Here is a 57,671-nt window from a genome sequence, read left to right as displayed (position 1 = left end):
ACAGCTCTCCTGTCCTCTGTGCTGAAGCGCAAAAAGACCATAGTAGATAGTGGATGCTACATTTCCTCCGTCAAAATCATACATGCCGAACACACCACACTCCTCGTGAAGCTCATCAAATACACGGTTGTGCTCGTCTATATCAGAACACCTTTTTAATTCAGTGCCGGTATGACTTTTTGTATCTATACTAGTATTTATATACTGATTTATGTTATTGTCCTGGTTCATAATATCTCCGTTTATAATCGCGAAATAGTAACTATTCGAGCCACCTTGAATAGTTAAAATAATATATATTAGCGGCTGAATTTGCTTCCTGTAAGAAGCTCAAATGCCTCTTTATATTTCTCTACAGTCTTCACAACAACCTCATCAGGTAAAAGAAGATCATTGTCCGGGTTTGCCTTGAGCCAGTCTCTTACATACTGCTTATCAAATGAAGGCTGTCCCTGTCCCGGCTTATATCCATCGAGTGGCCAGAAGCGTGAGCTGTCAGGTGTGAGCATCTCATCGGCAAGTACAACCTCTCCCTGCTCATTTAAGCCAAACTCAAACTTGGTATCTGCGATGATGATACCCTTTGTAAGAGCGTACTCTGCACATTTCTTGTAGAGAGCAATTGTGTAATCGCGAATCTTCTCTGCGTACTCTCTGCCCTTCTCAGGATAAATCTTCTCTAATACTTCGACTGATTTCTCAAAAGAAATATTCTCATCATGATCTCCAAGATCAGCCTTGGTAGATGGTGTATAGATAGGCTCAGGGAGCTTATCAGACTCAACAAGTCCCTCAGGGAGCTTGATTCCACAGACTGTACCATTCTCCTGGTAGCTTGCCCAGCCGCTTCCTGTGATGTATCCACGAACTATACACTCGATTGGAAGCATCTCAAGCTTCTTGCAGATCATGCTGTTTCCGTTGAATCTGTCCTGACCGAAGAACTCCGGCATATCCTTTGCATCTACTGAAATCATATGGTTAGGAACAACATCCTTTGTGAATTCAAACCAGAACTTAGACATCTGTGTGAGGATGGCTCCCTTGTCTGTAATCTTATTCTTTAAAATATGGTCAAAAGCGGAAATACGATCTGTTGCGACCATAATAAGGCTGTCCCCGTTATCATATACTTCTCTTACTTTTCCTTCTTTAAATGGTTTAAATTCCTGCATGATTGTCCTCCATCTTATGCGTAATTTTATTTAGCAAATCAAATGCTACGTTTAAATTATATACCAGCTCATTTTGTAAAGTCAACGTATATTATAAGTTTTTTTAAATAATTTTATCTCACTTATTAGTAATTCTTATATTTATTATTATATCTTTAATATATCAAAACAAAAGCTCCGGTTCAAACCCTTTGTCTGCGCCGGAGCCTATATAATACAGATTTTATTTAACTATAAGTGACTTTCCTGTCATCTCTTTAGGCTGTGGAAGTCCCATAATCTCAAGCAGTGTTGGAGCGATATCTGCAAGACATCCACCCTCACGAAGCTTGTAAGAAGGGTCAGCGTTTACAAGAATGAAAGGAACAGGATTTGTTGTATGAGCTGTATGAGGCTTTCCTGTCTCATAATCAATCATCTTCTCTGCGTTTCCGTGATCTGCACAGATGAATAACACACCATCCACATCCTTGATTGCCTGCACTGCATCACCTACGAGTGAATCCACTCTCTCAACAGCCTTTACAGCAGCCGGGATCACACCTGTATGTCCAACCATGTCAGGGTTAGCAAAGTTGATGATAATAACATCATACTTATCTGACTTGATAGCCTCAACAAGATCCACTCCAACCTCAGGAGCACTCATCTCAGGCTTTAAGTCATATGTTGCAACATCCTTAGGACTGTTTACAAGAAGACGAGCCTCATCGATATTCGGCTCCTCAACTCCACCGTTAAAGAAGAAGGTTACGTGTGCATACTTCTCTGTCTCTGCGAGACGAAGCTGCTTCTTGCCATTTGCTGCAAGATACTCACCAAATGTATTCTTGATTTCTTCCTTCTCAAAAGCGATAAGCTTGTTAGGAATTGACTCGTCATAATCCTTGAAGCATACAAATGTTGTCTTAAGGAATGGACGCTCAAAGCCAGTAAACTTGTCATCACAGAATGCTCTTGTCATCTCACGGGCACGATCCGGACGGAAGTTAAAGAAAATAACAGAATCATTGTCCTTGACAACCGATACAGGTGTGCCATCCTCGTTTGTAATAACTGTAGGAAGCACAAACTCATCTGTAACGTCGTTTGCATATGACTCCTCCATAGCCTTTACAGGACATGTAGCTTTTACGCCCTCACCCTTAGTGAGTGAATCATAAGCCTTCTGCACACGATCCCAGTTGTTATCTCTGTCCATTGCATAGTAACGTCCTGAAAGAGATGCTATCTTTCCTACACCGATTTCCTTCATCTTGGCGAGAAGCTGCTCGATATAGTCCTTGCCTGATGCAGGAGGTGTATCACGTCCATCAAGGAAGGCATGTACATATACTCTGTCAAAATTCTCCTTCTTGCAAAGCTCAAGAAGTCCGTAAAGATGCTCGATATGGCTGTGTACTCCACCATCTGAGAGAAGTCCCCAGAGATGAAGATCCGAGTTATTCTTCTTGCAGTTTTCGATTGCAGAAAGTAATACCTTGTTCTTGAAGAAATCACCATCGGCAATTGCCTTTGTAATTCTTGTAAGATCCTGATATATGATACGGCCTGCGCCGATATTCATATGTCCTACCTCAGAGTTTCCCATCTGTCCGTCAGGAAGTCCAACTGCAAGACCTGAAGCTGCACCCTTTACAAAAGGACACTCTGCCATCAATTTATCCATAACAGGGGTATTTGCCATAGCGATGGCATTTCCCTCTTTGTGGTCACTTAAGCCGTAACCATCAAGTACCATTAATACTACCGGTTTCTTACTCATTTATATTTCCTCTATTATTTCATTAATATAATAAATGCCACTAAATGCAGCTAAGCTGGTGAATTTAGTGACATTTAGTTATTGTGATTGTCAAATCAAATATTAAATTATGATTTAATAATTACTTGTAGTTTACAATCTTTCCAAAATCAGCCTTGAGTGAAGCGCCACCAACTAATCCACCGTCGATGTCAGGCTTTGCAAAAAGCTCTGCTGCGTTTCCTGCGTTTACAGATCCGCCGTACTGGATACGAACTGAATCTGCTGTAGCCTGGTCATAGATCTCAGCTACGCACTCACGGATTGCACCGCAAACCTCCTGAGCCTGGTCAGAAGTAGCTGTCTTTCCTGTTCCGATTGCCCAGATTGGCTCGTAAGCAATAACCATGTTTGCAACATCTGCTGCAGCAACACCTGCGAGGTCTGACTTAATCTGAAGTCTGATCCAGTCAAGTGTAACACCGCTCTCTCTCTGCTCAAGTGTCTCACCACAGCAAAGGATTGGTGTAAGTCCGGCCTCGATAGCCTTCTTAACCTTCTTGTTGAGGAGTGCATCATCCTCCTTGAAGTAATCTCTTCTCTCTGAATGTCCGATGATGACATACTTAACACCGGCATCAAGAAGCATCTCTGCTGAGATTTCTCCTGTGTAAGCACCTTTCTCCTCGAAGTACATGTTCTCTGCTCCAACAGCAACATTTGTACCCTTTAATGCCTCTACAACAGGTACGATGTCGATTGCAGGTACGCAGTAAACAACCTCAACATCATCTGAAACTACGAGTGGTTTTAACTCTTCTACTAATTTAACAGCCTGGCTTGGAGTCATATTCATCTTCCAGTTGCCGGCTACAATTTTCTTTCTTGCCATTTTTATATCTCCTTGTAATTATATACAAATTTCAATCATCGCCTGCGGCTCGATTTCATTAAGTTGCTTTCGGTCTATTTATCATCAGCACAAGCTACGCCCGGAAGCTCCTTACCCTCAAGGAACTCAAGTGAAGCACCACCACCTGTTGAGATGTGGCTCATCTTGTCGCCAAGTCCCATCTGGTTAACTGCTGCTGCTGAATCTCCACCACCGATGATTGTGATAGCATCAGATTTAGCAAGTGCTTCTGCTACTGCAAGTGTACCTGCTGCAAGTGTTGGGTTCTCGAATACACCCATTGGTCCGTTCCATACAACTGTCTTAGCAGATGCAACAGCGTCAGCGAAAAGCTCACGTGTCTTAGGTCCGATATCACAGCCCTCACGGTCTGCAGGCATCTTGTCATAATCATATGTCTCTGTCTCTACAGGAGCATCGATTGGATTAGGGAAATCCTTGATTGTAACTGCATCTACAGGAAGAAGAATCTTCTTTCCAAGCTTCTCTGCTTTTGCAAGCATCTCTTTACAGTAATCAATCTTTGTCTCATCAAGCATTGAGATACCGATCTCATAGCCCTGTGCCTTAAGGAATGTATATGCCATTCCACCACCGATGATAAGTGTATCAGCCTTCTCAAGGAGGTTGTCGATAACATTGAGCTTATCAGCTACTTTAGCTCCACCAAGAATAGCTACGAATGGACGTACAGGATTCTCTACTGCCTTGCCAAGGAAGTCAATTTCCTTCTGCATAAGGTATCCAACAACATTCTCTCCACCCTTAGCTGTGATGAACTTTGTAACACCTGCTACAGAAGCGTGTGCTCTGTGAGCAGAACCGAAAGCATCACATACGTATACGTCAGCAAGGTCAGCAAGCTCTTTTGCAAATGCATCTCCGGCTTCCTGTGGCTTTGTCTCCTCTTTGCCTCTGAAACGTGTATTCTGAAGAAGAACTACATCTCCCTCGTTCATCTCTGAAACAGCCTTTGTTGCTGCCTCACCTGTTACGTTGTAATCAGCTACAAATGTAACCTTCTGTCCAAGCTTAGCCTCAAGAGCTGCAGCTACAGGAGCAAGTGACTCACCCTCGTTTGGTCCGTTTTTAACTTTTCCAAGGTGTGAGCAAAGGATAACCTTTCCACCGTCCTTGATTAATTTCTGGATTGTTGGAAGAGCTCCGTTGATACGGTTCTCATCTGTGATTTTTCCGTCCTTAAGTGGCACGTTGAAGTCACATCTAACGAGAACTCTCTTGCCTTTTACGTTGATATCATCAATTGATTTCTTGTTTAATGACATAATATGTCCTCCCTTATTTCAAGGCATAAGCCATGCGGCCACGCCATATTGTGCATATTAAAAAATATAATTTAATTCTACAATTCACGGATATTCATAAGAAATAGCCATGCTTTAAAAAAGAGGCGCGGTTCAATTAAGACCGCGCCTCTTGAGTAGTCTTGAGATATACTGTTCTTGTGGGTACAAGAATTAAGCTAACTCAGAGAAGTACTTGATTGTACGAACCATCTGAGATGTGTAGCTGTTCTCGTTATCATACCAAGAAACAACCTGTACCTCGTACTGATCGTCAGAAACCTGGTTAACCATTGTCTGTGTTGCATCGAATAATGAACCAAATCTCATTCCAACGATATCTGAAGATACGATCTCATCCTCGTTGTAACCGAATGACTCGTTAGCTGCTGCCTTCATAGCTGCGTTGATATCCTCTTTTGTAACGCCAGCCTTCTTAACAACTGCTGTAAGGATTGTTGTAGATCCTGTTGGTGTAGGAACACGCTGTGCAGATCCGATTAACTTTCCGTTTAACTCTGGGATAACAAGACCGATTGCCTTAGCTGCTCCTGTTGAGTTAGGAACGATATTAACTGCTGCTGCACGTGAACGACGAAGGTCTCCCTTTCTCTGTGGTCCGTCAAGAGTCATCTGATCTCCTGTGTAAGCATGGATTGTTACCATGATACCAGACTGGATTGGAGCGTACTTGTTAAGTGCGTCTGCCATTGGTGCTAAGCAGTTTGTTGTACAAGAAGCTGCTGAGATAATTGTATCAGAAGCCTTAAGTGTCTCATGGTTTGTATTGTAAACGATTGTAGGAAGGTCGTTTCCTGCTGGTGCAGAGATAACTACCTTACGAGCTCCAGCATTGATATGAGCCTGAGCCTTCTCTTTTGATGTATAGAATCCAGAGCACTCAAGTACAACGTCAACCTTTAACTCTCCCCATGGGCAATTGTTTGCATCTGGGAATGCGTAGATTTTGATTTCCTTACCACAAACTGTGATAGAATCATCGCTTGCAGAAACCTCATCTGCATGCTCGTATTTACCCTGTGATGAATCATACTTTAATAAGTGTGCTAACATTTTTGGGCTTGTTAAGTCGTTGATAGCTACTACCTCGTATCCCTCAGCTCCAAACATCTGTCTGAAAGCAAGACGTCCGATACGACCAAATCCGTTGATTGCTACTCTTACTGCCATTTTAATTCCTCCTAGAATTGTAAAAAGTATTTTTAGGGACATGCCCTAAGATGTTTTTATTATAGCGAATAATTCTCAAAGGTTCAAGTACTTTATTTGTGTTTGTTAAAATTTTCACTAAATATTTTCATTTACATATATTTTTTATCATTCTTCACAATTTTTCTTTTTACATATTGCACTTTGTTCCAATGTCGGCTACACTTAACTAATTACTGCAATTCGCACTTTCCGGCAACCGGCAGCAGACAATTATAAATCACGCAGCTTTTAGAGTTGTTTAAAACAACAATACATCAGTTTACGGAGGTATTTATATGTGGGATCAGCACATGCACTGCATGTTTTCGGGTGACAGCGATGCCGACCCGGTATTGATGATAAACTCAGCGATCAGTAAAGGGCTGGACGGCATCTGCTTTACAGACCATCTGGACTATGACTATAAAGAGGAGCCAGGACTTTTTGACCTTGATATAGCAGCATATGAAAAGCGCATAAAAAGACTTGCACTGGTTCTTAAGGAAAAGGGCTGCCCGGTAAATATCCACTGGGGCATTGAAATAGGTTTACAGCCTCATATTACAGGAAAAAATAACGAGGTCACGAAAAAATATCCGTTTGACCTTGTGATAGGTTCAAGCCATGTGGTAAACGGCATCGACCCGTACTATCCTGCCTTCTACAAAGGCAAGACAGAGCACGAAGCCTACACCGAATACTTTGAATCTATACTGGCCAATCTGCACAGTGGTGCGGATTTTGATGTGTACGGTCACATCGACTACGTGGTCAGATACGGTCCGGGCAAAAACAAATACTACTCATATGAAAAGTATGCCGACATAATTGATGCTATTTTAAAGGAGATTATCTCACAGGGAAAAGGCATCGAGCTCAATACCGCAGGCTTTAAATACGGACTTGGTCACCCAAATCCGACCGAGGCGGTATTAAAGCGCTATCATGAGCTTGGCGGTGAAATTATCACAGTCGGTGCTGATGCCCACAAGCCTGAGCATGTGGCGTACGATTTTGACAGGGTTTCAGATATTCTCAAGGATGCCGGGTTTATGTACTATACAGTATTTGAAAACCGCGTTCCTTCTTTTATCAAATTATAACAATGTTTTAAGGACTTACGGTTATCATTTTATATAGCTATCCAGTCACCATATGCAGCCATAAAAGAAAAATATAGGAGCCACCTGATCTACATTTTACATCAAGTGGCTCCTAAAGCATTGGTTCCGTAAGCTTCACTGTATAACCTCCAAGTTCCGCTTTCGCTATATGAATTTTTTACGTTTTACATCATCTATGTAAACTCTTATGAGAGATTCTATCTTTCACTTTTAATCTACAAGAACTTTTTCAACGATATTATTTATTTGCTAATATATCTGTGCGATTACTGCTCTTCGGCTCGCCCTACAGATTTAAATATTCCGTTCAATCATCCTTATAGTACTTTGACTTAAATTATGTAATCCCCATTGGACTGTACCTCCTATGTTTTATTTTTTGTTCCTTTCGTATCTCTTTTTGTTGATTTAAGATTACACCAATTTTACCCATTTGTCAATATATTTTTTGATAATTTTTACTTTTATTTTAAATTGTCTGATATTTTACATACTTTTTGTATTGTTTACACATTTCTCACAATTCAATCGCATGATTAAAGGGGCAAAATATCTTTGCCCCTCATGCCGTCATTTATCATTTATCATTCTTCATTCTGTAATCAATACACCTGTTCAGGTAATCAACATAATCCGGATTCTTGCACATGCCCTTGCCTGCCACGTCGGAAATCTTTGCCACATCCATGCCGTTGCACTTGGTGGTCTTCATAACTATATTGAGCGCATCCTCATCAGTATCGTTGCTGATAAAGGTTCCGATACCGAATGCAACCTTTGCCTTATCCTTGAAATAATCATACAATGCCGTCGCACGCTCAAAGTCGAGGCTGTCGCTGAATAAAAGTGTCTTTGTCCTTGGATCGATTCCCAGACTGTTGTAGTGGGCTATCATCTTGTCTCCCCACTCATACGGATCTCCGCTGTCATGGCGCACTCCCGAGAAAAGCGTCGCATAAGTAAGCTGAAAATCACGCAGAAAGCAGTCTGTTGTTATGGTATCGGTCAGTGCAATACCGTTTAATATACCATACTCCTTGACCCATGCATCGAGTGCGTACCAGTTTGAATATGCCGGATTATGCTTATGATTGCCCTGTCCGGTACACATAATCCACTCATGCGCCATGGTTCCTACCGGCTTTAAATTGAATTTCTTTGCCAGATATACGTTTGATGTACCAATAAAATGTGAATCCTCCGGCAACTCAACCTCTGCGAGTGCCTTTATAGCCATCTCCTGTGCTTCGGCAGACAGACGGCGTCTTAGTCCAAATTCACTGAAATCGCTAAGTCTGTAGGTATCCTCCTCGAGTAAACGCACCTTCTCATCAAGCCTGCGCTTAAACTGCTTAAGAAGCACATCATAATCATATGCCATGCGGAAGTACACTTCATTTACAATAGCAAGCACCGGAATCTCGTACATCGAAGTGTTGAGCCACGTGCCTGCTGCATCTATTGCCAGTCCGCACGGTGCATCTGTTGTGATAGTAAACTCCTCATATCTCGGCTGCCAGAGTCTTAAAAAATCAACATATGTGCCCTTTATCCAGGTGATGTTATCAAGATATTCAAGCTCCTCCTCAGTAAAACGAAGCTGACAGAAGGCCTTCACCTGTTCCTTTATCTCCTCGACCATCTCACCTGTAAAATGCACGTCTTTATTTCGGCACTTGAAGGTCCATGTTGTTTTGTAGCTTGTGAACTGATGAAAAATCGTCTGTCCCATGCTGAATTTATACATGTCAGTCTCAAGGAGGCTGTTTATTATTTGTGGCAATCTCATTTGTTTTACTTCCTCTTTTCTTCCAAACCGTTTACTACCGGTAATTTTAGTCTTGATTTTACCACTGTGACTATCAAATATCAAGTAAACAAGGTTGTTTAATTTTAACCATTCAACACAGAAATATGCAGTACCTCATAATTCGTCAGAAAGCGCTAACCCCAAAATAAAAGCCCCAATGAAAGCCACTATCCGTGACCTCCATGGGGGCTTAATTGATTATATTATAAAAATAATAATCTAATCAATATATGAATTATTATAATTATTCAGTTATGAATTATTTAAAGTACTTCACTCCGCTCTCGAATATCTTCATATCCTGCTCGCCGTAGATATTGATTGCTACAGACTCGCCGCGGCGCTCTGAATGAGCCATCTTGCCGAGGATTCTTCCGTCAGGAGATGTGATACCCTCAATAGACATGTATGAGCCGTTTACATTCCACTCCTCATCCATTGATACATTTCCGTCCAGATCAACATACTGTGTGGCAACCTGTCCGTTTGCAAAGAGCTTATCAAGCCACTCCTTTGGTGCTACGAAACGTCCCTCGCCGTGTGATGCAGGGTTGCAGTAGGTCTGACCAAGCTTAGCCTGTGCAAGCCATGGGCTCTTGTTTGAAACAACCTTTGTATAAACCATCTTTGAGATATGGCGGTTGATTGTATTGTATGTGAGTGTAGGTGACTGTGCATCCTGCTGTCTGATCTCTCCATATGGTACAAGTCCAAGCTTGATAAGTGCCTGGAAACCGTTACAGATACCAAGTGCAAGTCCGTCACGCTCATTGATAAGCTTTTCAACAGCCTCTGTCATCTTTGCATTTCTGAATGCTGTTGCAAAGAACTTAGCTGAACCCTCCGGCTCATCTCCTGCTGAGAATCCGCCAGGGAACATGATTATCTGTGATTTGTCGATTGCCTTTACAAACTCATCAACCGAATCACGGATATCCTCCGCTGTGAGGTTTTTGAATACCTTGACGATTGTGTCAGCACCGGCTCTTTCAAATGCCTTAGCACTATCGTACTCACAGTTTGTTCCAGGGAATACCGGAATAAATACTGTAGGCTTAGCCACTTTATTCTTGCATACATAGATATTCTTTGCATCGTAAAGACCGCTATCCACCTTGCTTGTATCGTCTGTTGCCTTTGTATGGAAAACACCCTCAAGCTTGGCTGTCCATACCTTGACAGCATCCTCAACAGGAAGCACCATATCGTCACACTCAATAGTCTGCTTGTCGTTTACATATCCGACTACAGAGGCTGCATCTGAAATACCTGCTGCATCAATGACCTCTCTGACCTTTGAAAGTGCATCAACAGGCACCTCTGCTACGATATTACCAAAGCCCGGTGCAAAGAGTGTATCGCTTGTCACCTCATCCTCGATTGTTACACCAAGCTTGTTACCAAATGCCATCTTGGATACGGCTGCTGCGAGTCCTTTTCCGTCAAGTGCATATGCTGAAACAATTGCGCCAGCCTGGATAAGATTTCTGACTGCTGTATAAAGTGTCATGACCTGATCGTATTTTGGAAGATCAAACTCATCCTTGTCTATTGTAAAGAGAACAAGCTGGTTGCCTTCTTTCTTGAGCTCAGGTGTGATAATATCCTTTTCCTTTGCCACATCCACTGCAAATGATACGAGTGTTGGCGGTACATCAATATCATTGAAGGTACCTGACATAGAATCCTTTCCACCGATTGAAGGAAGTCCAAAGCCAATCTGTGCATCATATGCTCCAAGGAGTGCTGCAAACGGCTGGCTCCAACGCTTTGGATCCTCGTTCATTCTGCGGAAGTACTCCTGATATGTCATACGGATTTTGCTGTAATCTCCGCCTGCTGCAACGATTCTTGAGATAGACTCAAGCACTGCATATATAGATCCGTGGTATGGGCTCCATGATGAAAGATATGGGTCGAAGCCGTAAGCCATCATTGTGACTGTATCGCATTTGCCCTTTAATACAGGAAGCTTTGCAACCATGGACTGTGTCTCTGTGAGCTGGTAACGTCCACCATATGGCATATATACACTGCCTGCTCCGATAGAGCCGTCGAACATCTCAACAAGACCCTTCTGTGAGCATACGTTAAGGTCTTCAAGCTCTGCCTCCCAGGCTCCCTTCATATCTCCTGCCTCAACCATCTTTGCGACAGCAGGTGTGCTGATTTTGTCCAGATAGTTGTCACTCTCACAAGGCATCTCAACCTCAACATCTGTCTCCTGGTGAGCTCCGTTTGTATCAAGGAATGCACGAGAGATATTTACTACCTCTTTTCCTCTCCACTCAAGCACAAGTCTTGGATCCTCTGTAACTACAGCAACCTCTGTTGCCTCGAGATTTTCCTCCTTTGCATATGCAAGGAACTGCTCAACATCAGAAGGTGCAACTACAACTGCCATACGCTCCTGTGACTCTGAGATAGCAATCTCTGTTCCGTCAAGACCTGCGTATTTCTTTGGCACCTTGTCGAGCTCTATGCGAAGTCCGTCAGCAAGCTCACCGATAGCAACCGAAACTCCGCCGGCACCGAAATCGTTACATTTCTTGATGATATGGCTGACCTCTTCTCTTCTGAAAAGTCTCTGGAGCTTTCTCTCTGTAGGTGCATTACCCTTTTGTACCTCAGCTCCGCAGACTGACGTGGACTTTGTATTGTGTGCCTTTGATGAACCTGTAGCACCACCGATTCCGTCACGTCCCGTGCGTCCTCCGAGAAGAATGATCTTATCTCCCGGATCAGATGTAAGTCTCTGGACAGCACGTCTTGGAGCCGCCCCCATAACCGCACCGATCTCCATACGCTTTGCTACGTAATTTGGATGGTAAACCTCCTTGACATAGCCTGTTGCAAGTCCGATCTGGTTTCCGTATGAGCTGTAGCCGTGAGCTGCCTCTCTGACAAGCTTCTTCTGTGGAAGCTTTCCTTCAATTGTCTGTGAAACCGGTACTGTAGGATCTGCTGCACCTGTTACACGCATTGCCTGATATACATATGTACGTCCTGAAAGAGGATCACGGATTGCTCCGCCAAGACATGTGGCAGCGCCACCGAAAGGCTCGATCTCTGTAGGATGGTTGTGTGTCTCGTTCTTGAAGTTTACAAGCCACTCCTCTGTCTTTCCATCCACCTCAACAGGTACCACGATAGAGCATGCGTTGATCTCATCAGACTCCTCCTGATCATCAAGCTTGCCCTCTGCCTTTAATCTCTTCATGGCAAGAAGTGCAAGATCCATCAGGCAGACAAATTTGTCATTTCTGTCCTTGTAGATATTGGAAAATGTATTGAGATAATCCTTGTAGGTATTTTCAATCGGTGTGCGGTAGAAGCCATCGTCAAACTTGACATTCTTAAGCTCTGTAGAGAATGTAGTATGACGGCAGTGATCTGACCAGTATGTATCGAGCACACGGATTTCTGTCATTGAAGGATCTCTCTTTTCCTCGTTCTTAAAATAGTTCTGGATATGAAGGAAATCCTTGAAGGTCATGGCAAGGTTCAATGATGAGTAAAGCTCCTTCAGCTTGTCCTCTGCCATATCCTTGAAGCCGTCAAATATGATGACATCAGCAGGGTCATCAAACTCATGCACAAGTGTATCCGGCTTTTCCATGCCGATAGCACGCGAATCAACAGGGTTGATGCAGTGCTTCTTAATAGCTTCAAACTGCTCATCTGTGATATTTCCCTCAATCACATATGTGATAGCACTTCTGATGATCGGCTCCTCATTCTCATTGAGAAGCTTCACACACTGCTCAGCAGAGTCAGCTCTCTGGTCGAACTGTCCCGGTAAAAACTCTACTGTAAATACTTTTGCATCACCATAGTCAAATGTCTCCTCGTAGATATCATCTACAGGCGGCTCTGAGAAAACTGTATACAAGGCTTTCTTGTATGTCTCCTCTGATATATTTTCCACATCATATCTGATTAATACACGAACTGCTTCCACAGTTGTGATTCCCAGATAATGCTTGATTTCATGCTTTAATTCCTTTGCCTTTACCGCAAAGTCAGGTTTTTTCTCTACATATACACGACGTACGTTACTCATATGTTCTCCTTTCAATTCGAGAGTATGTAACCCATTATTCGTTACTGTCCGGCTTTTTGCACAATCGGACTTTTAAACTATGGTTGTAGTATAACACTTTAGTTATGATAAGTATAATTAATATATTTAATTTGTTTTATAAGTTGCGTTAATTATAGTTTTCTTATATAATAGTAGTCAGAAAATATATTGCTATTCACACCATAGCTTAAACAGCAATGATAAAAACAGATGCAAATAATCATATTTATACGGAGGATAACGAAATGGATATAAATTATGAGCTTTACAAGGTCTTTTACTACGTGGCAACATCCCTAAGCTTCTCTGAGGCCAGCAAAAAGCTGTTTATTTCACAGTCTGCGGTAAGCCAGTCTATTAAGACTCTCGAAAAGAAGCTTGGACAGACTCTTTTCATCAGAAGCACTAAAAAAGTACAGCTGACCGCAGCCGGTGCACTGCTTTTAAAGCACATCGAGCCTGCCATGAATCTCATTGCCCGCGGTGAAAGCCAGCTTTTAGACTCAGGCACACTTGGACTTGGCCAGCTTCACATCGGCGCAAGCGATACCATATGCCGTTATCTGCTGGTTCCTTACCTAAAGCAGTTCCATCAGAGGTTCCCAAATGTGCCTATCAAGGTCACAAATGCCACCTCCATCCAGTGTGTGGAGCTTTTGGAGCAAAGGAAGGTTGACCTGATTGTCACGAATTTTCCAAACTCGCACCTCAATCACTCATACAGACAGAAAACCATATGCAACTTTTCCGATGTTTTTGTGGCAAATCCTAATTATTTCAAGCTGCGCAAGCAGGAGATAGCTTTCTCTGAGCTCAATAAGTACCCTATCATGATGCTCGACCGAAACAGTACCACAAGCGAATTCCTGCACAATCTGTTTTTACAGCACCAGCTTGACCTGATTCCTGAGATTGAGCTAAGCAGTAACGATCTGCTCATAGACCTTGCCAAAATCGGACTGGGTATCGCATTTGTGCCAGACTACTGCATCAACCATGAAAATAAGGAGCTCTTCGTGCTGAAAACAAAAGAAAAGATGCCGCCACGCCAGATTGTTGTGTCCGTAAACACTACAATGCCCGTGTCAGCATCCACTGAGGAGTTTTTAAATCTGCTCCCAGAAGTCGGCAACTAGTTTTCCGACATTTGCTATATTACATGGCTTTCTGTCACTCCACTCGCGTGGATAGAGCAGATCATAGTCTCTCTGCCAGAATCTCTCATCCAATAGCAAAATGACACCTGTGTCCTCCGTCGTTCGGATTACTCTTCCGGCCGCCTGGAGGACTTTATTTATGCCCGGATACCTGAAGGCATAGTCAAAGCCACTGCCATTTTCGGCATCGTAATAATCCTTCAATATAGTCCTCTCATTGCTAATCTGCGGAAGCCCTGTTCCGACTACAATCGCACCTATCAGCCTGTCATTTTTCAAATCAATGCCCTCACCGAATATGCCTCCCATGATGCCAAAGGCCACAAGTGCTTTGTCAGATTCCTCACTAAATCTGTCCAGAAATTCCTCCCGCTCAGCCTCTGACATATTATTTTTCTGCAGCATAAGCTCAGCTTCGTCTGCATATTTTTCGCAGTAAATATCTGCCACATCATTCATCATCTTATATGACGGAAAGAAAACCATATAGTTTCCTATCTTTTGCATTACAACAGCATTAATATACCCTGCAATCCGCTCATACTCACTCCTTGAGCGCCTCGTGTACCTCGTGCTCACATCGGTTGCCATCGCAAGCAGCCTCTTTTTACTGTCAAACGTGCTGTCAGCATATATGGCATAGTTGTCCTTTTTTGTGCTTAACAGGCTCTTGTAATAGTTTACAGGCAGAAGTGTTGCCGAAAAAAACACAGCCGACTTTCCCTTATCCAGCCTCTTTTGTATATTAAGCGACGGATCCACACAAAAAAGCTTCAGCATAAATCTGCCATCAGCCTCAAGCTCTGAATACATCACGTAGTGCTCGTCCACCAGATCATAAATGTTTAGGAAATTGCGAAGCTCAAAATAAAAATCCATGACATCCTTTTTCCCCGGAAACTCATTAGCCTTCTGCAAAAACTCATCCAGAAGTGTCATAAGCCTCATAAAGGAAAATACCATATTGCCAAGCGTATCATATACCGTATAATTCTCACACTCGCGCTTCATCCCAAGCAGTATCTTATTGCACTTTTCAAGCGCTTTCTCAATAGAGCGGCTGTGCTCCTTCATGATGCGCTTCACAGTAAGGAAATCCTCCTTATATATCTGTGCGCTGTACATCTGTCTGCTTCTTTCGACCATATTGTGTGCCTCATCAATGAGAAAAATATAGTCTCCCTTTATCCCCTCCTGAAAGAATCTCTTAAGATAAACATTCGGGTCAAACACATAGTTGTAATCGCAGATGATATTATCACACCAGCTCGCCGTATCAAGGCAAAGCTCAAATGGACAAACGGTATACCTATCCGCCTGAGACAAAATATCATCGCGCTCAATCATATCACACCTGCAAAGCAGGTCAAAAACCGCATCATTTACTCTGTCAAAATGCCCCTTTGCATACGGACAGTTCACCGGATTGCACTCCATCTCATCACACAGGCACAGCTTCTCCTTTGCCGTAATCTGAATAGTTCTTGCCCTGTAACCGTTTTTTTCAAGCAGCGCAAACGTTTCCTTTGCGACTGTTGCGGTAATCGTCTTCGCTGTCAGGTAAAAAATTCTGTCTGCTAAATCCTCACCAACCGCCTTTACTGCCGGGAAAATCGTAGAGATAGTCTTTCCTACTCCTGTCGGAGCCTGCATAAAAAGAAGCTTCTGTCTCATGATTGTCCTGTAGACATCAGATACAAGCTTTTTCTGTCCCGGCCTGTACTCAAACGGGAACCCCAGTTCTTTGATTGAAGCCTGCCTTTGATTTTTCATTTCGCACTGAAAGGTTGCCCATTTACCGTACTCTTCCATCAGGTCATCAAACCATTTTTTTATCTCTTCAAATGAAAATTCCTCACGAAAATACTTAGTCTGCTCCGTCTCCAGATTACAGTAGGTCATCTGTATGCCAATCATTTCCATATTATTTTGCAGAGCAAAAATATATGCATAGCACATAGCCTGTGCACGATGCACAAAAACCGGCTTTTCAAACAGCTCAACCCTTCTGTACATTCCCTTAATCTCATCGACAAAGCACCTGCCATCCTCCGTAAAGATACCATCTGCCCTGCCCTCAACAGTCAGCTCATACAAATCACCCTCAACAACATGTGAAAGCGGCACCTCAGCCTGATACTCCTTGCCCATGCTTCCCTGGATTTTCCTGTGAATGCGCGTGCCCTCCATCATGGCATCCGCGCTCATTGCCCTGGATGACCGGTTGTCTATATCGCCCTCCCTGAAGATAAACTCCACCAGGTTTCTGACCGAAATATGTAATTGTGTTTTCTTCTTGTGACTATTATTAATCTCATTTTCCATCATGTACTCACTCCTACATCTTCCGGATTATGCTGCCGGTTTATGTATTCCTACAATAGCTTCAGTCTACACTGTCATTTTAATATATCCTGACCAAAAGAAAAAGGGAGAGTTCCAAAAGGAAGCTCTCCCAAAGAATCCTATTCAATTGTATTACGCTACAGTGAATTTATCAACCACATTATCAAATGCCTGGTCATCGCCCATATAGCAGACCTTAAAGTCATTGTTTGTACCAATTCCGATCACTCCAAGAAGTGATTTCGCATCAATAAGAATCTGTCTATATTTGAGATCAATGTCAAAATCGCACTTAGAAGCAGCTCCAACAAATTCCTGAACATCATCCAATGTGTTAAGTCTGATTACTGTTTCCTTGCTGTACATAGTCAACACCACCTTTATAATCTAAAAAACCAGTGCTTTCGCACATGCTAATTAATTGTTGCGCCTATTATAACATCTGATATTCATATGTCAAAAAATCATAATCCGTCATTTTCCGTCATTTCATGGCATTTTTTTTAATAAATAACTTTTGCGTAACCGTTTTTTCACTATATTTTCATGCATGTTTTTTCAAAAAAACAATATGACTGTGAAAAACTTATAAAAAATGGTGTGATATTTAATTATTTTAATTTCACTTTTTACAATTTTTCATTTACAAGACTTTATTCTCATAATTCTTTAGTGCATCTATATATATTTCACCGAGCTTGCTGAGCTTCGTGCCCTTATGCTTGATATAGCCAATATGCATTTTTTCACTCTCCCTCAGTGGAACAGCCGCATAGTCATCACCATTCAAATCCTCCGATATAATGCCGGAGCACAGTGTAAATCCGTTGAGACCCACCATGAGATTAAGCATTGTGGCTCTGTCATCAGCCTTTATGACACGCTTGTACTCATATGTGCTCATCATCTCCTCAGCATAATAAAAGGAATTGTTCACGCCCTGTTCAAAGGTCAGACACGGATACTCCTGCAAATCGTCAAGTGTAATCTCTTTTTGACCGGCAAGCGGATGCTTTTTCCAGAGATACACATACGTATTACATGTGAAAAGCTCCTTAAACTCGATATCGCATTCCTTAAAAAGCTTTCTTAAAACCTTTTCGTTAAAATCACTTAAATAAAGCACTCCAAGCTCACTCTTTAAGTTCTTTACGTTGTCTATTACCTCTTTCGTCTTTGTCTCGTGGACAGCAAACTCGTACTCGTCCATGCCCACCTCTTTAGCAAGCTGTACAAAGGCCTTTACTGCAAATGAATAGTGCTGCATGGAAACCGAGAATTTCTTTTTGGACTCCACATTCAGATACCGGTTCTCGAGCAGATGATACTGCTCCACGACCTGCTTGGCGTATCCCAAAAACTCCTCGCCCTCCGCGGTGACTGTGATTCCACGGTTATTTCTCATGAACACCGTGATTCCAAGCTCCTCCTCCACCTCTCGTACGGTGGCTGACAGATTGGGCTGTGAAACAAAAAGCTTCTTTGCCGCCTCGTTCATGGAATTGGATTCTGCAATTGTAAGTACCTGTCTGAGTTGTTGAAGTGTCATTTTCTCTCCTAATATGAATCATGAACTGCCGGATCTTAGCAGAATGTGGAACTTTTCTAAACCATCCCACACACATTCGCAAAACCGCACAATTGTAATATATTAAATAAAATTGTGTATAAACGACGCCCTGTGTATCGGTGATGGCCCTATCTCCTTTAGCGCCTTGATATGCTCTTTAGAGCCATAGCCCTTGTTTGATGCAAATCCATAGCCGGGATATATGTTATCATACTCAACCATCATCCTATCCCTGGTGACCTTGGCAACAATACTTGCTGCCCCTATTGATATGCTTTTTGCATCTCCCTTTATGATTGGGATTTGCTTTATATCCACTCCGGGGATTGTAACTGCATCGTTGAGTGTCAAATCCGGTGCCGGATCAAGCTTTCCGATTGCCTGTCTCATCGCCTCATATGTAGCCTGCAGTATATTTATCTCATCTATCCGCTCGTGCGATGCCATGCCTATTCCAACAGAAACCGCCTTTTCCATTATAATATCGTAAAGCTCATCACGCTTTGCAGCCGTAAGCTTCTTGGAATCATTTATATATAAGATATCACAGTCCTTTGGCAGAATCACCGCGCATGCGACCACCGGACCTGCAAGCGGCCCTCGTCCCACCTCATCTATACCGCAGATATGGGCATATGATGCGTACTCGCGCTCATATTTCTTGAGACCCTCTGTTCGGATAAGCTCCTTCTCGTACTTATCCAGACGCTTTTTTGCGCTGTCTACAAGCTTAATCACTCCGCCCCTGTCATCTGAGCCATATACCTCGATGAAGTGTCCAAGCTGTGAATCCGTGGTGTTTTTCAGTTGTTCCTTAATCTCGCCTATTTTTTCTGCTGACATATCCTTTTCCTATCGTCTATTCTTTGCAACTATTCTTCGTAACTTTTATTCGTAACTATTATTCTAATTCATTCTCCGGTCTCTCCAGAGTGATATTGCCAAGCTTACCGCTTCTGAAATCATCTATGATGAGTGCAGCCGCCTTGCTGTAATCAGGCTCTCCTCCCTTTGAAAGGCATTTTCTGTTGACAGCAACAGCACTTATAAGCTCTATGATATCATTTTCCTCGCTCACCTCGTATCTTTGTGCCAAAAGCCCCGGATACTCTGCTTTTAGGAACTTTACAAGCTCCACGGCAAGCTCATCAACATTTAAGATCTCATCCTTTATCGAGCCGATAAGCGCAAGCCTAAGTCCCACTGACTGATCCTCAAATTTTGGCCACAGTATGCCCGGTGTATCGAGGAGCTCAACACTTTTATTGAGCCTGATCCACTGCTTGCCCTTTGTCACACCCGGCTTGTTTCCGGTCTTGGCGCAGGCTTTTCCGGCGTATGAGTTGATAAATGTGGACTTTCCAACGTTTGGAATACCAACCACCATAGCTCTTACCGGTCTGTTTTTGATGCCACGCTTTCTGTCTCTTTCAATCTTTTCCTTGCAGGCCTCCATCACGATATCTGTGATGCTCTTCATGCCGGACTTGCTTCTTGCATCAAGACTGACTACAAAAAAGCCCTTTTTCTTAAAAAAGGCACTCCACTCTTTGGTGCGCTCCTTGTCGGCGAGATCCGCCTTGTTCATCAGAATGAGCCTGTATTTATTTTTTCCAAGCTCATCGATATCCGGATTACGGCTGGATAGCGGAATTCTTGCATCCACTAGCTCTATAACCAGATCTATTAGTTTAATGTCCTCCTGCATCTGACGCTTTGCCTTGGTCATATGCCCAGGGTACCACTGAAAATTCATAATTCACCTGTCCTTTATCTATGTATGTTATCACTATCTGCTACTTGATGGTTCCAAAGCTTCCAAAGCCCGAAAATCTAAACCATGCCTTGCCAATGATATAGTCTCTCTTTACATTGCCAATATTGGCATAGCGGCTGTCCTCACTGTTGTTTCGATTGTCTCCAAGCACGAAATACTCGTCCTTTTCAAGCTCTATAGGATCTGAGGCAAGACCTGCATCCTCCATTGATGCAACATCCGTCGATTCCTTGTACAGCTCATCATTCACATACAGTGCGCCGTCCTTTATCTGAACAGTATCTCCCGGCACTGCCACCACTCTCCTGACATAATAATGCGACTTATTATTTCCGTTTGGCAGAAATACTATCACATCTCCTGCCTTTGGCTTTGACATGATATATGCAAACCTGTTCACAAGAATATTATCATCATTCTCCAGTGTCTGCTCCATAGCCTGACCTACCACATTTGTACGTATACCGAAAAATGATACCAGCACATATGCCAGACCTATCACTACAATCAGCTCCACTACCCACGATACAATTTCCTTGAACAATGGCAGATTAAATTTTCTTCTTTGCCTTCTAAAGCTAAGTCCTGCTCGTCTTCTGGACATTTTACACCTCTTGCTAACTGATATTTATTGCGTAATCTTAATTATATATTGTTTTCATGTTTGTTGCAAGCTGTAACTCTGCAAACTAAAAAGACCATCCTCATACGATTGCTCGCAGAAAATGGTCTCTTTCGCGTAAAAATATTATTTTACAAGCTCTTTAACCTTAGCAGCTTTTCCGATACGGTCTCTTAAGTAGTAAAGCTTAGCACGACGTACTTTACCTTTACGTACAATCTCAACCTTCTCTACGTTTGGTGAGTGGAGTGGCCATGTCTTCTCAACACCTACACCGTTAGAAAGCTTTCTAACTGTGAATGTTGTACGGTTTGATCCGTTCTGCTTTTTGATAACTGTTCCCTCGAATACCTGGATACGCTCACGGTTACCCTCTTTGATTTTTCCGTATACCTTTACAGTATCTCCTACAGAAAACTCAGGTACCTCAGCCTTTAACTGCTCGTTCTCGATGCTCTTAATAATTTCACTTGCGTTCATTTTGTGACCTCCTAATTATTTTGACGTTCTTAATGCTACTACTATTTTCACAACAGAGGACCATCTCTTTTATTCACAACATTGGTACTTTACCACAGATTCATGGGATTTGCAAGTATTTTTTGATTATTTTTTAGTCATCCAGTATACGGATGATTTTGAAAAATGCATGCCCATGCTCTCCTGCAGCCTCATAGACGGCTCATTGCCTACAATTATCTGGCCATATGGTATCCATCCATTTTCCAGTGCCCTGTTGAAGACATATGTTTCAAGTGCTTTGGCAAGCTTTTGATGCCTGTATTGCGGCTTTACATAGAGCATGCCTATGCTGCCCTCCTCATGGATTCCGATAATTCCTGCGAGGGTATTAATGGTATTATCAGCACTATTATCACTCAAAAAAGCCCCGTAGACAGCCCCTGCCTCTATCCTTTTTATGATATAGTCAGGATCATCAAAGCCCGGATACATTGGCGCAGCCTCCTGTATATCGAGCGCATCCAGCTTTCTTATAATTAAGCCATTTGGCATTGGCTTTCCATCCGGTCTGTATAGTCCGCTTACTGAGAGCTTTTCTTTGTTTGTATACACCGCCTGTCTGCACTCTACAGTCTCCTTAAAGCCATTTTCCTCAAAAAGCCCAACATATCTTTGCTGGTGAAGTACTATGCCGTTCGTAATCTGCTCTGTAATGGTTGCCGGAATATGTTGACTGCTATGTTTATCGACCAGCCCCGTGGTGCCTTCAACTGCCAAATCCACAAGCTTCGACTCACCCTCATCCGGCCTTGTGTGAAAGCACACCTTTGAGACCATATCTCGAAGCAGATATTCTCCGTCTGCCTCAAAAACTATCTCGGCATAGCCCCTGTTTATAAGCTCTATCATATCAATATGAAGCAGCTTATTTTTCATAAGAAACTCTCTGCAGTTGTCAAGTCTTTTAAACTCGGCATACAAATCCGGTCTGCGTTTTTTTGTGCGCTCAATAGATTTTTCAAGGCGCCATGCATCAATCTTTTTCTGATTGCCTGACATGAGCACCTCAGGCACCTTTTTGTCATGCCACTCAATAGGACGTGAGTACTGAGGGTATTCGAGCAGATTGCCATGAAACGACTCTGTCTCTGCCGAAATATCATTGTGCAACACCCCCGGAACCAGACGTGAAATCGCATCTATCATTACCATCGACGGCAGCTCTCCGCCTGTTAGAACATAGTCACCGATAGAGACATAATCTGTTACCGTCTCCTCCAGCACTCGCTCGTCAATGCCTTCATAGTGTCCACATAGAAAAATGAGGTCATCACACTTTGCAAATTCCGCTGCCATATGCTGGTTGAACACGCGGCCCTGTGGCGTAACGTAAATTAGACGCGCATTGTGATTTTTTATTTCTTCTGCAGTGTTTTTATTACATTTATTAATCTGACTCACCACACTGCTCACAGCCTGATACACAGGCTCTGCCTGCATAAGCATGCCCGCGCCGCCACCATAAGTGTAATCATCAACCTTATTGTGCTTATTGTGCGCAAAATCCCTGATATTTACCGTATTGAGTGATATAATATTCTGTTTTAAAGCCCTGCCTGTGATACTCTCTGACAGTCCCTGTTCTATCATCTGCGGGAATAAGGTCAGCACATGAAATCTCATTTTCCTATATCTCCTGTTATCATCCTGTTTTACAGTTTTACGATTTTAAATGTATGATTTTGCTATATTTTATATCTCATTTTACGGTTTTTGCGGTTTGGGATATAACTATCTCAATCCTGCAAGCAGATGCACCTTCATCATGCCATTTTCCACATCAACGTCCAGTATACAATCCTTTATTGCCGGAATCAGCAGATCATTTGCACCGGCTTTCTTAACAACATACACATCGTTGGCACCGGTCTGTAGCACATCATCTATGACTCCAAGCTCCTCTCCCTCGTCTGATGTGACTGAAAGTCCGATCAGATCAGCTATAAAATACTCATTTTCCTCAAGCGGCACCGCATTTTCCCTTGTCACAAAAAGAGGTGCCTTTTTATATTTTTCTACATCATTTATGTCATCTATGCCCTTAAATTTCAAGATAACCTGATTCTTGAAAAATTTGACAGAAGTTATTTCCAAATCCCTGCGCTCTTTGCCATTATCCAGAATGACATTTTTAAGCTTTTTAAAACGAGCAGCATCGTCAGTGGTTGGGAACACCTTTACTTCACCGCGAATGCCGTGTGTGCTCGTAATCACACCTACCTGTAGTAAATCTTCCATTCTCTGTCTCCTGATATTACTGATATGAGGGTCAGAAGGTATTTTGCCCCTCATTTATGATTAATCAGATTACTACATGCTTCGCATTCCCGTAATCTGACTCCACCTTGAATAGTTACTATAAATTATAAAAAAACAGGCATCTCATAAGAGATGCCTTTATGTTACTGTACTATTTCAACAATAACCTTTTTGTCTTCTTTAGAGGCTGCGGCCTTAACAACTGAACGAATAGCCTTAGCAATACGTCCCTGCTTGCCGATCACTTTGCCCATGTCAGACTGTGCAACACGTAATTCCAAAACAATTGCTTTCTCGTTTTCGGTCTCAGTTACATTAACCTCATCCGGATAATCAACTAAAGATTTTGCAATTACTTCAACTAATTCTTTCATTACGCCACCTCTTTATCCTATTTCTCGATACCAGCACTCTTGAAGATTCTAGCTACTGTCTCAGTTGGCTGTGCGCCGTTTGATAACCATTTCTTAGCTAATTCCTCATTTACATGATACTCGCTAGGATCCTTAGTTGGATCGTATGTTCCGATCTCCTCGATGCATCTTCCATCTCTTGGTGATCTAGAGTCTGCAACTACGATTCTATAGAAAGGAGCTTTCTTCTGTCCCATTCTTCTTAATCTGATCTTTACTGCCATTTTGTTTCACCTCCTCATAGGTTTATTGAATAATATATATCAAAAGTAAAATAAATACTTTTGTTAACAAAACATATTAAAACGGAAGTCCTTTGAATAAGCCTCCCAGACCACCGCCACCACGGCGTCCCTTTTTGCCGCCCATCATACCGGGCATCTGCTTCATGAACTTCTTTGTCTGCTCAAACTGCTTTACAAGTCTGTTGACCTCTGATACATCAACGCCTGCGCCTCTTGCAATACGGGCCTTGCGGCTTGGATTTAGAAGCTTAGGATTTCGTCTTTCCTCAGGTGTCATGGAATAGATGATTGCCTCTGTGCGGGCCATGCCCTTTTCGGCTTCATCTGTATCAATATCCGGCATCTTGCCTCCACCGATACCCATGCCCGGCATCATGCCCATCACACTTGAAAGACCGCCCATCTTCTTCATCTGACTCATCGAATCAAGGTACATCTCAAAGTCAAACTCATTTTTGCGCATCTTCTGCTCAAGCTTCTTGGCCTGTTCCTCATCAATGTTCTCCTGCGCCTTCTCAATCATTGAAAGCACATCGCCCATGCCGAGGATTCTTGAAGCCATACGCTCCGGATAGAACTGCTCAAGGTCTGAAAGCTTCTCGCCCATACCGGCGTAAAGTATCGGCTTTCCTGTAACGGCTCTGATTGAAAGTGCCGCTCCACCTCTGGTGTCACCATCAAGCTTTGTGATGACAACTCCGTCAATTCCTATCTTTTCATCAAAGGTACCTGCTACATTTACCGCATCCTGACCTGTCATGGCATCAACCACGAGTATGGTCTGAAAAACATCAGTAGCTTCTTTTATCTCAATAAGCTCTGCCATCATATCCTCATCAATATGAAGACGTCCGGCAGTATCGATGATAACAACATTGAAATCGTTTTTCTTAGCATGCTCCACAGCAGCCTTTGCGATGTCGGCAGGCTTGTTTTTGTCACCCATTGAGAAAACCTCAACGCCCTGCTTCTCACCGTTTATCTTTAACTGCTCAATCGCAGCCGGACGATATACATCACAGGCTACAAGCAGTGATTTCTTGCCCTTGCTCTTAAGCTTACCGGCAATTTTTGCTGTGGTGGTTGTCTTACCGGCTCCCTGAAGACCTACCATCATGATAACGGTAAGCTCCTTGCCCGGTCTGAAAGCAATCTCTGTTGTCTCAGAGCCCATAAGCTTAATCATCTCTTCGTTTACGATTTTGATGACCATCTGACCGGGATTGAGACCATTCATGACATCCTGTCCGATTGCTCTCTCCTGGACACTCTTTGTGAACTGCTTAACAACCTTAAAGTTAACATCGGCCTCAAGGAGTGCCATCTTAACCTCTTTAAGAGCAGCCTTTACATCATCCTCAGTAAGCTTTCCCTTGCTGCGGAGATTCTTGAAAACGTTCTGCAGTTTTTCTGATAAACTGTCAAATGCCATATTACAGCTCCTCTAGTATCTGATTCGAAATAGCTTCGATTTCATTCATTAATAGCTCATTATGTGATTTCTTAAAATCATTCGTCAGCTCATGAATCCTTCGTATGTCACTCTTTATGGACATAAACTTCTCGACGAGATGAAGCTTTGCCTCATAGTCAAGCAGCTTCTTATTGCACCTCTTAATCAGATCTGCAACACCCTGACGGGAAATCCCCTCCTCGGATGCTATCTCACCGAGGGATAAATCATTGAAGACAAAATCCTCATATACCTGACGCTGATGCTCGTTCAAAAGCTCACCGTAGAAATCATATAAATATGCCTGTTCAAGTTTTTCTTCCATATCAAGTATCCTCTTTTTCCCTCGAACCTATGGTAGAATAACACATAGTTCGCCCGGTGTCAAGTAAAAATACTTGATACTTTTATTTTTATATCATAGTGCGTACAATTCTTGGCTTATAGCCCTTCTTCTCGAGTGCCGCCATAATCTGTTCCTTGTGCTCTGTGCCAAAGCACTCAAGCGTGATTCTAAGTTCAACAGCTGCACTTCTGTTTGTAGTGACAAACTGGTTGTGCTCAAGCTTGATTACATTTCCCTGTACATCGGCAAGAGTCTGTGAAACCTTTGCAAGCTCACCCGGCTTATCAGGCAGAAGCACTGAAACAGTAAAAATCCTGTCTCTGAAAATAAGTCCCTGCTGTACAACTGATGACATGGTGATAACATCCATGTTGCCACCGCTTAGGATAGAAACCACTCTCTTGTCCTTTACCCCGAGATGCTTAAGCGCAGCTACAGTGAGAAGACCTGAGTTTTCGACTATCATCTTGTGATTCTCCACCATATCAAGGAAAGCCACGATAAGCTCATCATCCTCCACTGTGATGATATCATCAAGATTTTTCTTTATGTATGGGAAAATATTTGAGCCCGGTGTCTTTACAGCTGTTCCGTCTGCAATGGTATTTACACTTGGTAAAGTGGTCACTTTGCCGTTCTTAAACGACTCCTGCATACAATTGGCGCCTGCCGGCTCCACTCCGATAACCTTAATCTTTGGATTTAAGAGCTTTGCAAGTGTAGAAACACCTGTTGCCAGTCCGCCTCCTCCGATTGGAACAAGGATGTACTCAACAAGAGGCAGCTCCTTGAATATCTCCATGGCGATAGTTCCCTGTCCTGTTGCGACAGCTAAATCATCAAACGGATGGATGAATGTGTAGCCCTCTTTCTCTGCAAGCTCATATGCCTTGGCACATGCCTCATCGTACACATCTCCGTAAAGCACTACCTCAGCGCCGTAGCTCTTTGTACGGTTTACCTTGATAAGAGGTGTGGTGGTAGGCATCACGATAACAGCCTTGCAGCCATAGCACTTTGCCGCATATGCAACACCCTGCGCATGGTTTCCTGCGGATGCTGTGATGAGGCCCTTTGCTCTCTCCTCGTCTGTGAGGGTGCTTATCTTGTAGTAAGCGCCTCTGACCTTGTAAGCTCCGGTAAACTGCATATTTTCAGGCTTCAGATATACTTTATTGCCTGTCTGGTCACTTAAAAAATCACTGTAAATGAGCTTTGTCTCAAGGGTGACCTCCTTGACCTTCTCACTTGCTTCCTCAAATTTATCTAATGTCAGCATATTTGTTATTCCTTTCCTTGATATACCAGATTATTATAAACAATATAACTTTATTCCGTTTTTGTGTCAAACAACGCATTCACGAACTCGTCCGAATCAAATTTCTGCAGATCATCAATAGTCTCACCGACTCCGATATACTTGACAGGCACTGAAAGCTCCGACTGTATCGCTACAGCGATACCGCCCTTTGCCGTACCGTCCATCTTGGTGAGCACGATGCCCGAAATCTTTGCCACATCAGAAAACTCTCTCGCCTGAACAAGTGCATTCTGTCCTGTAGTAGCATCAAGCACCACGAGCGTCTCTCTGTATGCATCCGGATACTCGCTCTCCAGGATTTTATTAATCTTTCCGAGCTCATTCATCAGATTCTTTTTGTTGTGTAATCTTCCCGCTGTATCGACAAGAAGCACATCAGCATTTCTGGCCTTTGAAGCTGCAACTGCATCATATACAACAGCTCCCGGGTCTGCGCCCTCTGCACCGCCAATCATATCAACTCCGGCACGGTTTGCCCATTCCTTCAGCTGGTCACCGGCTGCTGCCCTGAAGGTATCAGCACCTGCAATGACCACCTTCTTGCCCTGTTCCTTGAGCTTTCCTGCAAGCTTTCCGACAGTGGTAGTCTTTCCTACTCCGTTGACTCCGATTACAAGCACAACAGACTTTTCATTTTCAAATCTGTAGGCAGTCTCCTCCACCTTCATCTGTTCCTTGATGCTTTCAATCAAGAGCTCCTTGCACTCTGCAGGTTCCTTGATATGCTGCTCCTTCACCTTTCTCTGCAGATCCTCTATGATATTCTCCGTGGCTCTCACTCCGAGATCTCCCATGATGAGAATCTCCTCAAGCTCCTCATAAAAATCATCATCTATATGTGAAAAACCACTAAAAAGTGAATCTATGCCTGAAACGATATTGTCTCTGGTCTTTGTCAGTCCTGAAACGAGCCTCTTAAAAAAGCCCGGCTTCTTTTCTTTTTCTTCCATTTTAACTCTCCATAAATAAAATTCTACTGTGTCAGATCATTCTCTATCAGATTTACCGAAACGAGTGTGGAAACACCCTTTTCCTGCATCGTGATACCGTAGAGTCTGTCCGCTGCCGCCATCGTACCACGTCTGTGTGTGATAACGATAAACTGTGTGTTCTTTGTAAGCTTGTTCAGATAATTTGCATAGCGCGAAACGTTTGAGTCATCAAGCGCCGCCTCAATCTCATCAAGCAGACAAAACGGCGATGGCTTAAGTGCCTGAATGGCAAACAAAAGCGCAATGGCGGTAAGCGCCTTTTCTCCACCGGACATCTGCATCATATTCTGCAGCTTCTTTCCGGGTGGCTGTGCGATGATTCTGATACCGCACTCAAGTATATCCTCATCCTCCACAAGCTCGAGTGAACCATGTCCACCACCAAAAAGCTGCTTAAAGGATTTGTCAAACTCTCTCTGAATCTCGGCAAACTTCTCCGTAAACTGCTTTCTCATGCCACTGTCAAGCTCATCTATGATGCCAACCAGAGTCTTTTCAGCCTCGATAAGGTCGTCATGCTGTCCCTTTAAGAACTCATAACGTGTTGAAATCTCTCTGTACTCCTCAATCGCGTTGACATTTACATCGCCGAGGCGTCTGATTTCATCCTTTATGCCTGCAATCAGCTTCTTTAATGAAGGCAGATCATCGTATGCATCATTTCTAAGCTCTGCTGCCGCATGCGGAGTAAGCTCATACTCGTCCCACATGTAGTTGGTCTGCGTCTCTGAAGCCTCCTTAAGCTTCTCTCTCTGGCTGTTCAGTCTGAAAAGCTCCTTATCCAGATCAGCCTGCTTCTTTGAAACTTCCTCCTGCTTTGCAAAAAAGCCTCTGTAATTCTCAGACATCCTTTCCTTTTTGGCAAGGCTCTCCCTAAGCTCTTCGTCAAGCTTTGAATTGTTGTCCTTTGATGCCAGAATGGTCTGTGTGATTGCATCAATATCAGCCTGCTTCTTTTTAATATCATCCTTTGCAGTAGCTGCACCCTCCACGAGACTTTGCTTCTGCTCATCAAATTTCTCTATCTCTGAATTGATACGATTGATATTTTCTATAGCAAACTCTGCCGTCTTTGTAATATTTGCAAGCTCAAGTGAAATGGCAGCGGCCTTGTGTGAAGCCTCCTGCTCAAGGACTCCCTGCTTTTCAAGTATCTCACTGTATGAGCTGTTTTCCTTCTCAAGCTGTTTTTCACGCTGCTTTGATGCCTCAAGCTGCGCTGCAATATCCAGCTTTCCCTGATTTATCTCTTCGAGCTGTTTTTCAATCTCCGCATTTTCCGTGCGCAGATCCTCGTAGACATTCGCACTCTCCTTCTTCTGCTGGTCTGCCCTGTCAACTGAAATCTGTGCTGTGTTCTGCTCAATATACTTTTCCTGCAGCAGTGTCTTTGCAGCTGCTATATCCTCCTCGCCAAGTGCAATGGCAGTCGCGATATCATCCTTTCTGGCTCTAAGCTCTTTAAGCTTTGTCTTTGTCAGATCAACTCTCTTTTCAAGCTCCTCAATCTCACGGTTTCTCGCAAGCAGATTGGATGAATTTTTAAACGCACCACCAGACATAGAGCCTCCCGGTGCCAGATACTCGCCCTCGACAGTAACGATATGAAGTGAATAGTGATTCTTCTTCGCAAGCGCAATGGCATTGTCAATTGTGTCCACCACAATCACCCTGCCAAGCAGGTAAGCAACAACCTCATCAAACTTCGGGTCGCACTTCACCAGCTTATTTGCAATGCCAAGCACACCCTTTTCGCCGAGTGCTGCCTCATTTTTAGTATTTCTGTTTGCACGCACACTTGTAAGAGGTAAAAACGTAGCTCGTCCAAAATGATTGGTCTTCAAAAAACCGATCATCTTTTTAGCTGTGGCCTCATCCTCTGTAACGATATTCTGGATATTACCGCTTAAGGCTGTCTCTATCGCTATCTCATAGCGCTTATCCACCTGGATAAGATCGGAAACCACGCCGAGAAGACCCGGATTTTTGGCCTTCTGCTCCATGACACGCTTGATGCTGTTGCCATAGCCGTCATAACGCTCAGCAATATTTTTAAGAGACTCAAGCCTTGAAACAGACTTATGATACTCTGTGGAAGCCTCCTCCATCAGGCGGGCATTCTCCCTGGACTTATCTCTCCACTCTTTGGCTTTAGCCAAAAGAGCCGACTCCTTTTCCTTTAATCCTGCAATCTCTTCATTGACAGCCGAAAGCTTCTTATTGGCCTCATCCAATATATCATCAAGCCCTGCTTCCCTTGTCTTTCTATCTAAAAGACGCTTTGTAAGCTCTGCCTTTCTGATATTAATCTGCTCAAGCATAGTAGCAAAGCGCTGCTGTCTCGACTGGATATTACCTCTCTCCTGAAGCAGGGCAATAAGCTCATTCTTGCCCTTTTCAAGCCCGTCATTGCAACGATTGACCTCTGCAAGCACAGCCTCATGCTCATCAATAGCAAACTGCTCGTTCTGCTTCATTTGCTCTATCTCAGCTTCAAGTGCGGCCTTTTTGTCATCGTACTCTTTCCTGCTTTCAAGACGCTCAGCCTTTTCCTTTTCGATAGAAAAAAGCTGTGACTGCAGATGCTCATCCGTCATTTCAGCCGTGTGTATCTGCTCCTTTAAAAGCTCTATCTGATTCTCTAGCTTCTGCCTGGTGGATGAAGTGCTTGTGATGCTCTCTCGAAGAGACTCGATGTGCTCATCCATCTGCTGCATATCGTTTCCAAGCCTCTCATACTCGGCCTTGATGCTTTCGTAGGTGGCATTGGTTTCCTTTAGCTCATCATCCGCAATAGTGTATTTCTCATCTGCTGCCTTAAGCTCAGTCTCGATGCGTGCTGACTCGAGCAAAAACATGTTGACATCGTAGGTCTTTAGCTCTTCTCTCTTTTTGAGATATGTATGTGCCTTCTCAGACTGTCTCTGTAATGGACCAACCTGCCTCTCAAGCTCTGTCAGTATATCATTGACACGCACAAGGTTCTCACGCTCATTATCGAGCTTCTTTTGTGCTGTAAGCTTTCTCTTTTTAAACTTTACAATGCCGGCTGCCTCATCAAACAGCTCTCGTCTCTCCTCCGGCTTTCCACTTAGAATCCTGTCAATCTGGCCCTGACCAATGATGGAATAGCCCTCTTTACCGATACCGGTATCATAGAAAAGCTCCGAAACCTCCTTGAGCCTGCACGGATTGCCATTGATGAGATACTCACTCTCTCCCGAGCGGTAAACACGTCTGGCAACTGTAACCTCATTGAAATCAATCGCAAGCGAATGGTCTGAATTATCCAAAGTGATGGCAACATACGCATATCCAAGCGGCTTCCTGTTCTCTGTACCCGCAAAAATAACATCCTGCATGCTGGCACCACGAAGCTGTTTTGCGCTCTGCTCACCGAGCACCCATCTGACCGCATCGGCTACATTACTCTTTCCACTGCCGTTTGGCCCGACAATACCTGTGATGCCGTTGTGGAACTCAAAAACAATTTTGTTGGCAAAGGACTTAAAGCCCTGTACTTCCAAACTCTTTAAATACATTAAAAACTCCTATTCCCTGTTTCTGTACAAAAGAAGTGCCTGATATGCAGCCTGCTGCTCTGCAGCCTTCTTTGTGTGGCCCTCTCCCTCACTGATACGCTCACCGTCCACAAGCACCGCAACAGTAAACTGCTTGTCATGGTCCGGACCGCTCTCATCAATAAGCTCATAGGAAAGCTGCTCATGCTTGCCCTGTATGAGCTCCTGAAGGATAGTCTTGCTATCATAAAAGAGCTGCTTATTCTCAATATCAGTCATGATAAACTTAAGCACAAACTCCTTTGCATTAGTAAAACCACCATCTAAATAAATTGCTCCGATCACTGCCTCAAGCGCATCAGAGAGGATCGACTTTCTCTTTCTGCCGCCTGTATGATCCTCGCCCCTGCCAAGACGCAGGTACTTTCCAAGGTCAAGCGGCTTTGTACAAAGTGCAAGAGTCGGCTCACAAACAATGCTTGCGCGCAGCTTGGTAAGCTCACCCTCAGGCTTTTGCGGATAATTGATAAACAAAAACTCACTTGAAACAATCTCCAAAACAGCATCCCCCAAAAACTCCAGACGCTCGTTATCAGAATGCTTTTTCATGTGCTTTTCATTGGCATACGAACTGTGTGTCAGCGCCTGCTCAAGCAGATGTCGGTTCTTGAACGTATAGCCTATTTTACTTTGAAATTCATTTAAATCTGCCATAATTTCTCCTAATTTTATATCTATTCATTTCTGCATATTCCGTGAGTATAACGAAAAGCCCTCATGATAAAGGGCTTTTCGTTAGTAAAACATACTACTGCTCGCTTACAGCTTTTTTAATCTGCTCAACAGCATCGCCTACAGTGACGATTTTCTCTGCTTCCTCATTAGGAATCTCGATATCGAACTCTTCCTCGATACCCATGATGATCTGGAATACATCCAGAGAATCAGCACCAAGATCATCAATGAAGGTTGACTCCATAGTAACCTCGGTCTCATCCACGTTAAGTACCTCGACAATAATGTCTCTAAGCTTCTCAAATTCCATTTTTAATACCTCTCATTTCTGTTTATAGTGACTAATCATACAGCATTACTGCCATCTAATCAGCCGGCTTATTAATAATATATTCTTTGATTTTATCATTAATCTCTTTTTCCTTAAATGTAACACACTGGAAAACAGAGTTAGTGATTTCCTTTGCCTTGGAGCTGCCGTGTGTCTTTACCACAAGACCGTTAAGGCCTAAAAGCGGCGCTCCGCCATACTCAGTCGCATCAAATGACTTGAGCGTATTTTTAAGAGCCGGAAGCGCAAGTGCAGCTCCTATCTTGCTCTTTAGTGTGCTCATGAGCCCCTTCTTTATGACTCCGATAAGTGTGGAGCTAAGACCCTCGTAGAGCTTTAATATAACATTGCCTGTGAAAGCCTCACAGACTATAACATCAGCATCACCCTTCGGAATATCCCTGGCCTCAATGCTTCCGACAAAATTGATATCTGTGCACTCACGAAGAAGCGGCATGGTCTCCTTTACCAGTGCATTGCCCTTCTCCTCCTCTGCACCGATATTGACCAGTGCAACCTTTGGATTCTTTATGCCGACAACGTGCTCCATATAGATAGAGCCCATCTTTGCAAACTGTACCAGATGCTCTGCTCTCGCATCCACATTGGCTCCACAGTCTATGAGCAGAGAGACTCCCTTCTCGGTCGGAATAAGCGGTGCTAGCGGTGGCCTTTGTATGCCCTTTATCCTGCCGACTATGACCTGTCCTCCGACAAGCACAGCTCCTGAGCTTCCTGCCGAAACGAATGCATCAGCCTCTTTATTCTTGACCATATTCATGCCGACAACGATTGAGGACTGCTTCTTTCGCCTGATTGCCACAACCGGCGGCTCTGCCATCTCTATAACCTCAGGCGCATCTACTATCTCTATCTGCTCCTTAGGGTATGTATACAAAGAAAGCTCCCTCTCTACCGGTATCTTCTGTCCTACAAGAAATATCTTTATATCATTTCTTTTGTTAACCGCATCTACCGCACCCTTTACTACCTCTGCGGGTGCATTGTCGCCACCCATTGCATCGAGTGCGACCCTTGTTGTACTTTGCATTGTGACCTCCCTATGCCTGCTAAAAAGCAAACTACTAATTGATTAAATCAAATATACTATAATCATAGGTATAAATCAATAACCAATTCACTACACTATATGGCTTACATTATTCTCCCGGGCTCATTGAAATAACCTTGCCACAGTTCCATAAATCAGCAGTGCGCTTTGCTGCATCAAGTCTGTCCTCGTCCGACTTAAAATCAATATTCACAGAGTGGCATCCGCACTCAAGACATGTCACATAATATGAGCTGCCGCAATCCTCCTCGAGAATACCGGCACCGCCACAGAGTGGGCACTCATAGATTTCAACTAAATCGTCTATATTATTCATAATAGTTTGCTTCCTTCTTTCTTTAATATCTAAATATCCTCTCAGTATAATAACATCCCTGCAGGCTATATACAAGTAAAAAGTACCTTCATTTTATTATGGGATATAATTGGGATAAAACTAAAAAAGGGATTGAACGATATCGTTCAATCCCTTAATTTCTCATACTACTTAGTATTAGTCCTGAGGAATGATTTCTTTTTTGTTGTAAGATCCGCAGTTCTTGCAAACTCTGTGTGGCATCATAAGCTCTCCACATTTGCTGCATTTTACTAAAGTAGGAGCAGACATTTTCCAGTTTGCTCTTCTCTTATCTCTTCTTCCCTTAGAAGATTTATTCTTTGGACAAATTGACATTTGTTTACACCTCCTTAAACTTGTTAAATATATCCTGGAACGCTGCCATTCTTGGATCCGGTACAAAACTATCGCAACTGCAGGTGCCTTTATTCAAGTTCATCCCGCAGACTTTACAAATACCTTTGCAATCGTCTTTGCACAGAACTCTCATTGGCCAGTTCACCAGAATTTCGGCGTAGACAAGTTTATCTACATCGAGTTCAAACCCAATCAGGTAGTCAGTTTCCTCCATCTCTTCATCGACTAATGCTCCGTCTGTGATTTTCAGAGTCTTGTCAATGTCAAAATGCATGTTTGTTGGAACTTCTTCCAAGCATCGGCTGCACGGTATCGCTACGTCTATATCCACTGTTGTGGTAATATGCACTGCTGCATTCTCCACGTTTGAGATATGAAGTGATATCGGCTGCTTTTTCAGAATAGGATAATCTCCTAATCGCGACTCAAATGATGTGAGCGCAAGCTCTGTCTCAATTGTTGTCTCTTTATTAATAGATTTTACAATGGTTGATATATCAATCATGGTTCTCTCCTATTCACACCTAACCAATTATACATATTGGCAGAGTGTTTGTCAACAACTTTTTACTTTTTATTAACCAACAAGCTTTACTGTCTCACGGCAGATTGCAAGCTCCTCGTTTGTAGGGATAACACATACCTTTACGCTTGAGTCTGCTGTTGAGATGAGTGCCTCTACACCGCGTGTCTTGTCGTTGGTTACACGGTCAATCTTTATGCCAAGGTAGCCTAAGTATGCCATGATTTTTTCTCTTACGAAGCTTGTGTTCTCACCGATTCCTGCTGTGAATGCGATAGCGTCTACTCCGTTCATTGCTGCTGCATATGCTCCGATGTATTTTGCTACTCTGTAGCTGAATACCTCTACTGCTGCGATGGCACGCTCGTTGCCCTCATTGTAGGCTGCCTCAAGGTCTCTGAAGTCGCTTGATACGCCTGACATACCGGCTACTCCTGACTTCTTGTTGAGCACGTTCATCACACCATCGATATCAAGGTTTTCTTTCTTTGCGATAAACTCCATGATTGATGGGTCGATATCACCTGAACGTGTTCCCATTACGAGTCCCTCAAGTGGTGTAAGTCCCATTGATGTATCTACGCATTTACCGTTTAATACTGCGCTGACTGAAGCTCCGTTTCCAAGGTGTGCTACGATAATCTTTGAGTTATTTAAGTCCATTCCAAGGTAGCTAGCTGCCTCTTTTGATACGAAGCTGTGGCTTGTGCCGTGGAAGCCGTATCTTCTTACCTTGTACTTCTCATAGTACTCATATGGAAGGCCGTAGAGGTATGCTTTCTCAGGCATTGTCTGATGGAAGGCTGTATCAAATACTCCTACCATTGGTACGTTTGGCATAAGTGCCTGGCATGCTCTGATACCGATGATGTTGGCAGGATTGTGAAGAGGTGCAAGGTCGTTGCACTCCTCTACCTGTGCGATTACTTCCTCTGTGATGACTACTGAGTCTGAGAACTTCTCGCCGCCGTGCACTACACGATGTCCTACTGCATCAATCTCTGCAAGTGATTTTACTGCGCCTGTCTTTGGATTTACAAGTGCATCGAGTACCATCTGGATGGCCTCTTTATGTGTTGGCATAGGTGCCTCTGTGATTTCCTTGTCAAGACCCTCTTTCTGATATACGAGTCTGCCATCGATTCCGATTCTCTCGCAGAGTCCTTTTGCAAGTACCTCCTCCGAATCTGAATTGATGAGCTGGTATTTCAGTGATGAACTACCACAATTAATTACTAATACATTCATGGTTTTGTCTCCTTTGGTTTAAAATTACAATACTAGTGTTAGTATAAACTTATTTTTCAAATGCGACAAGGGTGTTTTTGTGGTATTATGGTTTTGAACTCTAAAAAATACATTTTTAATTAAAGGAGCATCAAAATATGAAGGTCGCAGGTGTGATTACCGAATACAATCCTTTCCACAATGGACATAAATATCAGCTAAAGCAGATTAAAAGGCAGACATCTGCTGATTATATCGTCGTGGTCATAAGCGGTGATTTCGTGCAAAGAGGCGAGCCTGCCATCATCGACAAATACGAGCGCACCCGCATGGCGCTTTTGAGCGGCGCCGACCTGGTGCTTGAGCTTCCATCGGTCTTTGCCACGGCGTCTGCTGAGTTTTTTGCCCGCGGCGGAGTCAGTGTGCTCAAAAACACCGGCGTTGTGGACACGCTGTGCTATGGTGTGGAGTCTGTGGACCATGAGCTTACAAAGCTCGTGGCGGGTGTGCTCAAGAATCCTCCTGCTGCATATTCTGCATCGCTTGCCCGGCTGATTCAGGGTGGGATGAGCTTTCCTGCTGCCAGGAGCAGAGCGCTATGTGAATATTTTCAAGATAAATATGATAGCTCTTCAGAGAAATTAGATGCTTTCATAGCTTCACCCAATAATATTCTGGCCATTGAGTATGAGAAGGCTCTGATGGACTGTGATATTACAGGATTTCCTATTCAGCGAGTCGGGGAAGGCTATCACAGCACCGATTCGACAAGTGAGTTTTCTTCCGCTACGGCTGTGCGCGGGGTGATTTCTACCTTAATTGATATAAACAAACACAACACTATTACTAATATGCAGCTTGATAATTCCGGGATTTCTGCAAAGCTCAGTCAGCTTATGCCATCAGACTGCGTTGATATTCTTGTAGATTGTATTTTGGGAGGTCATATTGTGTTTCCTGATGATATTTCTGAAATGCTTTATTATAGTCTGCTGACTGAGAAAGATACAGGATTTGAGCAATATGCTGACTGCACAAAGGAGCTTTCTGCAAAGATAGTTAAAAATATTTATAAATATAAAAGTTTTACGCAGTTTTGTAACTTACTGAAGAGTAAAAATCTGACTTATACGCGTATTTCAAGGGTTCTCACGCATATTTTACTTGGTATTGAGAATAATGATTTTAATATATGTATGGATAATCCTTATCTGCGCATACTCGGTTTTAAAAAATCGTCCAAGGAGCTTATGCATCTCCTCAAAAAAAGAGCATCAGCGCCCCTTATTACAAAAGTCGCTGATGCTCCGTATGAGCTTATTTCCAAGGATATTTTTGCTGCTGATTTGTATGGCAGGTTGTGTCATTCACAGCAAAATGAGTTTACACACGGAGTTGTAATTATATAAGCTACAGCTCCATTATAATCTCTCTTGCCAGACTTTCCTCTATCGGCTTCGCATGCACTCCCGGTGCAAACTCAACAGTGGCTCCTATGCCCTTTTGAAGCACGAAGCGCAGCTTTCCATCACGCACCTTTTTGTCGGTGTAGAGCTTTTTAACCAGTGCCTCCCTGTCTATATAGTCAGGTATACGTGTCGGAAGACCGGCTCTCTCATAGAGCTTTATCACGCGCTCTGCCTGTTCCTCTGACATATAGCCAAGGCGGGCTGACATGAGTGCCTGTGCTGCCATTCCGATTGACAGTGCTTCTCCGTGCAGCAGCTTATAGTCACTGACTGTCTCGATGGCACGTCCTACTGTGTGTCCCAGATTTAAGGTTTCGCGAAGTCCTGATTCTCTCTCATCCTTCATGACCACATTGTACTTGATACGGCAGTTGTTTTCTGCAATGTACTCGCACGCGAATTTCTTGAATGAATAGATATCGTCCAGATTTTCCTCGATAAATTCAAACATATCCTCACTGCCCAGGCATGCGTGCTTGATGGTCTCTGCCATACCGCTTGCCATCTGGCGCTGTGGCAGTGTCTTCCATGCAGCTATGTCAATGTATACCTTTTTCGGCTGATTGAACAGACCTATAGTATTTGTGGCAAGAGGTGTATCAATGGCTGTCTTTCCGCCTACAGATGCATCTGCCGCTGCAAGAAGTGTGGTTGCATAGTTGATAAACGGTACTCCTCTGCCGTAGGTTCCTGCAATAAAGCCTGATAGGTCAGTCACCACACCACCGCCTACCGCAATGATACAGCAGTCTCTTCTGTAGCCCTTTTTAAGCATGGCATCCTCTATCTTTGCCTTTGTCTCACGCGACTTGCTCTTCTCCCCTGCCGGGAAAACAAACAAATCCACCGAATATCCTGCATGCTTTATCTTCTCACAGATTGGAAGTGCATAAGGATCACGCACATTTGTATCTGTAATCACTGCAAATTTCTTTATCTTGCCTGCCAGACCATTTTCCAGATCGGATACAAGGGTGTCTGAGAGGTTATAGCCTATCTCAATATCATATGTGTCATCTACTACTTTTTTGAGTTCTACATTGAATATGCTCATTTTTTTCTCCTGTTATGCTATATTTTTGTTCCTTTTGTGGGAAACTGCTACAGTATCCCAACAGCCTGCTTCGCAAGCTTATCTGCCTCTTCGTTGCCCTCTACTCCTGAGTGTCCCTTTACCTTTACAAAGGTAAGCTTTATCTGCTCCCTAACAGACATTATATAGTCATGATACGCTATAGTACCTGCTTTATTACGCTTCCAGGCTCCTGTAGCCCACATCTCTATGCCCATATAGTCATAGTATATGACAAGCTCCTTAATTCCAAGCTCTATAGCCTTTTTTACCGCAGCCTCCGCACCCTTTATCTCTCCGGCTACGTTGCGCATTGTGGCCATCTCGGCATCGTTATCCGCTCCCTGCAGCACATATTTTTCATTGTCTGTCACAAGAAAGCCACCATAGCCATAGGTGTGTGTGGCCTTATTGAAGGAGCCGTCGACGAACGCATAGGTGCTGCATCTTTCACCTGATTCAGATGTATTTTTGCCGGATGCTTTCATACCGCTAATAATTTTCTCTCCGGTAATAAATTTCTCTGCCTCTTCAATAGTCTTAAAGCTCTTATACACAGCCCCCTGATATCCGTCAACCATCGCCTTGCAATCGTTCCAGTTCAAATATATCCCGGGGACCTTTCCCTTTTTTACCGCATAGTATTTTGATGCCATGCTTTATTTCTCCTATAATACTCTCGACAAAAATTCCTGTAATCTCTCACTCTTTGGCGCTCCAAATACTTCCTCCGGTGTGCCCTCCTCAGCTATGTTGCCCTCATTGATGAACATTACTCTGTTGGCCACCTCTCTGGCAAAGCCCATCTCGTGTGTCACAACCACCATTGTCATGCCTGCCTCTGCAAGCTCCTTCATTACCGCAAGCACCTCACCTACCATCTCAGGGTCAAGTGCTGATGTCGGTTCATCAAACAGTATGACGTCCGGATTCATCGCAAGTGAACGAATAATTGCCACACGCTGCTTCTGTCCACCCGAAAGCTGTGCCGGATATGCATCTGCCTTATCGAGCAGGCCTATCCTTGTGAGAAGCTCATCCGCCTTCTTTGATGCCTCATCCTTTGTCATCACACCAAGTTTCACCGGTGCGAGCATAATATTTGCTTTTATTGTCATGTTGGCAAACAGGTTAAACTGCTGGAAAACCATGCCGATTTTCTGTCTGGTCACATTGATGTCCGTTGACTTGTCTGTCAGGTCTGTTCCTTCAAAGAGGATTTGTCCCGATGTAGGTGTCTCGAGCAGATTGAGTGAACGTAAAAACGTAGACTTTCCACAGCCTGACGGTCCGATGATAGCAATTACATCACCTCTGTTTACCTCTGTGCTTATGCCCTTTAATATCTCCTGCTCTCCAAAACTCTTGTGCAAGTCTTTTACCTCTAATATCACGTTATTATCTTTCATTGCTTCTCAGTCTCCTCTCAAGTTTGCTCACTCCGTGGCTTAAAAGCATCACTATAACCAGATAAATAAGGGCTACAGCAATAAGCGGTATAAATGCCTCGTATGTGTTGCTTCGTATGATATCTCCACCCTTTGTCAGATCCATCATACCAATATAACCACTGATTGATGTCTCCTTCAGGAGGCTGATAAACTCGTTAAGCAGCGCCGGAAGTATATTTTTGACTGCCTGCGGTATGATAACAAGCTTCATTGTCTGGCTGTAGTTGAGTCCTAAGCTTCGTCCTGCTTCAAACTGTCCTATATCTACAGACATGATACCCGAACGCACAATCTCTGCCACATATGCAGCTGAGTTGAGTCCGAAGGCAATTACTGCTACAAGTATCTTGTTAGTCACAGATGCAAGCACTACATAGTATATGATAAGAAGCTGTATCATGACAGGCGTTCCTCTGATGATGGTCAGGTATACCTTGCAAATTCCGTTTAATACGGCAAGACCGCCGTTTCTGTCATGGTTGGTTCTGACTATCGCAATTAAAAATCCAAGCACAATACCAAGCATTACGGCAAATATTGTGATAACTATTGTGTTGCCAAGTCCCTTTACGATATACATGTAACGGTTGTCCTTGACAAAGTTGTCATAGAGCTTTTCCTTTATACCGATTGACGAGCCGGATTGGCTGTCTTTTACGATAATCTCCTGCTTTGTGGTGATATATGTATCGGTAAAATCAACATTTTTCTGTCTGTCCTCTGTCACTGTAAAGCCTGCTGCTCCAACATCCACCTTGCCTGATGATACAGCGGCAATAATTGAGTCAAACTGCATATCCTCTACCTGCATATCCATACCAAGCTCATCAGCGATGGCCTGCATGATATCCATATCGATTCCTGTAACCTTGTTATCCTCATAGTACTCATATGGTGGGAACTCTGCATTGGTTCCTACCTTAAGAGTACCGTTTGATCTGTCAACGTCCTTCTTCACGTACGGAGTCTTTCCCACCTGATCCTCTGAGCCGATATAGTTGTCGATAATACTCTGGACTGTTCCATCCTGCTGCAGCTTTTCAAGCGCGGTATTTACCTTGTCGCAAAGCTCTGTATTTCCTTTTTTCAGGCAGAATGCATAGTCCTCATTTGTAAATTCCTCATCCAGTATCTTAAGACCTTTGTTTTCCTTTACAAAGGCAAGTGCCGGCTGCTCGTCAATGACCACGCAGTCAATCTTGCCGACCTTTAATGCCTGGACTGCATCTGCACCCTTGTTGTATCTCTCTACCTTGGTGCCTGATCCGTCGTTCTCATAATCAGATACGTAGATATCTCCTGTGGTTCCGAGCTGTACACCTATTTTGGCACCCTCCAGATCGTCCACACAGGTTACCTTTTTGCTGTCGTTTTTGCCACATGCGCATAAGCCTACGATGAATGTAGCCATTAATGCTGCCATAAGCAAAATCATAATCGGTTTTTTCTTAATGGATTTCATATTATTCCTCATTTCTGTATAAATATTTATTCAAGATTATATCATATTAGTTTATAAAAAAAAAGAGCCTGATTTTCTCAGACTCTTTTATGTCATGTATTTTATGCATCATGTTCCATGTTGCTTAACTTCTTCGCCTGGTCGGCTGCGATACAGGCATCAATTATCTCCTGAATATCTCCGTTAAGGATCTTGTCAAGCTTATAGAGTGTCAGATTGATTCTGTGATCTGTCACACGTCCCTGTGGGAAGTTGTAAGTACGAATCTTCTCGGCGCGGTCTCCTGTACCGATCTGGCTTCGTCTCTCCTCAGCCTCGGCATCCTGCTTCTTCTGAAGCTCCATGTCATAGAGCTTTGTACGAAGGAGTGCAAAAGCCTTTTCCTTGTTCTGTATCTGTGACTTCTCAGTCTGGCTGTAGATGACAATACCTGTTGGGTAATGTGTCAGTCTAACAGCTGAATCAGTTGTATTGACACACTGTCCACCGTTTCCTGAAGCACGCATTACGTCGATTCGGATATCCTTGTCATCAATCTTGATATCCACATCCTCTGCCTCAGGCATCACTGCTACTGAGCATGTAGAGGTCTGGATACGACCCTGTGACTCTGTCTCAGGCACACGCTGCACACGGTGTACGCCCGACTCGTACTTTAGGATAGAGTATGCACCGGAGCCCTTTACCATGAACTCGACCGACTTCATGCCGCCGATTCCTGTCTCATCGGCATCAAGTGTCTCCACCTTCCAGCCTCTGTTCTCTGCGTAGTGCACATACATACGATAGATTTCCGCTGCAAAAAGAGCTGCTTCCTCTCCACCTGCACCGGCACGGATTTCAACGATTACGTTCTTGTCATCGTTAGGGTCCTTTGGCAGAAGAAGTATTTTAAGCTCTTTCTCAAGCTCCTCCACCTGCTCCTTTGAATCCTTAAGCTCTTCCTTTGCAAGCTCTCTCATCTCTTCATCTGATTCCTCGTCCAAAATAGCCAGTGAATCCTCGATATTCTGCTTGCACTCTTTATATTTCTTATATGTCTCAACTATTGGAGCAAGGTCACTCTGCTCCTTCATAAGCTTTTTAAATCTGTTTGCATCATTTGCCACATCCGGCTCGCTGAGCAGATTCATCAGCTCCTCATAATGGTGTATAAGATCTTCTAACTTATCAAACATGTTTTTCCTCCTTGCTGTCATACACTCCCGATACTACCCTGTCGTTTCCCGCCAGGTCCTTTATCACATGTACATCGCTAAAACCTGCAAACTGCATCATATCTGACACCTGTCTGCCCTGGTCGCAGCCTATCTCAAAAAGCAGCCTGCCCTGCGGCTTTAGATTTGCCCTGCAGTCCTTTATGATGCGCCTGTAAAACAAAAGCCCATCCTCTGAGCCGTCAAGGGCCTCATGCGGCTCAAACACTGACACCTCCGGCATCAGATGCGGTATCTCATTGCTTCTTATATATGGTGGGTTGGATACTATCACATCATACATCTCATCGACATGCTCAAACAGGTCACTTCTCTCGAAATCAACAAATACGCCGTTGAGCCTTGCGTTTTCCTTTGCCACATTGAGCGCCTGCTTTGAAATATCACAAGCTGCACCGTCCACATTGGTCGTGTTCTTTAAGATGCTTATAATTATGCATCCGCTTCCGGTACACATATCAAGCACTCTCATCCCAGGCTCTATCACCTTGAGTGCCTCCTCCACAAGAGTCTCTGTGTCCTGACGCGGTATGAGCACATTGCTGTTCACACGGAATTTAAGTCCCATAAACTCCTGCTCTCCGACTATGTACTGGAGTGGTATACGCTCAGCGCGCTTGCTCAAAAGTGCCTGATATTCCCTTATCTGCTCCTGCGACATTTCCTCATCCATATGCACATAGTAATATGTGTGATCTATCCTGCATGCCATAGCCAAAAGCAGCCATGCATCATTTTTTGCGTCAACTATATTTGCTTTTTGTAATATGCTTTCCCCAAGTAAAATTGCTTCTCTATATGTCATATATACCTTCTATCCGGTGGTCAATGTGCGCACACATTGTTTTGCTTCTGCCATTTCTTCCAGTCAAACACTGCCTCAACTGATGCGATGCCCACCTCAATCATTTCATCATCCGGCTCCTTTGTCGTCATACGCTGCATTAAAAGCCCCGGAACACTAAGCAGGTTTACAACCGAGTTGTCATATCTGCCCGCAAGTCTGATAAACTCATAAGACACTCCTGCGATTACAGGAATAAGCACAAGTCGTAACAACAACTGCAGCGGCTTTGAATCCACGCGGATAAACATGAAAAACAGTATGCTTATGAGCATTACTATAAGTAAAAAGCTTGTGCCGCAGCGCTTGTGATGCTTTGAGCTTTTTCTCACATTTTCCACTGTAAGAGGAAACCCGTGCTCAATGCAGTTTATGCATTTATGCTCAGAGCCGTGATACATAAATGTGCGCTTAATGTCAGGTGTAAGCGATATGATTGCTATATATCCCAAAAATATTGCCAATCTGATAACACCCTCTATGAACGCTATGAGCAGCTGTGAGCTTATTACCTTTTTAAAGAGCCCTGAAAGAAAGTACGGCAGTGCAAAAAACAGCGCGAGCGCTATGACAATTGACAGTACCACTGTACCTCCAAGCATGGCATTCTCCTGCTTCTTTTCTTTGGCAGCCTTTTTTGCTTTTTCTTCCTCTGTAAGAGACTCTTCCTTATCCTTTTTCTTTGAAGAAGATGCGCTTTCATCATCCTCATCCTCGAAAAAAGACGCTGAATACATCAGTGTGCTCATGCCCAGATAAAGTGAATCGACAAAGCTTACCACACCTCTTAAAATAGGAATCTTTCTAACTGTATCAAGTGTCTTTGAATTCTTGCGCTTTGACACCTTGACATCTATCTCATGGTCAGGCTTCCTCACCGCTACGGCGTATGTGTCCTTATTCTGCATCATTACGCCTTCCATGACAGCCTGACCGCCAATACCTGAATACTTCATAAAACCTCTCTATATTCCAAAAAAGGTTGAGGTATATTGCAACCTCAACCTTTCAAGTAACTATATGATTCTATTTCATACCATATTTCTTATTGAACTGCTCAATACGTCCACGAGCCTGGTTAGCTTTCTGCTGACCTGTGTAGAATGGATGGCACTTTGAGCAAATCTCTACGTGGATCTCCGGCTTTGTAGATCCTGTAACGAATGTGTTACCACAGTTACATGTAACAGTTGCCTGATAATAATCTGGATGGATTCCTTCTCTCATGATTTTCACCTCTTTTATATTCTTATCGTATTTCTATAGCTTCACTCTTTATACCCGTATGCCCGATCCGCATATGATACTTGCTGCAAGAGCGACACGTTGCGTCCGTTTACATCCCGATAAACAGCTTAGTTATTGTAGCACATGAATCTGTCAATTGCAAGACATTTTTATAAAATTCTGTTTTTCTTTACAAGATTAACAAATTCCTTGTTGCTCTTTGTGTGTGCAAACATGTTGAGTACGTTCTCAACAGCCTCATCAGAACGCATGCCGTTGAAGGCTTTACGCATATTGTCGACTGCTGCCTGCTCATCATCATCCAGAAGCAGGTCCTCACGCCTTGTACCTGATTTTACTATATCTATAGCAGGGAAGATTCTCTTCTCTGAAAGCTTTCTGTCGAGCACAAGCTCCATGTTTCCTGTTCCCTTGAACTCCTCAAATACCACATCATCCATCTTGCTTCCTGTATCAACAAGAGCAGTGGCAAGAATTGTCAGGCTGCCTCCGTTTCTCATATTACGGGCTGCACCGAAAAATCTCTTTGGCATATGAAGAGCTACAGGATCAAGTCCTCCTGAAAGTGTACGACCTGATGGTGGAACTGTCACATTGTAAGCTCTTGCAAGCCTTGTTATGCTGTCGAGGAGTATCATGACATCATTACCATGCTCTACAAGACGCTTTGCTCTCTCTATTACCATCTCTGACACTCTCTTATGATGCTCCGGAAGCTCATCAAATGTAGAGTAGATAACCTCGACATTATCTCCCTCTATAGCCTCCTTGATATCTGTGACCTCCTCCGGTCTCTCGTCAATAAGAAGAATAATAAGATGCATCTCAGGATTGTTTACAGTTACAGACTTTGCAACCTCTTTAAGTAATGTGGTCTTTCCGGCCTTAGGCTGTGAAACAATCATGCCTCGCTGTCCCTTTCCTATTGGAGAGATGAGATCTACAACTCTCATCGCAACACTGGCGCCAGGTCTCTCGAGACGCAGTCTCTCATTTGGGAATATAGGTACAAGATCCTCAAAGCTCGTACGCTTCTGTGCTACATCCGGTGTATATCCGTTGACAGTAGTCAGATATAAAAGCGCCTGGAACTTCTCACGCTCTGATTTCACCTTCATATTACCCTTTACGATATCACCGGTCTTTAAATTGAATCGGCGTATCTGCGCAGGTGCCACATAGATATCGTGATCTCCCGGCATATAATTATCACAGCGGATAAAGCCAAAGCCCTCAGGCATTACCTCAAGTATGCCTTCTGCCTCCTCTCCACTGTCAAGTGCTGCATAGTCATCTTTAAAAGAGTTGGCGCGTTCCTCAGCTGTACCGTTTTTCTCAGCCTCCTCAGCCTCTTTTGCGTCCTCCTCGAGCATTCTTTCAATAATCTGACCCTTTTTCAGCGATGAAATACCCTTAAGTCCTCTTGCCTTCGCCAGATCCTTAAGCACAAATGCCGACAAACTTTCATATTTTTCTCTCATCTGTTCCATTTCGTCTTCTCCTTAAATTTGATAACAGTAATTTATTCAATTCACATCACATTAAAACTATAATTATACTAATATATCTGTGTAGCTATTGGGAAATAACGCCTGAATTGACTTTTGAATCATTAATTATAGATTATACATCATTTCGTCAAAAATATAAAGCAAATTCTTCTTTTTTATCATTATTTTTTAATATAAATGGTTATCTCCATAGTTACTTGATTTAAATTACCTGCAATGTTATGATTAATCAAAAGAATTTTTAGAGGGAGAATTACCATGGATAATAAAGAAAAAGCACTGAAATGCCACGAAGAGTGGAACGGAAAGCTCGAAACCATCGCCAAATCAAAGGTTAATTCGAGGGAGGATCTGGCAATCGCATACACTCCGGGTGTTGCTGAGCCTTGTAAGGTCATAGCCGAGGATAAGGAGGCTGCATACAAATACACCTGGAAGGCAAATACTGTTGCCGTAGTATCAGACGGTAGTGCTGTGCTCGGTCTCGGAAATATCGGACCTTACGCTGCCATGCCTGTTATGGAGGGCAAATGCGTACTTTTCAAGGAGTTCGGCAACGTAAACGCAGTTCCTATCTGCCTTGACACACAGGACACTGAGGAGATTATTACCGCAGTCAAAAATATCGCACCGGGCTTCGGCGGAATTAACTTAGAGGATATCTCCGCTCCGCGCTGCTTTGAGATTGAGGAGAGACTTAAAGAGATGCTCGATATTCCTGTATTCCACGATGACCAGCACGGAACTGCCATCGTCGTGCTCGCAGGTATCATCAACTCACTCCGCCTGACCGGCAAAAAGAAAGAGGACTGTAAGGTCGTTGTAAACGGTGCAGGCTCAGCAGGTGTTGCTATCACAAAGCTTCTTCTGACATACGGCTTTACACATGTGACCATGTGTGACCGTTTAGGCATCATAGGAAAGGACTACCCAAATCTCAACTGGATGCAGCAGAAAATGACAGAGGTTACAAACCTTGAAAATGCACAGGGTACTCTTGCAGACGCTTTAAAGGGTGCTGACATATTCGTTGGTGTTTCTGCTCCAAATATCGTCACAGCAGAGATGGTTTCTTCCATGAATAAGGATGCTATTCTTTTTGCCATGGCAAATCCTGTTCCTGAGATTATGCCTGATGTGGCAAAGGCTGCAGGTGCCAGAGTGGTCGGAACCGGAAGAAGTGATTTTCCTAACCAGATAAACAACGTGGTTGCTTTCCCTGGAATCTTCAAGGGCGCTCTAGAGGGACGTGCTACACAGATTACCGAGGAAATGAAGCTTGCTGCTGCAGAAGCATTGGCCGGCCTTGTTTCAGACGAAGAATTAAATGATGATTTTATTATGCCTGAGGCATTTGATCCTCGTGTTGCCGCTGTTGTCAGCGAGGCTGTAAAGTCACATATCTAATCTAATGCGATACTATTCACTCAACCAATACTGCCGCGATACCTTCGGCGAAAAGCTCTACAAGCTCTCTTTAGATGGAGGCATGACCTGTCCAAACCGTGACGGCTTTCTCTCATCGCTTGGATGCCTGTACTGCAGCGCCGGTGGCTCCGGTGATTTTGCGGCAGACCGAAGCCTTTCAATAAAGGAGCAGCTTTCTGCCGCCAAAGAAAAAGTGGCTTCAAAGAGCAGCTGTGAACACTTTATCGCATATTTTCAGGCTTTTACCAACACATATGCGCCCGTAGATTACTTACGGCGCATATTTTATGAGGCAATAGAAGATCCATCTGTCGCTGTGCTGTCCATCGGTACAAGAACTGACTGTTTTTCTGCTGAAATATATGAGCTGCTCTCAGAATTAAACCGCATAAAGCCGGTCTGGGTAGAGCTGGGGCTTCAGACCATCCATCAGTGCACTCTTGATGCCATGAATACCCATACCTGCGTTGATGATTTCATAGCTGTGACTGATGAGCTTAGTCGCCGTGGGATAAAGGTCATTGCACACCTCATACTGGGGCTTCCTCATGAGACACGGGACATGATGCTTGAATCAGTTGATTTTGTTGCCAAAAGCGGTATTTTCGGTGTTAAGCTGCAGCTGCTTCACGTACTAAGGGGCACACCACTGGCTGATATTTACAGTAAAAAGCCATTTGAGCTTTTTACGCTGGATGAATACTGTGACTTTGTGGTAGACTGTATAGAAAGACTGCCAAAGGACATGGTTATCCACCGCATGACCGGTGACGGACCACGCTCTTTACTTGTTGCACCGCTTTGGAGCACAGATAAAAAACGGGTTCTAAACACAATCAATAAGAGATTTGAAGCCCGGGACACATATCAGGGACGATTAAACTTGTTTTAAAGGAGAAAATTATGGCCGAGCCATTTACCATATATAAGCTGACAATTTTATACATGCTTGATAAAGCGGGGTTTCCGCTGTCAAACACCCAGATTTCCAATTTCTTTTTGGAAAAAGAATACACCGACTACTTCCGTGTACAGGAGGTCATCGGTGATTTAGTAAATGCTGATTTAATTAATTTTGAGTCTACTCATTCCAATACGCAGTACACTCTGACTGCCGCCGGAAAAGAGACGCTTGGTTTCTTCAAGGACAAGATTACCGATGGTATCGAGTCTGATGTAAAGAGCTTCTTTACTGACAACAAGCTCGAGTTCAGACAGGAAAACTCTATTCTTGCCGACTATTACAGGACAACCGACCACAAGTATGCAGTACGCTGTCAGGTGCGCTCGGAGAGCACAACTATCATCGACCTGACTCTCTCAGTCGGCACAAAGGAGCAGGCTGAGGCCATATGCAGCAACTGGAAGAATCAGAACGAGGATGTGTACGCATACCTCATGGATATGCTGCTTCGATAAATTATTTTTTGTTTTTTCTTACAGAGTAGCCGAAGCTGCCGAGCTTATCTCCAAAGCCAAAATACTCTCCGTGTGAGTACATCACAAGACCGGTATCATTGATATGAAACTTCCCGGTCTCGTCCATGTATTTATCGTCCACTGTTACACCGACAACATCTGCTATAAACATTGTATGGCTTCCGAGCTCCTCACACCTTCTTACCCTGCACTCAATATTTACCGGACTTTCCGATATTCCGACTGCTGACACATGCTGCATCGCAAGCGGTGTCAGGTGCAGCTCTTTAAATTTGTCTACATCCCTGCCACTCTTCACTCCACAGTAGTCACAGGCTTTAATCAGCGCCTCAGTGGTCAGATTCACCACAAACTCTCCGGTTTCTTTAATCATGTTATAAGAAAAGCGCTCAGGCCTTACAGATATTGAAAGCATAGGCGGATTGGTGCACACCGTCCCCGCCCATGCCACTGTTATTATATTGTTATTTCCTGCCTTGTCAGTGACACTTACCATCACAGCCGGCACCGGGTTTAGCATATTGCCCGGCTTCCAATTTTGTTTTCCCATATGTTAATTTATCCTTTAATTTTTCTTTAATATCCTTTTATATCCACTAATTTTCTTTTAGGTTTTCCATGCATTCTTTAAGACGCACCTTATTTGCTTCCTCAAGCTCCGTGAGCGGCAGACGAAGTCCTCCCACATCATATCCCAAAAGCTTCATAGCAGCCTTTACCGGAATCGGATTCACCTCGCAAAACAGCGCCTCTATAAAATCCAGGTATTTAAGCTGGATATCAAGTGCTGATTTAATATTTCCATCAAGGTATTCCATTACCATATCATGCACTGCAGCCGGCATTACATTGGACAGCACTGATATCACACCGACTCCACCGAGTGAGAGTATCGGGATGACCTGGTCATCATTTCCGGAATAGATATCAAGATCATCTCCTGCCAGCTTTTTAAGCCTTGCAACCTGCGATATATTACCGCTTGCTTCCTTGATTCCCACGATATTTTCAAAGTCCCTGCCAAGCCTTGCAGCAGTCTGCGGCAGTATATTGCAGCCCGTGCGCGAAGGTACGTTATACATGATGATCGGAAGCCCAACCGAGCCTGCTATCGCTGCATAGTGCGCATAAAGACCATTCTGTGTGGCTTTATTGTAGTATGGAGTGACAACGAGCAGACCATCTACACCAAGCTTTTCTGCCTTCTGTGAGAAATCTATCACATTTTGTGTGCAGTTAGCACCTGTTCCCGCTATTACAGGAATCCGTCCGGCGGTCTCATCGACCACACATTTTATTACTGAAAGCTTTTCTTCCTCTGTCATGGTGGCAGGCTCACCTGTGGTGCCACACACAATGATTGCATCAGTTCCACCGTCTATCTGCCTTTTCACCAGCGTCCTAAGCATTTCATAGTTTACACTGTTATCCTCATTGAAAGGAGTAATTAGCGCTACTCCGGCGCCCTTAAACAGAGACATATATACCTCCCAAATACACTATTTGTACTGAACCATTACACCGAACTATTTAATACTGAAATATTTTATACTAAACTATTTAACCTATACTAAAACATTAGAGCCTGATATCAGGATTTTCTTTTATTATATCAGCAATTAATTCTCTCTCATCCATGTGATGCTTTACACCCTTTATCTCCTGATAATCCTCATGGCCCTTTCCTGCAAGCACTATGATATCACCATCCTTGGCATTCTCCATGCAGTATCTGATGGCCTCCTTACGGTCAGGAATTGTCACATACTCTCCATCTGCCTTGTGCACTCCCTGTAAAATATCATTGATGATATCCATAGGCTCCTCATCTCTTGGGTTATCGGATGTGACAACAGTCAGATCCGCAAGCTTTGATGATACCTCTCCCATCTCATAACGGCGTGACTTTGCCCTGTTTCCGCCACAGCCAAACAGGCATACAAGTCTGCCCGGCTCATACTCCTTAAGAGTGGTCAGAAGGCTCTCAAGTGCCATTGCATTATGCGCATAATCAATCATAAGGGTATATCTCTTTGTTACAGGAACAATCTCTATTCTGCCCTTTACGCTCACATGATGAAGAGCCTCCTCGATTGCCTTTTTATCCACATTGAAATGATGGCAGATGGCAATGGCTGTGAGTGAATTGTACACTGAGAATTTGCCCGGCACATTGACCTCCACATCAAAATCGAGAAGTCCTGATACATGGTATTTCACACCGAGTGCTCCATGCTCCTTTTTAAGCTCGACATTTTCTGCCACCAGATTGTTTGTGGACTTGTAGCCATAGGTCTCCACCTGACATGTGTGCCCCTTCATGATGCCCTCTAAGTGCTCATCATCTCCGTTAAAGATACCAAGCTTACACTGTCTGAACAAAAGGCTCTTGCAATGCATGTAATCTGCGAAATCCTTGTGCTCATGCTCCCCGATATGGTCAGGCTCAAGGTTTGTAAATACACCGATATCAAAGGTAAAGCCCGATACTCTGTGAAGCATGAGTGCCTGTGATGACACCTCCATAACGACCGCATCGAGTCCTTCATCCACCATCTCCTTAAACAGCTCCTGAACTCTGTATGACTCAGGTGTGGTATTTGCTGACGGGATTTTCCTGTCACCGCAGATGGACTCTATTGTACCGATAAGTCCTGTCTTTATGCCGGCTGACTCAAGAATAGACTTTACCATATATGTGGTTGTGGTCTTACCCTTTGTACCTGTAATACCGATAGTCTTGATTTTCTCTGCCGGATAATCAAAATAGGCTGCTGACATGCAGGCAAGTGCAAGCCTTGTATCATCTACCTTAATATATGTCACCCCGTCGATAGGAGTCACATCTTTTTCGACAACCACAGCGGCTGCACCCTTTTTCACCACATCAGGGATGAAATCATGCGCATCTGACACAGCTCCCGATATACACACAAATACAGATGCCTTCTCCACCTTGCGCGAATCGTACACGAGTGTGGAAATCTCTATATCTGTGTTTCCTGCTAATACTTTATAATCAATTCTTTCAAGTAATTTTTCAAGCTTCATTTTCTTTTCTCCCATATTTTTATTATATTTTCTTGTGATTTTATTTCTTAAAGAGTTGTAACTATTGAATCCCACGCACATTCGCAAAACCGCGCACTACTCGTGCTTTACCTGACATCGATTTCTCCCGAGAACACCTCTGTAGCAGGACCTGTCATAAACACATGATTGGTTTCAGGTATATACTCAATAGTCAGATCTCCGCCTCTTAGATGCACGAGCACCTTGTTGTCAGTCTTTTTGTTTAGTATGCATGCCATGACTGTCGCACAGGTTCCTGTACCGCAGGCCCAGGTCTCAGCACTGCCTCTCTCCCATACTCGCATTTTTGCTTCATTCCTTGAAAGTATCTCTACAAACTCAGTGTTGGTGCGCTTCGGAAACATCTTATGATTCTCAAAAAGCGGACCATATTTCTCAAGCTCAAAGCCTGCCACATCATCGACAAACACCACTGCGTGAGGATTTCCCATTGAAACACAGGTCATGCGCCATTTTCTTTCGCCCACAGAAATCGGCTCATCTATCACCCTGTAGTCATCATCATAAGCACTTCCGTCTGCCTTCACCACCGGAATATCCCCCGGTGTCAGAATAGGCTCCCCCATATCCACACGCACCTGTGATACCTTTCCTTCCTCCACATATAGTGTGAGATACTTGATGCCGGCTCCTGTCTCAACCGATATCTCGGTCTTATCAGTAAGCTTATGGTCATACACATATTTTGCCACGCAGCGTATGCCGTTTCCGCACATCTCGGCTTCCGAGCCATCTGCATTATATATTCTCATTCTAAAATCAGCCTTGTCGGACGGTCCTATTGTGATGAGTCCGTCTGAGCCTATTCCAAAGTGTCTGTCACTGACATATATTGACGCCCTTGCCGGGTCATCTAATTTCTCTTCAAACAGGTTTACATATACATAATCATTTCCACAGCCATGCATTTTTGTAAATTTCATAGTGGTCACCTCGTTATTGGTTTTTTATATTGTTCTGAATAGCTACGTTTATTATATTATACATCGCACTTTCTGGTTTTTCTATAGCGTTTTGTGCGTTATATATTGCGTTTTGTGCTGTTATGGATTATGCTTAGATTATACTTAATACAGATTAAAGGAATACAGATTAATCTCTGTTTATCATTCATATTTGTGAATAGTAACATCTTATTATCAAAGGAGCATAGCATGGATTCAAATTATACAAAAACAGGCTACCTGACGGAGCCCTTTAAAATATTTCATCTAAGGGATGAGCACAAGCTAAATATAGATTTCCACTATCATGATTTCCACAAAATACTGATCCATCTGCACGGCAATGTATCCTACTGCATTGAGGGACGCAGCTATGACCTAAAAGAAAATGATATCGTGCTTGTCAATGCCGGCGAGGTACATAAGCCAATATTAAATGACGATTCAATTTATGAAAGAATCATCATATATGTTTCCCAGCAGCTTATTGACGATTATGTGAGTAAGGGCTATGACCTGGCATGCTGTTTCAAGCAGGCCTATGCCAATCAGTCACATGTGCTAAGACTCGCTGCAACTAAGGGCAGCCGTCTGGCTGATACAATCAAAGGACTCGATTCTACGCTTAAAGAAACCAATGAATATGCAAATGAGCTGTACCAAAAGCTCCTGTTTTTAGAGTTTCTGATACAGCTCAATCGTATCACCCTGCATGGTGGCATCGAGTATATTAACACATTTTCGTCAAACAAAAAAATTGTAGAGATTTTAGATTTCTTAAATAAGAATTTAACAAATCATATAAGTATTGATGATCTGGCAGATAAATTCTTTGTGAGCAGATATCACCTGATGCACACCTTCAAGGAAGAAACCGGCTGCACCATAGGCTCATATATCACAACAAAGCGCCTGCTGCTCGCTCGTGATATGATTCGCGACGGAAGCAGTGTGGCTGACGCCTGCGATGCCTGCGGCTTCGGAAGCTATTCTTCGTTTATCCGTGCATACCGCAAGCAATTCAACTCTACACCTACACATAAATAAAAGCTTCACGGTATAAAACCTGGGGTATTATCTCTCGTTAATCACATTTATAAGCTCAGGTATGAGCTGCTTCTTGCGGGATACCACACCCTTAAGCATAATTCCATCCTTACTCTGTGGCTGATTGTATGCCGAAGCTGCTATTGATGCTGCCTCTGCACCACTGTATATGAGATATGTAGACTCATTAAGTATATCCGTGAGCATAACGAAGAGCATATCAAGCTGCTTTTCCACCTGCATCTTGTCAAGCAGAGGCACCACTCTCGCCTGTACCTTATCCAGCTCTGTTCTGGAGAGTGCAGAAATCTGTGATACTCCGAAGGTGTAGTCTCCTGAATGGAATATTTTAAAATCCTGATTTAATATTTCCTCTTCTGTCTTGTTTGCAAAGTTACTTCCGGCCTCAAACATTTTCTGGGCAAACTCATCCACATCTATCTGAGCAATCTCCGCAAGTATAAGCGCTGTGGATTTGTCAATCTGAGTGCATGTAGGCGAACGAAATACCAGTGTGTCAGAGAGTATTGCAGCACACATAAGTCCCGCCATCTGAGGAGTAACCTCCACTCCCTTTTCCATATACATCTGATAGATTATAGTTCCGGTACATCCAAGCGGCTGGTTTCTGAAATATACAGGTCCAATTGTCTCAAGAGAACCAATTCTGTGGTGATCGATTATCTCAAGAATCTCAGCTTCATCAATATTGGCAACTGCCTGTGAGGTCTCGTTATGATCCACAAGTATCACCTGCTTTTTCCTTGCATTCATCAAATTTCTGCGTGAAAACATGCCGACATAATTTTGGTTTTCGTCGAGTATCGGGAAATCCCTGTGACGGATTTTTGAAACTGTATCACGCACATCATCCACATAATCATCCAAATCAAAATGAATAAGATTTTCTCTTGTCATAAATGACTTTATAGGCATACTCTGATTTATAAGACGTGATGCCGTAAATGTGTCGTATGGTGTGCTGATCACAACCACATCCTTGGCGTTTGCAGCATTTATCACATCCTTTGATATATCGAAGCCGCTTGTCACGATAATACAGCTGCAGTTCGCCTCAATACATATAAGCTGTGACTCCTCACGGTCTGATATGATAACCATATCATCCTCGCACACATTGCCCTTTAAGGTTTCAGGTGTACCGGCTCCGACTATAACCTTTCCTTTCACAAAATAGCCATGCTCATTGCCTGCGACTATCTTGCCATCCAGTGTCTCTATAATATTCCTGTACTGGGTTCTTGCCTTTGCCAGAATAGAATTGTCATACACATCCATATACGACTTTGCAATATCACTTGTCACAATCAGACCCTCAAGCTTGTCCCTCTTATTTACAACCGGAAGAGTGACTACGTTGAGTATCTTCATCATCTCCCATGCTTTTTTCATGGATAGATTACTGCTGACACCCTCAGTCCTTCTGATATGTATATCCTTTATCTGTGTTCCAACATCCTTCAAAAGCGCAGGTGTATCAGCCTTGAAATAATCCAGCACAAAAGCTGTCTCCGCACTAATACTGCCTGCTCTCATTGGTATGTATTCCACTGTATCATCTATCTGTGATTTAAGATTGGCATACGCTATTGCCGCACAAATAGAATCTGTATCGGGATTTTTATGTCCAACAACTCTTACAATCTTTTTTGCCATGTAATTTTCCTCTCTGCCTGCCTTATAAAATGTCAAAATATGGTGCAACTCTTAGACTAAGAATTGCACCACCCTATTACAATACTATTTATTAAAAAATCGAACCAAAGAAACCGAATATATACAATGCGATTGCAATAAAACCAAATGTATTGATTATTGCAAGTACCGTAGAAATAACTGCAAATGTCTTTGTTGTGCCAACCTGCTTCTCAAGCTCAGAAACAGTATCTACCTTGTCTCCCATCACCTTAAAAAGATCCTGAATATTTCTAAAGCACTTAACGTTCTCTGTATGTACCTTATCAGACAGCTCTGCCTTAATCGAAACAAGCTGATCATTAAGCTCAGTGAGCGATTGCAGCATATGGGCATTTGCCTCATTGACCGCTGATGTAACTGCGGCCGTGCCCTCCTCAGTGATACGTCTTGTCTGCTCCAAGGTGTCACCAAAATCAAGGCTCTGACCTATATTCTGGCTGATACCGGATATCTCACTGCCAAGCGACTGTCCGAGATTACCAATCTGACCGGACATAGAGCTTCCAAGATTGTCCATATTGGCATTTACCGAGCGCCCCAGATTATCCATATCAGAGCTTACCTGACGGCCTAAGCTGTCCATGCCTGCATTCATAGATTGCTCTATCTCAGCCATCTTTTCATGAACGCTCTCTATAAGCACGTCAATCTGCTTTGCAACCTGTGCTGTGATACCGTCGGCTTTCTCCTGTCTCTCGTCGAGTATCTGCTGCAGTTCCTCTGCCTTAGCTTCTCTCTCCTCAACTATGGTTGAAAGCTCCTCTGCTTTAGATTCTTTTGTATTGAGCATCTCCTGAAGACGTTTTGCCTTTTCACGAAACTCATCAATTTGGGTTAACAAAAAATCATCTTTATCCATTTGTATATTATCCTCTTTTTCCTGCATTCTTCCACTGCGATTCACATCATCTCTAACTACACGGGATGCCATTACTGTCCTTGAAGGTACTGCCCGCTCCCCTTGTTCTGTTGATACAAATCTTTTTGCACGTCTATCAAATATGCCTGACATTCGTATTCCTCCGATGGTTCCATTAAATACCATTAACATACATATTGTACCATTACATATTGTATTTGTAAATAAAAAACCACAAAATATAGGGTAATCCAAAAATGAAATTTTAAATTCCACCACCACATTTGGTGGTGGAATTTACTCCCGCACAGTAAAGGTTTACTCTTTCATATAAAAATGGTAAGGTTATCTTTCTTTCTGACAGCAGTAGAAAGA

Annotated in this window: 53 protein-coding genes and 1 pseudogene (1 of these 54 running past the window's edge); 7 read left to right on the top strand and 47 right to left on the bottom strand. The window is 43.3% G+C overall.

All coding sequences use genetic code 11. From position 1 onward, the window contains the following. From purF to gap, 6 genes are all read right to left on the bottom strand, one after another. Positions 1 to 231, bottom strand: the 5' portion of a protein-coding gene (purF, locus tag ACW6PM_RS10380) for an amidophosphoribosyltransferase (RefSeq protein ID WP_308650677.1). It extends 1,332 nt beyond the left edge of the window; the window shows 231 of its 1,563 coding nt (coding positions 1-231); the start codon lies at positions 229 to 231; its stop codon lies beyond the left edge, outside the window. A 68-nt stretch (positions 232 to 299) separates the two neighbouring features. After that, a complete protein-coding gene (locus ACW6PM_RS10375; protein ID WP_456057106.1) occupies positions 300 to 1,175 on the bottom strand; it encodes a phosphoribosylaminoimidazolesuccinocarboxamide synthase in 876 nt (291 codons plus the stop codon). A gap of 223 nt (positions 1,176 to 1,398) precedes the next feature. Beyond that, the gene (gpmI, locus tag ACW6PM_RS10370; RefSeq protein ID WP_308650679.1) at positions 1,399 to 2,940 is read right to left on the bottom strand and encodes a 2,3-bisphosphoglycerate-independent phosphoglycerate mutase; all 1,542 of its coding nucleotides are present in this window, start codon (positions 2,938 to 2,940) and stop codon (positions 1,399 to 1,401) included. Positions 2,941 to 3,061: 121 nt separating this feature from the next. Continuing rightward, the gene (gene tpiA, locus ACW6PM_RS10365) at positions 3,062 to 3,811 is read right to left on the bottom strand and encodes a triose-phosphate isomerase (RefSeq protein WP_308656953.1); all 750 of its coding nucleotides are present in this window, start codon (positions 3,809 to 3,811) and stop codon (positions 3,062 to 3,064) included. A gap of 74 nt (positions 3,812 to 3,885) precedes the next feature. Then, a complete protein-coding gene (locus tag ACW6PM_RS10360) occupies positions 3,886 to 5,118 on the bottom strand; it encodes a phosphoglycerate kinase (RefSeq protein WP_308650681.1) in 1,233 nt (410 codons plus the stop codon). 192 nt (positions 5,119 to 5,310) lie between these two features. Continuing rightward, positions 5,311 to 6,327 carry a type I glyceraldehyde-3-phosphate dehydrogenase gene (gene gap / locus ACW6PM_RS10355; protein WP_117996770.1) on the bottom strand — a complete coding sequence of 339 codons (1,017 nt, stop codon included), beginning with the start codon at positions 6,325 to 6,327 and terminating at the stop codon, positions 5,311 to 5,313. 317 nt (positions 6,328 to 6,644) lie between these two features. Here gap and ACW6PM_RS10350 point away from each other — a divergent pair, with 317 nt between their 5' ends. Continuing rightward, positions 6,645 to 7,451 carry a histidinol-phosphatase HisJ family protein gene (locus tag ACW6PM_RS10350; RefSeq protein WP_456057105.1) on the top strand — a complete coding sequence of 269 codons (807 nt, stop codon included), beginning with the start codon at positions 6,645 to 6,647 and terminating at the stop codon, positions 7,449 to 7,451. A gap of 598 nt (positions 7,452 to 8,049) precedes the next feature. Here ACW6PM_RS10350 and pncB read toward each other — a convergent pair. Beyond that, positions 8,050 to 9,261 (bottom strand): nicotinate phosphoribosyltransferase, encoded by a 1,212-nt coding sequence (gene pncB / locus ACW6PM_RS10345; protein WP_456057104.1) that lies wholly within the window; start codon positions 9,259 to 9,261, stop codon positions 8,050 to 8,052. Positions 9,262 to 9,541: 280 nt separating this feature from the next. Further along, a complete protein-coding gene (locus tag ACW6PM_RS10340; protein WP_456057103.1) occupies positions 9,542 to 13,345 on the bottom strand; it encodes a phosphoribosylformylglycinamidine synthase in 3,804 nt (1,267 codons plus the stop codon). Positions 13,346 to 13,611: 266 nt separating this feature from the next. Between ACW6PM_RS10340 and ACW6PM_RS10335 the strand changes: the two genes are divergently transcribed. Beyond that, entirely contained in the window at positions 13,612 to 14,502 is an 891-nt protein-coding gene (locus ACW6PM_RS10335) for a LysR family transcriptional regulator (RefSeq protein ID WP_012742370.1), read from the top strand. Here the strand turns inward: ACW6PM_RS10335 and ACW6PM_RS10330 are convergent. The 24 genes and pseudogenes from ACW6PM_RS10330 to ACW6PM_RS10215 form a co-directional block, all read right to left on the bottom strand. Next, complete coding sequence (locus ACW6PM_RS10330) at positions 14,473 to 16,851, bottom strand: helicase C-terminal domain-containing protein (protein ID WP_456057102.1); 2,379 nt, start codon at positions 16,849 to 16,851, stop codon at positions 14,473 to 14,475. The two genes, ACW6PM_RS10335 and ACW6PM_RS10330, sit on opposite strands and share 30 nt — an antisense overlap. 150 nt (positions 16,852 to 17,001) lie before the next feature. Continuing rightward, positions 17,002 to 17,235 (bottom strand): HPr family phosphocarrier protein, encoded by a 234-nt coding sequence (locus tag ACW6PM_RS10325; protein ID WP_308650686.1) that lies wholly within the window; start codon positions 17,233 to 17,235, stop codon positions 17,002 to 17,004. Positions 17,236 to 17,512: 277 nt separating this feature from the next. Further along, positions 17,513 to 18,418: a LysR family transcriptional regulator gene (locus tag ACW6PM_RS10320; RefSeq protein WP_308650687.1), complete on the bottom strand. Its 906-nt coding sequence runs from the start codon at positions 18,416 to 18,418 to the stop codon at positions 17,513 to 17,515. Positions 18,419 to 18,520: 102 nt separating this feature from the next. Beyond that, positions 18,521 to 19,282, bottom strand: a complete 762-nt coding sequence (locus ACW6PM_RS10315; protein ID WP_456057101.1) for a ribonuclease HII — start codon at positions 19,280 to 19,282, stop codon at positions 18,521 to 18,523. 58 nt (positions 19,283 to 19,340) lie between these two features. Then, positions 19,341 to 20,195, bottom strand: a complete 855-nt coding sequence (gene ylqF / locus ACW6PM_RS10310) for a ribosome biogenesis GTPase YlqF (RefSeq protein ID WP_456057100.1) — start codon at positions 20,193 to 20,195, stop codon at positions 19,341 to 19,343. A 40-nt stretch (positions 20,196 to 20,235) separates the two neighbouring features. Then, positions 20,236 to 20,820, bottom strand: a complete 585-nt coding sequence (lepB, locus tag ACW6PM_RS10305) for a signal peptidase I (RefSeq protein WP_308668672.1) — start codon at positions 20,818 to 20,820, stop codon at positions 20,236 to 20,238. A 144-nt stretch (positions 20,821 to 20,964) separates the two neighbouring features. Further along, complete coding sequence (gene rplS, locus ACW6PM_RS10300) at positions 20,965 to 21,318, bottom strand: 50S ribosomal protein L19 (protein WP_012742363.1); 354 nt, start codon at positions 21,316 to 21,318, stop codon at positions 20,965 to 20,967. Positions 21,319 to 21,444: 126 nt separating this feature from the next. Next, positions 21,445 to 21,792 (bottom strand): GNAT family N-acetyltransferase, encoded by a 348-nt coding sequence (locus tag ACW6PM_RS10295; protein ID WP_456057110.1) that lies wholly within the window; start codon positions 21,790 to 21,792, stop codon positions 21,445 to 21,447. Positions 21,793 to 22,278: 486 nt separating this feature from the next. Next, positions 22,279 to 22,983, bottom strand: a pseudogene (gene trmD, locus ACW6PM_RS10290) (tRNA (guanosine(37)-N1)-methyltransferase TrmD); the annotation flags it as partial. A gap of 108 nt (positions 22,984 to 23,091) precedes the next feature. Next, the gene (rimM, locus tag ACW6PM_RS10285) at positions 23,092 to 23,598 is read right to left on the bottom strand and encodes a ribosome maturation factor RimM (protein WP_055061466.1); all 507 of its coding nucleotides are present in this window, start codon (positions 23,596 to 23,598) and stop codon (positions 23,092 to 23,094) included. 164 nt (positions 23,599 to 23,762) lie between these two features. Continuing rightward, positions 23,763 to 23,993, bottom strand: coding sequence for a KH domain-containing protein (locus tag ACW6PM_RS10280; RefSeq protein ID WP_012742360.1), 231 nt, complete (start codon positions 23,991 to 23,993; stop codon positions 23,763 to 23,765). Between the two features lie 17 nt (positions 23,994 to 24,010). After that, a complete protein-coding gene (gene rpsP / locus ACW6PM_RS10275) occupies positions 24,011 to 24,256 on the bottom strand; it encodes a 30S ribosomal protein S16 (RefSeq protein WP_012742359.1) in 246 nt (81 codons plus the stop codon). 76 nt (positions 24,257 to 24,332) lie between these two features. Further along, complete coding sequence (gene ffh, locus ACW6PM_RS10270) at positions 24,333 to 25,709, bottom strand: signal recognition particle protein (protein ID WP_012742358.1); 1,377 nt, start codon at positions 25,707 to 25,709, stop codon at positions 24,333 to 24,335. Position 25,710: 1 nt separating this feature from the next. Beyond that, positions 25,711 to 26,055 (bottom strand): YlxM family DNA-binding protein, encoded by a 345-nt coding sequence (gene ylxM / locus ACW6PM_RS10265; RefSeq protein WP_012742357.1) that lies wholly within the window; start codon positions 26,053 to 26,055, stop codon positions 25,711 to 25,713. A gap of 88 nt (positions 26,056 to 26,143) precedes the next feature. Next, the gene (gene ilvA / locus ACW6PM_RS10260; protein WP_321111004.1) at positions 26,144 to 27,355 is read right to left on the bottom strand and encodes a threonine ammonia-lyase; all 1,212 of its coding nucleotides are present in this window, start codon (positions 27,353 to 27,355) and stop codon (positions 26,144 to 26,146) included. Positions 27,356 to 27,405: 50 nt separating this feature from the next. Then, a complete protein-coding gene (ftsY, locus tag ACW6PM_RS10255) occupies positions 27,406 to 28,347 on the bottom strand; it encodes a signal recognition particle-docking protein FtsY (RefSeq protein WP_015516130.1) in 942 nt (313 codons plus the stop codon). A 23-nt stretch (positions 28,348 to 28,370) separates the two neighbouring features. Further along, a complete protein-coding gene (gene smc, locus ACW6PM_RS10250) occupies positions 28,371 to 31,931 on the bottom strand; it encodes a chromosome segregation protein SMC (RefSeq protein ID WP_456057099.1) in 3,561 nt (1,186 codons plus the stop codon). 9 nt (positions 31,932 to 31,940) lie between these two features. Beyond that, positions 31,941 to 32,624 carry a ribonuclease III gene (rnc, locus tag ACW6PM_RS10245; RefSeq protein WP_456057098.1) on the bottom strand — a complete coding sequence of 228 codons (684 nt, stop codon included), beginning with the start codon at positions 32,622 to 32,624 and terminating at the stop codon, positions 31,941 to 31,943. A 94-nt stretch (positions 32,625 to 32,718) separates the two neighbouring features. Beyond that, complete coding sequence (gene acpP / locus ACW6PM_RS10240) at positions 32,719 to 32,955, bottom strand: acyl carrier protein (RefSeq protein ID WP_012742352.1); 237 nt, start codon at positions 32,953 to 32,955, stop codon at positions 32,719 to 32,721. Between the two features lie 55 nt (positions 32,956 to 33,010). Continuing rightward, the gene (gene plsX, locus ACW6PM_RS10235; protein ID WP_308668676.1) at positions 33,011 to 34,027 is read right to left on the bottom strand and encodes a phosphate acyltransferase PlsX; all 1,017 of its coding nucleotides are present in this window, start codon (positions 34,025 to 34,027) and stop codon (positions 33,011 to 33,013) included. Between the two features lie 109 nt (positions 34,028 to 34,136). Further along, on the bottom strand, positions 34,137 to 34,364 hold the full coding sequence (locus ACW6PM_RS10230) for a Lar family restriction alleviation protein (protein ID WP_055163752.1): 228 nt from the start codon (positions 34,362 to 34,364) through the stop codon (positions 34,137 to 34,139). Between the two features lie 177 nt (positions 34,365 to 34,541). Then, on the bottom strand, positions 34,542 to 34,721 hold the full coding sequence (gene rpmF, locus ACW6PM_RS10225) for a 50S ribosomal protein L32 (protein ID WP_012742349.1): 180 nt from the start codon (positions 34,719 to 34,721) through the stop codon (positions 34,542 to 34,544). 4 nt (positions 34,722 to 34,725) lie between these two features. Beyond that, complete coding sequence (locus ACW6PM_RS10220; RefSeq protein WP_456057097.1) at positions 34,726 to 35,247, bottom strand: YceD family protein; 522 nt, start codon at positions 35,245 to 35,247, stop codon at positions 34,726 to 34,728. 72 nt (positions 35,248 to 35,319) lie between these two features. Further along, positions 35,320 to 36,513, bottom strand: coding sequence for an acetate kinase (locus tag ACW6PM_RS10215; RefSeq protein WP_012742347.1), 1,194 nt, complete (start codon positions 36,511 to 36,513; stop codon positions 35,320 to 35,322). 137 nt (positions 36,514 to 36,650) lie between these two features. On the opposite strand from ACW6PM_RS10215, the gene ACW6PM_RS10210 reads away from it, so the two are divergent. After that, positions 36,651 to 37,901, top strand: a complete 1,251-nt coding sequence (locus tag ACW6PM_RS10210) for a tRNA(Met) cytidine acetate ligase (RefSeq protein WP_456057096.1) — start codon at positions 36,651 to 36,653, stop codon at positions 37,899 to 37,901. A 1-nt stretch (position 37,902) separates the two neighbouring features. Here ACW6PM_RS10210 and aroB read toward each other — a convergent pair whose 3' ends face one another. The 9 genes from aroB to rho form a co-directional block, all read right to left on the bottom strand. Further along, positions 37,903 to 39,015: a 3-dehydroquinate synthase gene (gene aroB, locus ACW6PM_RS10205; RefSeq protein ID WP_308668700.1), complete on the bottom strand. Its 1,113-nt coding sequence runs from the start codon at positions 39,013 to 39,015 to the stop codon at positions 37,903 to 37,905. A 47-nt stretch (positions 39,016 to 39,062) separates the two neighbouring features. Then, positions 39,063 to 39,689, bottom strand: coding sequence for a ribonuclease H1 domain-containing protein (locus ACW6PM_RS10200; RefSeq protein ID WP_456057095.1), 627 nt, complete (start codon positions 39,687 to 39,689; stop codon positions 39,063 to 39,065). 12 nt (positions 39,690 to 39,701) lie between these two features. After that, entirely contained in the window at positions 39,702 to 40,442 is a 741-nt protein-coding gene (locus ACW6PM_RS10195; protein WP_456057094.1) for an amino acid ABC transporter ATP-binding protein, read from the bottom strand. Next, positions 40,432 to 41,946 carry an ABC transporter substrate-binding protein/permease gene (locus ACW6PM_RS10190; RefSeq protein WP_308650705.1) on the bottom strand — a complete coding sequence of 505 codons (1,515 nt, stop codon included), beginning with the start codon at positions 41,944 to 41,946 and terminating at the stop codon, positions 40,432 to 40,434. The genes ACW6PM_RS10195 and ACW6PM_RS10190 overlap by 11 nt, the downstream gene beginning before the upstream one ends. Before the next feature lie 101 nt (positions 41,947 to 42,047). After that, positions 42,048 to 43,124 carry a peptide chain release factor 1 gene (gene prfA, locus ACW6PM_RS10185; protein WP_308650706.1) on the bottom strand — a complete coding sequence of 359 codons (1,077 nt, stop codon included), beginning with the start codon at positions 43,122 to 43,124 and terminating at the stop codon, positions 42,048 to 42,050. Next, positions 43,117 to 43,968, bottom strand: a complete 852-nt coding sequence (gene prmC, locus ACW6PM_RS10180; RefSeq protein ID WP_456057093.1) for a peptide chain release factor N(5)-glutamine methyltransferase — start codon at positions 43,966 to 43,968, stop codon at positions 43,117 to 43,119. The genes prfA and prmC overlap by 8 nt, the downstream gene beginning before the upstream one ends. 20 nt (positions 43,969 to 43,988) lie before the next feature. After that, complete coding sequence (locus ACW6PM_RS10175; RefSeq protein WP_456057092.1) at positions 43,989 to 44,963, bottom strand: DUF1385 domain-containing protein; 975 nt, start codon at positions 44,961 to 44,963, stop codon at positions 43,989 to 43,991. 70 nt (positions 44,964 to 45,033) lie between these two features. Continuing rightward, positions 45,034 to 45,234, bottom strand: a complete 201-nt coding sequence (rpmE, locus tag ACW6PM_RS10170) for a 50S ribosomal protein L31 (RefSeq protein ID WP_015516145.1) — start codon at positions 45,232 to 45,234, stop codon at positions 45,034 to 45,036. A 170-nt stretch (positions 45,235 to 45,404) separates the two neighbouring features. Continuing rightward, entirely contained in the window at positions 45,405 to 46,736 is a 1,332-nt protein-coding gene (gene rho / locus ACW6PM_RS10165; RefSeq protein ID WP_308650719.1) for a transcription termination factor Rho, read from the bottom strand. Positions 46,737 to 47,024: 288 nt separating this feature from the next. Here rho and ACW6PM_RS10160 point away from each other — a divergent pair, with 288 nt between their 5' ends. Genes ACW6PM_RS10160 through ACW6PM_RS10150 form a run of 3 tightly spaced genes read left to right on the top strand, consistent with a single transcriptional unit; the run spans position 47,025 to position 49,613 of the window. After that, positions 47,025 to 48,173: an NAD(P)-dependent malic enzyme gene (locus ACW6PM_RS10160; RefSeq protein ID WP_308668705.1), complete on the top strand. Its 1,149-nt coding sequence runs from the start codon at positions 47,025 to 47,027 to the stop codon at positions 48,171 to 48,173. A gap of 4 nt (positions 48,174 to 48,177) precedes the next feature. After that, positions 48,178 to 49,086 (top strand): TIGR01212 family radical SAM protein, encoded by a 909-nt coding sequence (locus tag ACW6PM_RS10155; protein WP_456057091.1) that lies wholly within the window; start codon positions 48,178 to 48,180, stop codon positions 49,084 to 49,086. A gap of 11 nt (positions 49,087 to 49,097) precedes the next feature. Continuing rightward, on the top strand, positions 49,098 to 49,613 hold the full coding sequence (locus tag ACW6PM_RS10150) for a DUF4364 family protein (protein WP_308656596.1): 516 nt from the start codon (positions 49,098 to 49,100) through the stop codon (positions 49,611 to 49,613). Position 49,614: 1 nt separating this feature from the next. Here the strand turns inward: ACW6PM_RS10150 and ACW6PM_RS10145 are convergent, their stop codons facing one another. From ACW6PM_RS10145 to dapF, 4 genes are all read right to left on the bottom strand, one after another. Continuing rightward, the gene (locus ACW6PM_RS10145; protein WP_456057090.1) at positions 49,615 to 50,184 is read right to left on the bottom strand and encodes a flavin reductase family protein; all 570 of its coding nucleotides are present in this window, start codon (positions 50,182 to 50,184) and stop codon (positions 49,615 to 49,617) included. A 46-nt stretch (positions 50,185 to 50,230) separates the two neighbouring features. Then, the gene (gene dapA, locus ACW6PM_RS10140) at positions 50,231 to 51,115 is read right to left on the bottom strand and encodes a 4-hydroxy-tetrahydrodipicolinate synthase (RefSeq protein ID WP_456057089.1); all 885 of its coding nucleotides are present in this window, start codon (positions 51,113 to 51,115) and stop codon (positions 50,231 to 50,233) included. A 97-nt stretch (positions 51,116 to 51,212) separates the two neighbouring features. Next, on the bottom strand, positions 51,213 to 52,685 hold the full coding sequence (locus ACW6PM_RS10135; protein ID WP_456057088.1) for a UDP-N-acetylmuramoyl-L-alanyl-D-glutamate--2,6-diaminopimelate ligase: 1,473 nt from the start codon (positions 52,683 to 52,685) through the stop codon (positions 51,213 to 51,215). A 107-nt stretch (positions 52,686 to 52,792) separates the two neighbouring features. Beyond that, positions 52,793 to 53,650 carry a diaminopimelate epimerase gene (gene dapF, locus ACW6PM_RS10130; protein WP_456057087.1) on the bottom strand — a complete coding sequence of 286 codons (858 nt, stop codon included), beginning with the start codon at positions 53,648 to 53,650 and terminating at the stop codon, positions 52,793 to 52,795. A gap of 231 nt (positions 53,651 to 53,881) precedes the next feature. Here dapF and ACW6PM_RS10125 point away from each other — a divergent pair, with 231 nt between their 5' ends. Further along, positions 53,882 to 54,718, top strand: a complete 837-nt coding sequence (locus ACW6PM_RS10125; protein WP_456057086.1) for an AraC family transcriptional regulator — start codon at positions 53,882 to 53,884, stop codon at positions 54,716 to 54,718. A gap of 27 nt (positions 54,719 to 54,745) precedes the next feature. Here ACW6PM_RS10125 and ACW6PM_RS10120 read toward each other — a convergent pair whose 3' ends face one another. Then, on the bottom strand, positions 54,746 to 56,395 hold the full coding sequence (locus ACW6PM_RS10120) for a putative manganese-dependent inorganic diphosphatase (RefSeq protein ID WP_308650716.1): 1,650 nt from the start codon (positions 56,393 to 56,395) through the stop codon (positions 54,746 to 54,748). Between the two features lie 91 nt (positions 56,396 to 56,486). After that, positions 56,487 to 57,449 (bottom strand): hypothetical protein, encoded by a 963-nt coding sequence (locus ACW6PM_RS10115; protein ID WP_308650717.1) that lies wholly within the window; start codon positions 57,447 to 57,449, stop codon positions 56,487 to 56,489. Positions 57,450 to 57,671 lie beyond the last annotated feature (222 nt).

It is taken from the genome of Agathobacter sp., assembly GCF_977054825.1.
The sequence above is the reverse complement of the archived record's forward strand: the minus strand, read 5'-3'. Positions and strand labels throughout refer to the sequence as shown.

What these genes read in the sequence shown, in the direction of transcription:
- rimM (WP_055061466.1), bottom strand. Translation starts at nt 23,598, where the DNA reads ATGGAAGATTTACTACAGGTAGGTGTGATTACGAGCACACACGGCATT.
- dapA (WP_456057089.1), bottom strand. Translation starts at nt 51,115, where the DNA reads ATGTCTCTGTTTAAGGGCGCCGGAGTAGCGCTAATTACTCCTTTCAAT.
- acpP (WP_012742352.1), bottom strand. Translation starts at nt 32,955, where the DNA reads ATGGAATTTGAGAAGCTTAGAGACATTATTGTCGAGGTACTTAACGTG.
- ACW6PM_RS10340 (WP_456057103.1), bottom strand. Translation starts at nt 13,345, where the DNA reads ATGAGTAACGTACGTCGTGTATATGTAGAGAAAAAACCTGACTTTGCG.
- ACW6PM_RS10135 (WP_456057088.1), bottom strand. Translation starts at nt 52,685, where the DNA reads ATGAAGCTTGAAAAATTACTTGAAAGAATTGATTATAAAGTATTAGCA.
- prfA (WP_308650706.1), bottom strand. Translation starts at nt 43,124, where the DNA reads ATGTTTGATAAGTTAGAAGATCTTATACACCATTATGAGGAGCTGATG.
- rpmF (WP_012742349.1), bottom strand. Translation starts at nt 34,721, where the DNA reads ATGTCAATTTGTCCAAAGAATAAATCTTCTAAGGGAAGAAGAGATAAG.
- ftsY (WP_015516130.1), bottom strand. Translation starts at nt 28,347, where the DNA reads ATGGAAGAAAAAGAAAAGAAGCCGGGCTTTTTTAAGAGGCTCGTTTCA.
- ilvA (WP_321111004.1), bottom strand. Translation starts at nt 27,355, where the DNA reads ATGCTGACATTAGATAAATTTGAGGAAGCAAGTGAGAAGGTCAAGGAG.
- ACW6PM_RS10145 (WP_456057090.1), bottom strand. Translation starts at nt 50,184, where the DNA reads ATGGGAAAACAAAATTGGAAGCCGGGCAATATGCTAAACCCGGTGCCG.
- ACW6PM_RS10320 (WP_308650687.1), bottom strand. Translation starts at nt 18,418, where the DNA reads ATGACACTTCAACAACTCAGACAGGTACTTACAATTGCAGAATCCAAT.
- rpmE (WP_015516145.1), bottom strand. Translation starts at nt 45,234, where the DNA reads ATGAGAGAAGGAATCCATCCAGATTATTATCAGGCAACTGTTACATGT.
- ACW6PM_RS10155 (WP_456057091.1), top strand. Translation starts at nt 48,178, where the DNA reads ATGCGATACTATTCACTCAACCAATACTGCCGCGATACCTTCGGCGAA.
- ACW6PM_RS10330 (WP_456057102.1), bottom strand. Translation starts at nt 16,851, where the DNA reads ATGATGGAAAATGAGATTAATAATAGTCACAAGAAGAAAACACAATTA.
- smc (WP_456057099.1), bottom strand. Translation starts at nt 31,931, where the DNA reads ATGTATTTAAAGAGTTTGGAAGTACAGGGCTTTAAGTCCTTTGCCAAC.
- ACW6PM_RS10195 (WP_456057094.1), bottom strand. Translation starts at nt 40,442, where the DNA reads ATGAAAGATAATAACGTGATATTAGAGGTAAAAGACTTGCACAAGAGT.
- plsX (WP_308668676.1), bottom strand. Translation starts at nt 34,027, where the DNA reads ATGCAAAGTACAACAAGGGTCGCACTCGATGCAATGGGTGGCGACAAT.
- lepB (WP_308668672.1), bottom strand. Translation starts at nt 20,820, where the DNA reads ATGTCCAGAAGACGAGCAGGACTTAGCTTTAGAAGGCAAAGAAGAAAA.
- rpsP (WP_012742359.1), bottom strand. Translation starts at nt 24,256, where the DNA reads ATGGCAGTAAAGATCAGATTAAGAAGAATGGGACAGAAGAAAGCTCCT.
- ACW6PM_RS10315 (WP_456057101.1), bottom strand. Translation starts at nt 19,282, where the DNA reads ATGTCAGCAGAAAAAATAGGCGAGATTAAGGAACAACTGAAAAACACC.
- ACW6PM_RS10125 (WP_456057086.1), top strand. Translation starts at nt 53,882, where the DNA reads ATGGATTCAAATTATACAAAAACAGGCTACCTGACGGAGCCCTTTAAA.
- rplS (WP_012742363.1), bottom strand. Translation starts at nt 21,318, where the DNA reads ATGAACGCAAGTGAAATTATTAAGAGCATCGAGAACGAGCAGTTAAAG.
- ACW6PM_RS10375 (WP_456057106.1), bottom strand. Translation starts at nt 1,175, where the DNA reads ATGCAGGAATTTAAACCATTTAAAGAAGGAAAAGTAAGAGAAGTATAT.
- aroB (WP_308668700.1), bottom strand. Translation starts at nt 39,015, where the DNA reads ATGAGCATATTCAATGTAGAACTCAAAAAAGTAGTAGATGACACATAT.
- ACW6PM_RS10280 (WP_012742360.1), bottom strand. Translation starts at nt 23,993, where the DNA reads ATGAAAGAATTAGTTGAAGTAATTGCAAAATCTTTAGTTGATTATCCG.
- ACW6PM_RS10150 (WP_308656596.1), top strand. Translation starts at nt 49,098, where the DNA reads ATGGCCGAGCCATTTACCATATATAAGCTGACAATTTTATACATGCTT.
- ylxM (WP_012742357.1), bottom strand. Translation starts at nt 26,055, where the DNA reads ATGGAAGAAAAACTTGAACAGGCATATTTATATGATTTCTACGGTGAG.
- tpiA (WP_308656953.1), bottom strand. Translation starts at nt 3,811, where the DNA reads ATGGCAAGAAAGAAAATTGTAGCCGGCAACTGGAAGATGAATATGACT.
- dapF (WP_456057087.1), bottom strand. Translation starts at nt 53,650, where the DNA reads ATGAAATTTACAAAAATGCATGGCTGTGGAAATGATTATGTATATGTA.
- ACW6PM_RS10200 (WP_456057095.1), bottom strand. Translation starts at nt 39,689, where the DNA reads ATGGCATCAAAATACTATGCGGTAAAAAAGGGAAAGGTCCCCGGGATA.
- ylqF (WP_456057100.1), bottom strand. Translation starts at nt 20,195, where the DNA reads ATGAATTTTCAGTGGTACCCTGGGCATATGACCAAGGCAAAGCGTCAG.
- prmC (WP_456057093.1), bottom strand. Translation starts at nt 43,968, where the DNA reads ATGACATATAGAGAAGCAATTTTACTTGGGGAAAGCATATTACAAAAA.
- ACW6PM_RS10220 (WP_456057097.1), bottom strand. Translation starts at nt 35,247, where the DNA reads ATGATTGATATATCAACCATTGTAAAATCTATTAATAAAGAGACAACA.
- ACW6PM_RS10360 (WP_308650681.1), bottom strand. Translation starts at nt 5,118, where the DNA reads ATGTCATTAAACAAGAAATCAATTGATGATATCAACGTAAAAGGCAAG.
- ACW6PM_RS10335 (WP_012742370.1), top strand. Translation starts at nt 13,612, where the DNA reads ATGGATATAAATTATGAGCTTTACAAGGTCTTTTACTACGTGGCAACA.
- ffh (WP_012742358.1), bottom strand. Translation starts at nt 25,709, where the DNA reads ATGGCATTTGACAGTTTATCAGAAAAACTGCAGAACGTTTTCAAGAAT.
- rnc (WP_456057098.1), bottom strand. Translation starts at nt 32,624, where the DNA reads ATGGCAGATTTAAATGAATTTCAAAGTAAAATAGGCTATACGTTCAAG.
- ACW6PM_RS10120 (WP_308650716.1), bottom strand. Translation starts at nt 56,395, where the DNA reads ATGGCAAAAAAGATTGTAAGAGTTGTTGGACATAAAAATCCCGATACA.
- ACW6PM_RS10175 (WP_456057092.1), bottom strand. Translation starts at nt 44,963, where the DNA reads ATGAAGTATTCAGGTATTGGCGGTCAGGCTGTCATGGAAGGCGTAATG.
- rho (WP_308650719.1), bottom strand. Translation starts at nt 46,736, where the DNA reads ATGAGAGAAAAATATGAAAGTTTGTCGGCATTTGTGCTTAAGGATCTG.
- ACW6PM_RS10230 (WP_055163752.1), bottom strand. Translation starts at nt 34,364, where the DNA reads ATGAATAATATAGACGATTTAGTTGAAATCTATGAGTGCCCACTCTGT.
- ACW6PM_RS10210 (WP_456057096.1), top strand. Translation starts at nt 36,651, where the DNA reads ATGAAGGTCGCAGGTGTGATTACCGAATACAATCCTTTCCACAATGGA.
- ACW6PM_RS10115 (WP_308650717.1), bottom strand. Translation starts at nt 57,449, where the DNA reads ATGTCAGGCATATTTGATAGACGTGCAAAAAGATTTGTATCAACAGAA.
- ACW6PM_RS10160 (WP_308668705.1), top strand. Translation starts at nt 47,025, where the DNA reads ATGGATAATAAAGAAAAAGCACTGAAATGCCACGAAGAGTGGAACGGA.
- ACW6PM_RS10295 (WP_456057110.1), bottom strand. Translation starts at nt 21,792, where the DNA reads ATGTATCCGGGCTTTGATGATCCTGACTATATCATAAAAAGGATAGAG.
- ACW6PM_RS10190 (WP_308650705.1), bottom strand. Translation starts at nt 41,946, where the DNA reads ATGAAATCCATTAAGAAAAAACCGATTATGATTTTGCTTATGGCAGCA.
- pncB (WP_456057104.1), bottom strand. Translation starts at nt 9,261, where the DNA reads ATGAGATTGCCACAAATAATAAACAGCCTCCTTGAGACTGACATGTAT.
- ACW6PM_RS10215 (WP_012742347.1), bottom strand. Translation starts at nt 36,513, where the DNA reads ATGAATGTATTAGTAATTAATTGTGGTAGTTCATCACTGAAATACCAG.
- ACW6PM_RS10350 (WP_456057105.1), top strand. Translation starts at nt 6,645, where the DNA reads ATGTGGGATCAGCACATGCACTGCATGTTTTCGGGTGACAGCGATGCC.
- gpmI (WP_308650679.1), bottom strand. Translation starts at nt 2,940, where the DNA reads ATGAGTAAGAAACCGGTAGTATTAATGGTACTTGATGGTTACGGCTTA.
- ACW6PM_RS10325 (WP_308650686.1), bottom strand. Translation starts at nt 17,235, where the DNA reads ATGTACAGCAAGGAAACAGTAATCAGACTTAACACATTGGATGATGTT.
- gap (WP_117996770.1), bottom strand. Translation starts at nt 6,327, where the DNA reads ATGGCAGTAAGAGTAGCAATCAACGGATTTGGTCGTATCGGACGTCTT.